We start from the raw sequence: 57671 nt of genomic DNA, 5'->3' as shown, positions 1-57671 counted from the left end.
GGGCGGGGGCATTGCGGTACATCGGAAGTTCCAGAGCATCGCTGCGACCTGTCGCAAAATCCTTCGGCAAGAAAGCGTCCAAATCGTTCACTAGTTCTTCGGTGATTTTGGCGTTGTCGTGAATGAACTCAAAAGTTTCAACCGCAGCGATGTGCAGGATGGGCGCCGTAAGAGTATGCTTGCCCAGCGTAAAGCGCATATCCACCTTCGTGTGCGTCACCGGGATTTCAATCCAGCCGCGAGTGCCCGTAAGGAACAGCACGAGCGGCGTTAGCGATAGAGCCATGCCAATGGCGAACATCGCGACAGGCGTTTTTTGGGAGGCGGGCTTCCAAGCGCCGCCCGCATTATTCAACACGAGCGTGTGGCGCTGTTTATGGAGCCTGAGCGAGTATGCAATTACATAAGCGATGGCGCCAGAAAAGCAAAGCACAACCATCGAAACCCACAGCACCGTTCCGAGCAAATCTCCGCCCAGCGTAGAAACCGTCGTGGCATCGGTGATGTTTGAAATGTGAAAATACGTGCGCAAGAACGAATAAGAAAGCCGTTGATGTGAAAAACGGAAAACATCATAGTCCGCGATGGCAATAAAGAAGTAGAGCGCGTAAAAGATGGCAAGCCCGCGGGGAGCCCGTGCAAACCCGAAAAGGGCGGCCATTACGAGAATGGCTCCGAAGGCCATGAAAATCTGCCAGAGGGTCTTGCCCTCGAACATCTCGGCCATCGAAAGTCCCAAGGGATCAGGCAAGCTGTAGAAAAACACCAGCAAGACGCTCTGCACCACAAGGGCAATGAGTGCCATTGCGAGGAAGGGATTTTTCAAATAAGAAATTATTTTATCAATCAGACGCATAGGCAAAAGCAAGGAAGGTCCCCGCCTGCGCGGGGATGACAATTAAAGGGGCGACGCTTTACCGTCCGGGTTCAATATAAAATCTACAGCCTTTTCCAAATCTTCGGCCTGGCGGGCGTGAACCTGCGCGTAGCGTTTCGGGGCGCGTTCTGCAAAATCCGCATAGATGCGGGCGTCGAGCAGTTGCACCAGGCGGTTCTTGATTTCGCTCACGGAATACGGGTCAAAGTACAGCACCGCATCGCCACAGACCTCGGGAATGGAAGTCGTGCCACTCGCCGCTACGGGTACGCCGTAACGCATGGACTGCACCGGCGGGTAGCCAAAGCCCTCGTTCAAGCTCGGGAACACGAACGCGTATGCATTCTTGTGCAAGAACTCCAGTTCCTTGTTTTCCACATAGCCGAGCAGTACAAAGCGGTCTTTATGCTTGAGGTGGCGCAAATAGGCTTTGGGGTTTGCGGCCCCGGTAATGACCATCTTGTAATCAAAGGATTTGCCCTGCGATTCATACATGCCCACCAGTTCATCGAACGCGCGGGCGGCGCGCAGGTTGTTCTTTTCCCAGCGGGCTCCGCTCGTAAGCAAGAAGTACTTTTTCGCAGTAACACCCGGCGGCAGGAATCCTTCGGGTTCATATGACCTCATGGGGCTGTAGAACACCGGAATTTCCAGGTCCATGAGTTCCGGGAAGAACGCCTTGATGGAGGCACGGCTGTGCTCGCTCACCGTAATGGTACGCACCTTGCGACCGTCCGGTCCCGAAGTCAGCGACTCCGCCATGCGCCGCGCCAAGTCCTGGTACTTGGGCTTGTAGAAATACTTTTTCCAGCTTTCGCGGTAACGCACCAGCGCCTCAAACTTTTGTCCGAGTTTCTTGGCAAAACCTACACCTGCCCAGCTATACTGCATTTCTAGCGCACGCACGCCATGCCAGGTAAACACGAAATCCTTTACGTCTATCGCCCATTTTTTTTCGAGGGAATAAAGCGGCGTATAGAAGGTATCAATCTGGTTTTCGTCAATAATCTGCTGCGGTGTTTTTTCGCTGATATCGAACAGCGGAATATTCTGCGTTTTGCACGCATCGACAATCGCCGGATCCAGGTACTTTTTGCTGTCATAGGCGCAGCTGAACTGCTCGCCGCGCTTGACCAGCGCCCAGAAAATCACTTCGCCGTAAGAGCCGCCGCCGTGGAACTTGGCGCTATGAATCGGCTGTACCGCCACGAGATTGAAAAGCAGGTTCACTTGCGGCCCCCGCGATTATCCTTCCCGAGAAGCGTTCCCAAAATTCTCAGCGGGAACACGAGGAACGGCATCTTCTTGTAAATCCAGGCGAGCGATTTGGCGAAGGCGTAGCTGCGGATAATGTAGGCGCCCGCCGCACCCACCTTGCGGGTCTGGAATTCAAACTCTTCCTTGGCGTGGGCAATCACGTCGTCATGATACTCGTTGATGGTAATGCTCTTGTCGGCATTGACCTTCACCGGAATGTTCTTCAGGTTAGTGTAGAAGTCCTTGCGCAAAATCTTGGGCAGGAACAAATCCATGCTGGCAGGCACCTTGTGACCGCGGGTATCGATAATTCGCGAACCGAAAAAGTGCAGCACCTTCGCCGTGGGCAAGAACCTGTTGCCGTAGGCCAGCTGGCAGTTCCAACCACCGGGCATTTTCTTGGTGATGTAATTAAACTTGAAATTCGTTTCGGCGAGGCTCGCCATGTCGTAGGGGAAGTTCTTGGACACGCAATAGAGCCACAGCTCGTGCCAGGTTTCGAAGAATTTGCGTGCTTCGGGAGTGTCTGCTGCAAACATCACGCCCCCGTTGAAAATCTCGTCGTTCAGAATCGGCGAGAATCCCATCATCTTCGCGTTGTTCAGCACCTTCTTGCGGTTAATCGCCTTCGAAAGGTTGGTGTGAAAGTCCAGCACCGCATAGATGCCGCCTTTCCATTCTTCGGGAATGGAAAGGTCACCCACGATGGCGATGTCGGAATCCATGTACAGGAAATCGCCGTCGACCACGTTGCGCATGACCGTCTTGAGGTAACGGGAACGGAGCATGGGCGTGAACTTCTCGTCGAGGGTCAAAACCTTCAACTCATCCACAGCGTCCTTCAAAACTGCGCGGGGACCGACCAAAGTTTCTGCCGTCTTGTCGTCGGTCAAAAGCGTCACGAAGGCGCCCGGGTTATGCACCCGCAAAGAGGCGATGGCCACCAGCGTCTGTTCGCAGAAAAAATCCTTCGGGGAACTGGTCAGAACAAAAAGGTATTTGGTCATGGGCAACACTCCCCGTCAAAGTTTGCTAATCCAGCGGAATCGTGGACTTTGCGTTTTCAAAATCTTCAACCGTATCGAGTTCGCAGGAGAAATAGTCCGATGCATCCCACACGGTGTAGGTATGGCCCTGCGGAATCAGGCGTTCAAAGGCCAGCTCGTAGAACGTGTTTTCCAGGTGTTCCACGTTCATCATCTTTTCAAGTTCGGCGTAGAGGGCGGTTGAATAAGCCGCACCGATCTTCTCGATGCCGAGACTTTCGCCTGCGGCGGCCTTCGGGGAGCATGTCTTGCTGATTTCGGAAATGTTTCCGTCGGCACCCAGGACCACCTTCATCTCTTCTTCGCCCAGCTCATGGCGAATCAGCGTAAGCACGTTTGCGGCCTTGGATGCAAGCACGTTTTTTACAATCTGCGGATCGTAAAGCAGGTCGCTATCCAGCAGCAGGAATTCCTTGCCGGCAACCGCCTGGCCTGCAAGCCACAGCGAATAGATGTTGTTCGTGGAATCGTAAAGCGCGTTGTGGATGAAGGTCACGCGAATGGAATCGCCGTAATGGCTTTTCACGAAGTCTTCGATCATGTGGTTCAGGTAACCCGTCACGATCACGAAATCGCGAACGCCGGCGGCCATGATTGCGTCCATGGAACGTTCCAAAAGGGAACGGCCCTTCACGTCCAAAAGGCACTTGGGCGTGTTATCGGTGAGCGGGCGCAAGCGCTTCGCCATTCCGGCTGCAAGAATTACGGCAATCATAGGGCGGCACAACGCTTGATAGTGTCCACCACCACCTGAATCTGTTCCTTACGGCCCAAGGTAATGCGCAGGCAGTCTTCGAGACCCTTGTCGCTCATGAACTTGATCTTGTAATCCTGCTCGGCCATGGCCTTCTGCAAGGCTTCCTTGATGCGGGTCGGGTACTTGATCAAGATGAAGTTGGCCACACTCTTGTACACCTTGAATCCCGGCAGGTTGCCAAGTTCCTTCTTGAACAGCTGGCGGTCCCATTCCATTTCGTCGGCGACCTTGCGGTAGTGATCTTCGCTTTCGATAGCGGCCATGGCCACCGCTTCGCTGAAGCGGTTGTAACCCAGGTACTTGTTGGCGTAGCTCAGGAACGATTCGTGGCCCTTGCCCATAAAGCCAAAGCCCATGCGCAGTCCCGGGAGACCAAAGAACTTGGAAAGGGTGCGGGAAATAATCAGGTTCGAATACTTGTTCACGAGGGGCGCAATGTAGGCGGTATCGGTCGTGATAAAGGAAGCGTAGGCTTCGTCAATCAGCACCATGGTATCGTTCGGGATATTTTCCATGATGCGGCCGATTTCGTCTGGCGTAAGACAGTTGCCCGTCGGGTTATTCGGTGAGGCGAGCAAGAGCATGCGCGGGTGAATCTTGTTGGTAAGCGCAATGACCTCGTCTACGTCATAGGCGAAGGTGTCTTCCTTTTCGTGGAGCGGATACATTTCAAAAGAACCGCCGCATTCACCGGCGATGCGGTTGTAGTACCACCACGAAAATTCCGGAATCATGATGGTCTTATTGTCGCCCTTCATCAGGTAGTAATGGACAGCGTTCTTCAAAATGTCTTCGCCACCGTAACCCAGCAGCACCTGTTCTTCGGGCACGTTGTAGATTTCGCTAAGCTTTACCGAGAAGATACTCTTTTTGCCCTCGTCATAGATGCGGGTGTAGAAGCAGAGCAGTTCAGGGTCAAAATTCTTGACGGCATCCAGCACCTTCTGGGAAGGCTTGAAGTTGAATTCGTTTCTGTCCAAGTAGTTCATGTTTTACCTTTGTGGGGCTTATACCCCGATTCAAAACCTTTTTAAATATACGTTTTTCCTTATTTCCACCACACGTCAAGCCCGTGATTGTAGCGTTTTTCGACCGGCGGAAGCTGCATGTAGTCGCGGTAGAAGAGCGACAGGTAGTAATCGTAATTCTTGTAACCGCTAAATTTGCGGTTTTCGAAGGGATAGTCCACCGTTTCCGCAATTTTTTTCAGGTCCAAAATGCGGTCGGTTTTGGTATCGAAGAAAAGGGTCGCCACATGGCCCGAATGGGCTGTGGGGTAGCGACGAATCACCCGTTCCACATAGCGGCAGAAGCGTTTTTTGCCCACGATGCAGGCGATGGCATAGAAGAACCGCTTGTACAGAAGCGTCCAAGCGTCGTAACCCTTCGACTTGAAGTCGGTCGTAATGGCAAGCGTAATCACGCGCAAAAAACTGCAGTAGAGCACGAACGCCTTTTCAAAGAAACTCGATTTTGGGAGTCCGTCCAGCGGGAAAATATCGACCCAGATTCCCATTTCGCCCTTGTGACGTTCCATCTTGACCGTAGTGCGGTTGTCGTAGGCCTTGGCAAACGGATAGAAATAGCCGTCGCAGGTATCGTCGACCAGAGTGAGCCATTCCTTGTGGCCCGCCGCATTCTTGTCTTTCAGGATGGCGATGAGTTTTTCGTAATCCTCGCGCAACATGCAAATGTCAATATCGTCGTCCCAAGGGATATAGCCCTTGTGACGCACCGCGCCCAAAAGCGTGCCGTAGGCTAGGCTATACTTCAGGTTGTTTTCCTTGCAAATGCGGTCAATCTCGTCCAGAATGGACATCTGGATTTCACGACATTCCTGCTGTTCAATCTTCTTCATTTTTTATTTCCTGCCGAGACGGCGTTCCTGTCTTTGTCCATCTTTTTCTTGACTACAAGGCCATAAGCGCCAAGAGCCAAAAGAATCACCACGTAAACGACGGCTTTTTCGAGCATGGACAAGGTAAACACCTGCATGTTGATGGCAATATAGAATGCAATCAAGAATAAGATCCAGAACACTTGCGACAAGAGCCGCAAGGAGTAGGGCTGCAAGCCCATCTTGAAAAGGTAAATGTTGTTGCAGATGACTGCAAATATGTTGTAGCTGAGCATCGAAAGGGCTGCCCCCACAAGGCCGTAGGTCGGAATCAACAAATAGCCCGACAGGAGTGCAACGCCAAGGGAAACGATATCCATAATCAAGGAATACAGGCTCTTGCCCATGCCGTTCAGCACCACTAGGGACATACCGCCAAAACCCGCTACGAGGTGCACCAGCAACAGGATTCCCAAGGTTTCGGGCTGCACGATAAAGTCCTTGCCCGCAATGCCCAGAATCAAGTCCGGGAACAGCACGATGAAGAATCCGATCATGAGCTGGATGAAGGTGACCATGAAAACGCAGTAACTATAGACCGGCTTGAGGTCGGTCTTGAGGCGTTCCTTGTTCATGCCCGCCACCACCGGTGTAAGAATCGGCGTGAATCCGACACGAATCGTCTGGAGCGCATTGGAAATGGTGACCATGATGCCGTAGGCGCCAGCCTTTTCGGGGCCAAGGAACAACATGACCATCCAGAGGCTCGAACGGATCAGGAAAGACGACACGAATTCATCGACCCCTAGCGGGAGCGAGTAACGCAACAGCACCCACGAAACCGTCTTGTGAGGGCGCAAGGGCATTTCGGGAAACTGCCTGCGGACCAGCACAAAATGCACGATAAAGCCCACCACCTGGCCCACCAAGAGACCCAGCGGAAGCGCATGCGGGATTCCCATGAAGTGGAGTGCAATGGAGGTTGCCGGTGCAAGAGTCACCGTCAAGAATGAATTCACGAATACGGCGTTTTGCGGACGGCGGTTGCCTTCGGAAGCGGTGCTAAAGACATAGGTGCCCACATAGAACAAAAGCGAAAGGGCGTACCAGGGAAGTTCCTTGGAAATGTAGGGCGTGAAGGATCCCACAAAAATGACAGCCGTGCAAAGAATCGAGATGGCTGCCGAAATCCAGAAGGATTCCATGATGCCGTCGTATCGGGGGCGACCGTGTAGGCCGTTCTGTGGCAAGTACCAGTACAGGCCCTTGTCGAGCCCAAGAGTTGCTGAATGCGCAATGGTCAAAAGGAGGGTCTGGGCAGATACAAAGATTCCAAATTCAGCGGCGCCAAAAATACGCGCCATCACGAAAGTCAAAAGCGGACCGCAAACCTTGAGGATTGTCCCCACAATGTTTACAATCATCGCCTTTTTTAGGAACTTGCTGTCGGTTTCCAGATTGCTCATAACAGGCCAAAAATAGATTTATTTTGCTTGGAATCCGAGAAAGGATTAGGCTTTAATCCGATGAATTATCTATATTGGGTGACGAAGTTCAAATAAGTGGACCTTTTCAACTCGCAAAACGGGATTTTATCATGTTCAAGACCATCGCTATCGGCTGTGACCACGCCGCATTCGAATACAAGGAAAAACTCGTCAAGTTCCTGGAAGGCAAGGGCTACAAGGTCCTTGACATGGGAACCGATTCTACGGAATCCTGTGACTACCCGATTTTTGCCGACAGGGTCTGCAACAAGATTACGGGCAAAGAGGCGGATTGCGGAATCCTCATTTGCGGTACGGGTATCGGCATGAGCATGGCGGCAAACAAGCACAAGGGAATCCGCGCTGCCGTGGTGGGCGACCTTACCTCTTGCGAATTCACTCGACTTCACAACGATGCCAACGTGCTTTGCATGGGAGCTCGCATTATCGCTTACGCCCAGTGCGAAGTGTTCGCCACCAAGTTCCTGGAAACGGAATTCATGGGCGGCAAGCACAAGAAGCGCATCGATATGTTCGAAGCGGGCTAAGGGTAGCCGGTGGCACGACTTTTGCCAAGCATCACCAGGTGGTGTCGCGTTCTTGCCTTGGGCGCGGTCTTGGTGGGTTGTGCCGAAATCGAAGAAGAAAAGCCTTGGATCCATGTAGATAGACCCCAGATGCTCTTTACCGACACCACCCTCATGGACAGCTACGACAAGGGCGTGCTGAGCTGGAAACTCAAGACGGCCTATCTGGAGCGGTGGTCCAACACCGAAGAAGTTTTCGTGCGGCCTGTGCTGGTGGACATCTACGATTCCCTGGGAGAACGTTCCGCATTCTTGCGGGCGGATTCCGGCCGGCTCGACATGAAGTTCACCTACGTCTATGCCTACGGCCATGTGTACGCCCTTACGCCCAAGGGCGCCTCTGTCCGTGCGGATTCTCTGCTCTGGAACAAGAAGGACAACTTGGTCAAGACCGAAAGCTATGTGCGGGTGGTCTCCGAAGATGGCGACGTGCTGCAAGGCAAGGGATTTGAAAGCGACGCCAAGATGGACCACTGGAAAATCCTTTCCAACATCACGGGCATTTTCCAGGATGCTGCCAACCGAATCAAGGAAGAGGACAAGGCCAAGGCTGAAGAAATCGAGAAACGGGATTCTGCGGCAGCTGTACCGCAACAGGCAGAGGAACGCAAGGAATGAGTGTCCTCCCGAAAAAAGTACTGTTCCTGTTTCTGGTTGCATTCGGTTGTGCCTTTTCGCAGACGTCTCCCCTTATTATGAAACATGCGGACAATTTGGAGGTGGCCCGTACCCGCGGGAACCTGCTGCTGCAGGGCAAGGTCCATTTTGTTCACGACTCCCTGGATTTCAAGACCGAAAAGGCCACCTGGAACAAGGATGCTGAAATCCTCCAGTGCGAGGGAGGTTTCTTGGCGGCACACCCGTCCGGATACATCAAGGCGCAAACCGGCATTTACAACAAGAAAAAGGGTATCGCTTCGGCCCGTGGGAGTGTTGTGGCCGCCGATTCGGCAAAGACCTACATGTTTACAGGGGACTATCTGGTTTACGACCGGGAAAAAGAAATTCTCACCATGCCCGAAAAGCCGAAACTCTATGAGTTCGAAAAAAAGAAGGACGGGAAAATCGATACGGTCCTGATTGAAGCCAAGACCATCATTTACAACAAGGGAGAATCTTTTGCCGAAGCCTACCAGAAGGTAAAAGTCACCCAGGACGACATGGTGGTCACCTGCGATACGGGTTATTTCAACCGCAAGGACAACTGGCTTTCCATGAAGGGCAGTCCCACATTCGATATGAAGAATTACCACCTGACGGGGGATTCCATCTACCTCACCCTGGATTCTACGGGCAAGTCCCTGCGTTCGGCCTTGGTCATTCGGAATGCCCACGGTATCCAGCAAGAGGACGCCAAGAAAAACGCCCCGGGAAGCGTGACGGAAGCCTTCGGGGACACCCTCTATGCCGCCTTCAAGGACAACAAGATTGAACGCCTGTATGTAAATTTGAATGCACGGGGGTTCTTTTACGAGACGGACCTTCCCGATTACCAGAACCAGATGGACGGAAACAGGCTAGATATGTACTTTAACGAGGGAAAGATGGACCATGCGGTTGTGTCCGGCAAGGCCCAGAGTACCTATTTCTACGTCAAGAAAGACCGCACCGTCGCAGGTAAGAACGAAGCCGCCGGAGATACCATCAATATCCTTTTCGATGCCCAGAAAAACGCTGTCAAGTCGTTACGGCTTTTGGGCGGCGGGACCATGGCCAGCGGAAGGTATATCGACATGGAAAAGGAACAGCGGAACAAGAAGAAACTGTTGGATGCCGATTCCTCCAAAACCGATTCTACGAAATCTGTTTTGGCACAGCCTTCGGACAGTTCCAAGGTTTCGGCTCCCAAGGCCACCAGCGTAGAGACCAAGCCCGAAGGCAGTGTCCAGGATAGGTTGATGCATGAAAATTCCAAGAGGGGAGAGCTGTTCCGCAAGGCCATGAAATCCAAGGAATCACAACCTCGACCAGCCCCGAAAAAGGAGAACGCCAAATGAGAACGGTAGTGAGCACGATTCGCACGGACAAGTTGCGCAAGGTTTACGGTGGCCGCCAGGTGGTGAGCGATGTTTCCATCAGCGTCTCTCAGGGCGAGGTGGTCGGGCTCTTGGGACCAAACGGCGCCGGCAAGACTACGTCTTTCTATATGATTGTGGGCATGGTCCGTCCGGATTCAGGCCATATCTTTCTGGACGACATCGAGATGACGGACAAGCCCATGTACAAGCGGGCAAGACTTGGTGTGGGCTACCTGCCGCAAGAAGCTTCCATTTTCCGCAAGCTCTCTGTAGAAGACAACATCATGGCCATCTTGGAAACTCAGGACATGAAACGCGCCCAGCGCAAGAGGCGGCTGGAAGAACTTCTGGAAGAATTCAAGATTACCCATATCCGCAAGACAAAGTCTTATAGCTGTTCCGGCGGTGAACGGCGCCGTCTAGAAATCGCTCGCGCTCTTGCCAGCGATCCGTCGTTCCTGTTGTTGGACGAACCCTTCGCCGGTATCGACCCTATCGCCGTGGCCGACATCCAGTCTATCATTTCGGAGCTGAAAGAGAAGGGCATGGGCGTGCTCATTACCGACCACAACGTGCGCGAAACCCTCTCCATTACGGACCGGGCCTATATCATGTACAAGAGCCAGGTGCTTACCGAAGGTACGGCGGAATACCTGGCCAACGACCCCGAGGCCAGACGTATCTACCTCGGTGACAGTTTCAGGCTGGATTAGGAAAATTTATGGATGTAGGAATGCATTTAGGCCAGAGTCAACGGCTGGAGCAGAATATCTCGCCCCAGATGCTTCAGTCTATTGCTATCCTGCAAAAGAATTCCCTGGAGCTGGAAACCGCTATCAAGGCTGAGGTAGAGGCGAACCCCATGCTGGAATTTGACGACGAACCCTTGGGAGAATCCCTGGATTCCCCCTCGGAATCGGTGCAGTCCGGCGAATCGGATTTCGATACCGAAGACACGTCCCGCAATTCTGACGACAGCACGGTTTCTTCTTTGGATTTTGAACGGGGCACTCTCGAAGACAGCGCCGACGTGGACCACGGACTTTTGGACGGCTCTACTCCTTCGGAGCTGAATTGGGCGCAGTATCTCGAAGACGGCACTGACCATACGGATACGCTTTACAGGGATTCCGTCAACCAGCAGAAGGACCCCGACGACGCCTGGGACCGCCCGCAAAAAGACAGGGAGGCAAGCCTCCAGGACCGCCTGCTGTTACAGCTTAGGGACTGGAACGGAACTCGCGAACTTATGGCACAGCTTGCAAAGGCGGGCTGCCCAGAAGTTCGTTTCCGCAGCCTGGTGGAATACCTGATTGACTCCCTGGACGAAAACGGTTTTCTGCAAAGTGCCGACGAGATGGCCATGGCAAAGGTCATGTCCGACAACGATCCTTTCATCATCGAAATCGAGAAGGTGATCCGCAACGAAATCCCCCTCGAAGAGGCGAGCCTCCCGGTGGTAGAGGCATTCCATGTGCTCCGGAGTTTTAGACCCAGGGGAATCGGCGCCAGGAACCTTCAAGAATGTTTTATCATTCAGGCGGAATCCCTGGAAAATTTTCCGGCCCTTTCGCTCCAGATTTTGAAAGAGCGTTTCGACGACCTGATGGCGCTTCGTTACGCCAAGATTGCAAAAGACCTGGGCGTCTCTACCGAAGAGGTGCAGCAGGCGGTGAGCAGTCTTTCTAGGCTTGCGCCCCACCCGGGCCAGCAAATGTCCAGCACGCCGAACCAGGTCAAGGTGGCCGACATGAAGGTGGTAGAAAAGAAGGGCAGGTTCGAGGTGGAATGCTACCGCCGCCGCGTCCAGAAACGCCTGCACCTGAACCAGACTTACGCTTCCCTTTTAAACGACAAGCACCTGAGCAAGAACGACAGAGAATATATCCAGAACAACCTCTCCAAGGCAAAGGAATTCATCAAGGCGGTGGACAACCGTTTTTCCACTATGGAAAACGTGATGATGGCCATCGTCAAGCATCAAGAGGCTTTTTTCCGCCAGGGGCCCGCTTTCTTGAAGCCCATGATCCTGCAGGACATTGCCGACGAGGTTGGCCGCGACCTGAGCACCATCAGCCGCGTGACCAACGGAAAGTACGTGGATACGCCCTACGGCATCTTTGAGCTCAAGCAGTTCTTTACTACCGGCATCAAGCAGGGGAGTGCCGCAAACGACGAAGTAATCGGCTCGGCCCAGATTCTTGAAGCTATCAAGAAGCTTGTGGATGAAGAAGACAAGAAAAAGCCCCTTTCGGACCAGGCCATCGCAGACGCCCTGGACAAGCAGGGCATCAAGGTGGCTCGCCGCACGGTGGCCAAGTATCGGGAAGAGGAACTGAAAATCCTCCCTGCCAGGCTCCGCAAGGCGCTTTAGGCTTGCCTTTATGTAAACTTTTGTTTACAAACAAACACAAATATTCTGCAATTATTCCGAAATTCCCCAAAATTTCCCCTCATTATTCCAAATTGGGCGAATTATTTTTCGAAAAAAACATATTATATTTGCTTTTTTTATAAAAAAAGATGTATATACTCTAGATGCGATGCTAGAACATCGAAATGTGCCATCTCAACATACGGAGGTTTACAATGGATATTCAATTTTCTGCCCGTCATTTTAATGCATCTGCCGGTCTCCAGGATAGGATTCAAGAAGAAATGGACAAACTGGCAAAGTTCTACCCGAACATCACGGGAGCCTCCGTCATTTTGGATCACGAAGTGGAGCACCAGCGCCATTGCGAAATCTCCGTGAACATCACGGGCTCCGTGGTGGTGGCTTCTGCCGACGAAGAGAACATGGGCAAGGCTGTGGACGTGGCCCTGGAAAGAGTCAAGACCCAGCTGAAGAAGGCCAACGAAAAGCAGAACGATCATCGTGCCCAGCCCCTCTCTGATCTGTCCTAATGGCTGAATCCAGACTGAAAGACATCAAGGTTTTGCACCGGGAAAAACTCTCGGTGCGAGACTTTTTCTGTCGCTACGGCAAGGATTTGCAGCTGGCCCTCCATTCTCCGGAAGAGGACCTGAACACAAACATTGCCGAAAGCGGTATCCACCGCCCTGGCCTTGCCATGGCGGGTTATACCAAAGTTTATAGTTCGGAGCAAATCCAGGTGGTGGGCCATACGGAATGGAACTACCTGGAATCTCTGGGTACTGCGGGCCGCGTGAAGGTCTTTGAAAGCCTTTCTGTTTTCAAGGCGCCCATGTGGGTGGTGACCCATGCCCAGATGCCCCACCCGGAACTTCGGGCCATGTGCAGCAAGCTGCATATCCCGCTGTTCTCTACGACGCTCCACACCTACGAGTTCAACAAGATTGCCCAGAGAATTCTCGAGGAATTCTTTGCGCCTCACGCCATTATCCACGGGAGTCTCGTGGATGTCTATGGTATAGGCATGCTCTTTGTGGGCGACAGCAACGTGGGCAAGTCCGAATGCGTGCTGGACCTGGTAGAAAGCGGACACCGCATGGTGGCCGACGATGTGGTTCATGTAAGCCACGTGGGCAACGTGATTATCGGACGCCCCGACCCTCTGATCCGCCACCACATGGAAATCCGCGGGGTGGGCCTCTTGGACATTCGCTCCATGTTCGGTATCCACGCTATCCGCAAGGTGAAAAAGATCGAAGTCATCGTGGAACTCCAGCCCTGGAGCCAGAACGTTTCTTACGAGCGCACGGGTCTGAATGAGTTGGACGAAGTCGTTATGGGCGTTTCTATCCCGAAGATTGTGATTCCCGTGTCACCGGGCAAGAACCTGACGGTGATTTGCGAAGTGATTGCCATGAATGCCCTCATGAAAATGAACGGCCAGAACGTGGCCCGGGATTTCAATGAAAACCTGATGCAGAAAATCAAGGCCAAGGCGAAAGGCGAATACACCGACGACCTCTTGGAAATGGAGCCGGAGAACTGGTCCCCCTATGAATAGCTTCCGTCGAAAATTCCGTTCCAATTTATTCCCCTTTGTCGTCTTCTCGATTATCGTGGTCGGGTGCGGCATGGCCCTGTACCTGTTCCATCCGGCAAGCCCCCACCATGACCGCTACAGTTTTGTGGTGCGCTACGAAAGTGTCGGAACTCTTTCTCCGGGCAACCGCGTAGAAGTTCGCGGAATCACCAAGGGCGAAATTGCAAAGGTGCAGCTGACAGACGAAGCGGTTTACGTAACGGCCCGCGTGCTTGCCGATACCAAGATTCCGAAAAACTCCGAGTTCCGCCTGAAAACGGCAGGGCTTATGGGCGAACGTGAACTCAGCGTGTTGACCGGGGATTCAAAGGACCTGATTGCCGACGGCGATACGGTGAACGGCTACTACGAAGAGGGCGCCAACGCCATAGGCCGAAACATTGCCTTTATCCTCTCGGAGCTGGACTCCATTGCCACCCAGATGGGCGCCCTGAAAGATTCCGTAACCAAGGGTACAGCGGGCAAGCGTCTTGACCGCGTGCTCAAGAAGGCAGATGACCTGGTTGGGACATCGCAGGAATCAGTCCAGGAATGGGTGGGCGAGGCCAAGGACCTGCTTTCAAAAGCCGAAGGAACTCTGGACAAGGCGAAATCCAGCCTGGGAAATGTTCCCGAAAGGGCCGAGGGCACCGTCCAGAAAGTGGAAAACCTTGTGGCTCATGTAGATACCCTCCTGACCCAGGTCCGCGGGCTTAAAACGGAACTTGAAACCATCCAGGCGAAAATCTCCCAGGACGACAACACCGTGGGGTTGATTTTGTCTAAAAAAGGCGACATAATTAAGGAACTGGACCGCATAGGTACCGATATTGACGGCCTAATCGCAGACGTCAAGAAACAGGGCCTTAGATTAAATATGGATATTTTCTAAAATTGTGTCCTCTTTTGAAAAAAATAATTTAGTTTAACACGAAAAAGATTAAGAAGGGAACCCCAAGAAAGGAGCGAACTATGGCCGAAAAGAAACCTGCAAAGATGAGTGCTGCAGACCTCAAGTTTTTTGAGGAGATGCTTCTGGAAAAACGGCGCCAGCTGGTGACCGCCCAGAGCGAGACCGAAAAGTCCAATGCATTTCAGGGCCAAAAGCACCAGTCCGGCGACGGCGGGGATTCCGACAGTGCCGATTCCGCTACCGACTACAACGCTCTCGAGACTACGTTCTCCCTGGCGGCCCGCGAAGGCAAGTACCTGGTTTATCTGGAAGAGGCTCTCCAGCGTATCAAGAAGGGCACCTTCGGCGTGTGCAAGGTGTGCCAGCAGTTGATTCCCAAGGCCCGTCTTATGGCTGTGCCTACCGCCACCAAGTGCGTGAACTGCAAGGAAGAGACCAAGAAGAAGGAACAGGAAATCAACCGTATCGAGATGGCCCGCCTCTTTGCCGAAGAACAGCGTCGCGAGATGATGAAAAAGAATGCTGGGCGGTAGGGTGCGCAACCCTCCGTCATTGTCAAGCATCTAAAGGTCATGAATATCACGAAAGCCTCCTTGTTTGGGATTTTAGCGGCAGCGACACTCCTGCATGCCGGTACGTCTTGGACTTTGGAGGCCTGCCTCAAGCAGGCGGCCGAAAAGAGCCTTTCGCTGGAAACGGCTAAACTCCGGGAGCAGCAGGCTCAGGTAAATGTCAAGCAGGCAAAAATCGGGCATTACCCCACGGTTTCGGCCAGTATCCAGAATACCCTTTACGACCACCCCTTTGTAGATCAAGAAGACCATTACCGCCTGAACCTGGGTTTGAACGGCTCCGTGACCCTGTGGGACGGCGGCGCTACCAGCCTGAACGTAGAGGCCAAGGAACTGAGCCGGGAGGCGGCGGAACTTTCTACCCTGCAGACCAAACGCACCGTACAAGAAAACGTGCTGAACGCCTACATGAGCCTGCTTCTGGCCAAGGAAAACCTGCATACGGCGGACTACGCGGTAGAGGTGGCCCAGGCGGAATTCGAATACTTTACGAACCTCTACGGGGTAGGTTCCGTGACCAAGAAGGACCTGACCCAGTCCGAGGCCAGTGTGCTCCAGAAACAGGCGGCAAAGATTACGGCCGAACTGAAGGTCTCTACCGCAAGGACCACGCTCCGGCAGCTGCTGGAACTGCCCGAGACCGAAGAGTTCGACGTGTCTGCTCCCGAAATTAGCATGAACAATCCGGATTCCTTGCCGCCCCTGCCGGAATACGGCGAGCTGCAGGCCCGCATTCGTGCGGCTCATCCCGGGCTTAAATCCGACAGCATTTCTGTGAAGGCCGCCCAGAAGAACACCAAGGTGGCAGGCAAGAACAGCTCTATCTCCGTGACCCTGGGGGCAAATTCCAGCACAGGCTTGCAGGCCTGGGAATCCAAGGGCTACAAGGACCAGCTCAAGTACGGCTGGCAGAATTCCTTGACTCTCGGGATCAGCATTCCCATCATCGATGCGGGCGCTACCGCCAACAAGGTGCTGCTGGCCCAGGTGAACGAGGCCGAAACCCAGGTGGGCCTGCAGGAGACGGCAAAGAATTTGGAAAACAGCATCGAGAAGCTTTACCTGAACGCCCTTAGCGCCGATCTGCAGTGGAAGGCTGCTGTTTTGCAGGTGGCCGCCGAGCAGGAGGCCCTGAAGGTGGCCGAAGAGCAGCGCAGGCTGGGGGCGCTGACCTACACCGACTACCTGAACCAGAAAAACAGTCTGGAGTCGGCCCAGGTCGCCCTGAACAACGCAAAATACACCAGTTTGCTTTCCCGCAAGCTCTTGGACCTGTACCAGGGCCTGCTGGACTAATCCAACTATTTATCACCGCACCCTTCATTTGTCATCCCCGCGAAGGCGGGGATCTCCTTTTCTCGCCTGCTTAAAAACAAAACGTCCCCCTGTTTCTTACCTGAAACAGGGGTGTTTCTTATTGAAAGGGATGTCCGCTTTGTCATCCCCGCACCCTTCATTTGTCATCCCCGCGAAGGCGGGGATCTCCCTTTTTTACCCCAAAAACGCCATTTTTTGCCGTTTCATGGCATTTTTTTCCGAATGGGTGCCGTCTTCTACAAAAATTGGCACGGCCTTTGCGTATAGGAGTGTGAAAACAAAAAACCGGGTCCCCGGCCAAGGCAAACCGCCAAGGCCCGGGGCCCACAACCAGTGAGGTTAAAATTATGCTCAATACTCAGATTCTTCCTTCTGCTTTCTATGGTCTCCAGAACTTCCTCGACAACTTTAACGCCTGCAACGCTCAGGGCGAATGTGCCTACACCCCCAAGGCCGACTACTACGAAGTAGACAACGGCTTTGTGCTAGAGGTGGAATTGCCGGGCGTCAAGAAAGAAGACCTGGACGTACAGGTAGAAAAGAACATCATCACCGTCAAGGCCACCCGTGCCCGCAAAGATAGCAAGTACACCTACGAACGGAGCTTCCGCCTGGCCGACGATATTGACCCCGAGAACATCAAGGTCTCGTTGGAAAACGGTGTGTTGACCTTCTCGCTAGCCAAGAAGCAGCAGGCCTCCGCACGCAAGTTGACCGTGGGCTAACTCGGCGATTGTAACGATTCTTCATTGTGCTCCTTAAACACCAGGGACATCCGCAAGGGTGTCCCTTCTTTTTTGGACATTTCAAAAAAGTTGTTGAAAAATGTCAACAGTTGTTTGCAAAATTTGGCTATTTCTTGTTTTTTGCCATTTTGTTTGATAACTTTTAATCCTTAAAAGTTTAACCTTGTTGACCAATAATCAAAAATTGATTATATTTAACCATGTACAATGTGACCATAACCAAAAAGGCGGAACGTTCGGCAAAAACGATGCCTAGAGCGGAGCAGAACAAGCTGAAGGCTCTGTTGCAGTCGTTAAAGGTTTCCGGACCAATACAACCACTTTTCTGGCATTACTCAACACTTGGCGATAGCAAGTATCATTGTCACATCGCCTTGAATTGGGTCGCTTGCTGGACATGTGAGAACGGGTCGATAAATATTGAGGTTTACTATGTTGGCAGTCGTGAAAAAGCCCCGTATTGAAATTCGTGCGAAGCACATCCCTGCTCCGCTTGTCAGGTTCTTGAAGGATACCTACAAGTCCGAAAATGTGGCGGTCTGCAAAAACGAGGATTCGATCCCCTTCGAAGAGTCCGACTGGTTCAAGAATCTGGATTCCACTCCCGGCGAAATGATTGTTGCGAACCGAGATTTGCGCAACTGGTCGCAGGTCACCCTTGCCGAAAAACTCGGGATTCAGGTTCAGAACCTCTGTGCCATGGAAAACGGACGAAGGGCGGTATCCCGCAAGATGGCGATAAAACTCGGTGAAATCTTCGGGACGGATCCCGCAGCTTTTTTTGATTTTAGTAAGTAGCGGAAAATGCCTAAGTCAAAAAACTATATTTGACGTGTTTTTACAGGAGTGTTCCCTTAGGAGAGTGGGAGACTTCCTCCGCACCCCTATTCCCTAAATCCTAGCCCCTATCCACTTTTTTTACATTTTCGGTGACACTTTTAACCTCCACAAGTGTTACACAGGCATGGAAAGGATAAATTCCGCAGATCGCATGGCGTTTTCTAGACTGTACGAGGCCTACGCCCCGATGGTTTACCGTCGCTGTATGGCCCTGCTCAAGGACGAGGCGGAGGCTTCGGACCTGATGCAGGACGTGTTTTTGCGGATTTATGCCGGCATGGACCGCCTGAACCTGGACAGTCCCAGCAGTCTTTTGTGGAATACGGCCACCAGGCTCTGCCTGAACCGCATCCGCGACAAGAAGCGCAGGGGGCTGGACGTGGATTCCAGCGAGCTGTTGCTGAATATCGCCTGCGCAGACGACGAGCAGGAAGGCTATGAGGCTCGCGGCATATTGGCGAAAATTTTTTCGCGGGAGCAGGAATCTACCCGGACCATTGCGGTGTTGCACTATGTAGATGGTATGACGCTGGAAGAAACCGCCGAGATGGTGGGGCTTTCGGTAAGCGGGGTGCGCAAGCGTTTACGCACCTTGCAGGCAAGAGTTAAAAACCTGGAGGTGAAGTGATGATTCCCGACTGGAAACTGGAAAAATATTTGACGGGCGACTTGCCTGCCGAAGAAATGCGCGAAATCCGCGAGATGGAGGCGACAGATGAAATCTTCGCCGGTCGCGTGAAGATGCTGCGGGAGGACAATGCGGCAATCCTCAAGAAGCTTCCTTTCGAAAAACTTTCGGAAAAGATTGCCATGATGCCCGGACGCTCCAATGCGGGAGCCGGCAACACGGTGCGTGTGAATTTCAAGTTGGTGAAACTTGCCGCCGCCGCAGCCCTGGTGCTTGCGGTGGTGACGGTGGCACTGTTCGGCCAGCGTTCCCTTTCGGAACAAAATACCCAGCTTATGGAAGTGGCCATGGTCGATGCTTCCAGTGACGATGGCCTGCGTATTAAGGGACTCTCCGCCCGTATGGAAGTCTGGAAAAAGACAGGCGATAGCGCCGTGCAAATGGAAAATCTGGGAGAGGCTCGGGAGGGCGACGAAATCCAGCTGCGTTACGCCGTTGCCGAAAAATGTTTCGGTCTGCTTTTCAGCATGGACGGGAACGGGACCATCACCATGCACATGGGGCGGGAGAACCGTGCGGTGGAACTGGAGCCTGGCAAGATGACCACGTTGCCCTTTGCCTACAAGCTGGACAATGCGCCCAAATTCGAGAAGTTCTTTTTCTTGACCTCAAAAAGTGAATTCGAGTTGAACGCGGGGGACATCGACGCCTCGCTGAAACAGGAGGGCGTTAAGGCAGTAAGCCTCACGCTTCGCAAGACGGAGGGCAAGTAAGATGATGAATTTGATTAAAAAGATGGATGCTTCCTTGTCGCTCCAGATAATTTCAGTTGTTGTCCTTGTTTTGTTGGCCGCGGCTTCCAGTGTTTCTGCCGCCCAGGAGATTCAGATTAACCGCTACGTACTGGCCGTAAGCGCCAATTACGGCGGCGAGGGCCGCCCCACCCTCCGCTATGCCGCAAGCGATGCCCGCTCCTTCGTGAACGTGCTGAAGGAAATGGGCGGCGTGCAGGCCGGAAACGTCGTGGAGGTGAAGGAACCCAGCGTTGCCGCGTTCCAGCAGAAGATTGACGAACTGGACAAGAAGATTGCAAAGAACAAGTCGGCAGGCGGCCGCGACGAGGTGCTGGTCTATTACAGCGGTCATGCCGACGAAAAGGGCCTGCGTCTGGGCAAGGAGACCTTCGCCTGGAAGGCGCTCCGCACAAAAATCGATTCCCTCCATGCCGACGTGAAGATTGCGGTGATAGACGCCTGCGGTTCGGGAGCCATTACCCGCGCGAAGGGCGGCGTGGCGGTTCCCGCCTTTATGGTGGACAAGAGTTCCGACATGAAGGGCTATGCCTTTATTACCAGCAGCACGCAAGATGAATCCAGCCAGGAAAGCGACAAGCTGAAGGGTTCCTTCTTTACCCATTCCCTGGTGAGCGGGTTACGCGGGGCGGGCGATATCAGCGGCGATGGCAAGGTGACCCTTTCGGAAGCTTACCAGTTTGCCTTTAACGAGACGCTCCAGAAAACGGAAGCAACCATGGGTGGCGCCCAGCACCCCAGCCGGGACATGAACCTGGCCGGTACCGGAGACGTGGTGATGACGGATTTACGCAGCATGAACGCGGGTCTCGACATCGGCGAAGACGTGGAAGGCCGTCTGTTCATCCGTGACGAGCGGGGCGAGCTGGTGGCGGAACTTTACAAGAAGGCAGGGCGGCCCATCAACCTGGGGCTTGCCGCCGGCAAGTACAGCGTGCGTCTGGAACGTCCTGCCGAATACAAGGAGGCGAGCGTCACCCTGCAGGACAATTACCGTGCCCAGCTGACGCAAAAACAGTTCAGCGCCATCGTGGCCGAAAAGACTACCCTCCGGGGCGAAATCGCCCGCCGCGGGGACTGTGCCTCCGGCGATACTACCGCCTGCTCCCTGGATTCCCTGGACCACAACGGAAAATACCGCGTGACCTTCAACCTGGTGGACAAGGACCGCGAAGCCCGCAAGGGCCTGCAGATGGGCCTGTTTGTGACCCGTACCGACAGCTATATGCTGGGCTCGCAAATCAGTATCTTTGCAAACATCGCCCGCAAGGAAATGCACGGCCTGCAACTTACGGCGGTGTTCAACGGCGCGAAGGAGCATTTCGAAGGGGCGCAGGTTTCGGGAGTCATGAACTATGCGGGTTCCTTTAACGGAATCCAGGCGTCTCCCGTGATTAACGTGGCCAAGGAGAATTCTTCGGGTGTGCAGGTCTCGGCTACCATGAACGTGACCCGCGATTCCCTGAACGGCGTGCAGGTGGCCCCTGCCATCAACTACGCCCGTGAAACCAAGGCCCAGATTTCTGCCGCCCTGAATGTGGCCAAGGAAACCCATGCCCAAGTTACTGCCGCGGCGAACATCGCGAGAGAATCCGATGTGCAGGTATCCGCTGCCCTGAACGCGGCAAAGAAATCCGGTGTGCAGGTGACAGCCGCCCTGAACGCTGCCAAGGAATCCGACGTGCAGGTGGCTGCCGCCATGAACGTGGCGGGCAAGCTCAACACCGCCCAGGTGAGCGTCCTGAACATCGCGGGCCGGGCGGATGGCCGCCAGGTAGGCATCTTGAACATTTGCGGCCACTGCGAAAGGACTCCCGTGGGCCTCATCAACATCGTGGGTAACGGCGTGTGGAGCGTCATGGGTTCTCTCAACGAGATGGGCGCCCTGGGCGTTTCCCTCCACATGGGCACTGCCTACCTCTACACCGCCCTTGAAGGAGCCCGCCTGATTGAAAAGGGAACGGGGTTCAGGCACTTTAGCGATGTCTCCGAAGCGGGTCTCGGTCTTGGAACCCAGTTCGGCAAGTACGGCAGCCACATTGACTTGGAATACATGTTCCTGATGGAACACGACAAGGTGGCTTTCAACTTTGACGATTCTGATTTTGAATACGGCTCCGATGGCGTCAATTTCCACCACCGTCTGCGCCTGGGCTACACGACTCAAGTGTTCCCCTTCTTCGGGCTTTCGGTGGGCGGCACCCTCAATCTCGCAGCCCAGGGCTATGGCGAAAAGATCCTAGTAAAGCCCCTCAGCGAATACCACGACGACTTCGGCCACGAAGGGGATAAATTCCGCTTCTGGCCCGGATTCTACGCCGGCATTACCGTCGGAAAGTTCTAGCCCCCCCCAAAAAAAAATAATCCCTCATCTGCTTGAAAAGGCGGATGATTTTTTTTGTTTTTTACCAATATATAAAAATAATTGATTAAAACCAAAGAAATTATGCATTTGACAATATCAATCTTTGGGTATATATTAACTGTGTTAAAAGAAACAACAGTGAAACCTTAACAAAGGAGTTCATCATGAAAAAGTTGTCAGTTGTATTCCTGGCCTGCCTTATGGGTGCTTCCCTGGCAGTTGCTGCAGGTAACCAAAATGCTCCCCGTGTCATCCGTGTGACCATGAACGATGGGACTATCCACGAATTCTTGGTGGAGTCGGTGCAGAACATGACTTTTGACGCGAACCAGGAGGACAGTTCTTATGTTCTTCCCGATACGCGCGAGCCGGAGCCCAACCTTACCGAAGAAGAGGACAATCCCTACGTAAAGTCCCGCCCGACTTCTCCAAAGGTTGAAAGGAAGGTCGCTCCGGTAATGGTAAAGAAGGAGCAACCTGTACAGGTGACCTTCGATGCCGACAAGCAGGCGCTGGAGTTTTTCTCCGAGCAGGGCGGTGATGCTCGTTTTATCATGATGGACGCCATCGGTTCGACGGTGGTCAAGGGCGATGTGTACCTCTCAAAGGGTTCCACCGTTTTCCCGGTCCGTAATAGAAACCTCAATAGAGGCAGCTACGTCGTCAAGCTGGTATTTGGCGGCAAAACCATTCAACAAAATCTGACGATTAACGCCAAGTAAAGGAGCCTATCATGTTTACGAAATACTTTACCGCTGCTGCGGTGACCACCATGTTTGTTGCTCCTTGTGCACTGGCAGGTCTCGCGAATATTCAAATCGGAGAAGACTCCGTATATACCGCTGGCCTTGTGGGCCTCGATTCCATTACCTTTCCCAAGACGCACTACGTGGGGGAGGATACCTTAAACATTCAGGGCTATGGCCTCAAGGCGTTCAAGCCGATTGGGCTGAAAAATGTCAAGGGCATGACCTTCGACACTCGTTTTGGCGACAATGAGAAGCTAAACTTGATCGTGACCAGTACTGCGTTGAAGGGGTCTTATTCCTTCAATCTTTCTGATGTGAAGTCGGTGGAAACCGCTGAAGTGGACCCCACGCTGGACACTGATGGGGACGGCATTCCGGATTACGATGAAATCTTCAAGTTCAAGACCAATCCCTATGCCAAGGATACCGATGGCGACGGTTTTGAAGATGGCGAGGAACTCTTCGAACTCTTCAATCCCGAAAATCCCACGGTTTGGAACCCCAACGTGGCGGATCTTCCCAAGCTGGAAGTCACCATGACCATGACCCCCAGCATAACGCTGAACCGCACCACCAGTTCCAACACCACGAAGACTGTCACCATTTCCGAAGGGGAATCGGTGCAGAATACCCAAAGCATCAGCTTCAGCGAAACGGAAAGCGCCGCCTTGATGAGCGCTTGGAACATTGGTTTTTCTGCGGGTTACGCCAGCAATAGCGGGCAGTTCGTGGTGAATTGGGGTTATAATGGTAGTTATACCGAGAGTGAGGGCCATACCCTGACTGAAAATCAGTCTAAGGCCATTACCCAGAACTACAACAAGGCCGTTGCCGAGGCCATGTCCGAGGGCGAGTCTATTTCTGGGGGTACCCTCAGCATGCAGGCGCGTATCACCAACACGGGTAAGGTGGCGTATAGCATTGAGAACTTGATTCTGGCTGCTAGCACCTACACCCTCTCTGGTGACATCAAGATCATAGCAGAACTTGCCGTAGGCGATGGTTACGGCGAAGATAAGTGGACCCGTATCACTCTGGCTCCGGGAGAATCCAAGGAACTGAAGTTTTGGAAGAGCGGAATTTCTTTGGATGCCTTGAATAGCTTTATCTTCAATCCGGGCGCCATTTTCCTTTCGGCCAGTGCTTACAAGATTACCTTGGATAGGAGCAGAACCGGGATGACTACGGACTTTACGGAGGCTTACACGAAGGTGTCTGGGACAACGGCCCGAGTGACCTTCGACAAGGGGGCGTATTATGCTGATTCGAGAACTCGCTTCTTGGACTACCGGGTCTCTACAAATTTCAAGGTCAACAGGAATGCGAATAACAAAAGGAACCTGCGTGCTCCAGTTTATCTGTCGGAATTTCTGGATATCCTCCAGATGGACTATGAACAGGACACCATGATGGTCGGGAAGGATAAGCGTTTTGGCCTGGTTATGCTGGACGGTGTGGAAAACAACATAATGAAAGGAGATACTGCTGTATGGTTTGTTGCTGTGAACAAGGCGGCTACACCGGAGCGGACAAATATCTACTCCGTAGCAATCGGTAACTTCAACCTTGATTCCATTGTGGTGGGTGCCGGCGATGTAGTTCAGTTCATCTACAACGAAGACCGGGATCACGACGGCGTTCCTGCCAGCATGGAAAAACTCCTGGGCACCCGTGACGACATGAAGGACACTGACGGTGACGGAATCAGTGACTTTGATGAAATCAATGGCTGGACCAAGAACGGAAAGGGACCCTTTGTGACAGATCCGACCTTGAAGGATACCGATGGGGATGGAGTCAATGACTGTGAAGACGAAAATCCTGTGGCCCGCCCAATCTCATCGATTTCGGTTGTCAATACCTGGAACTTTATTGATGAATCGCATAAACAGGACATCGAATTCCGGAAGGAATGCAAGAAGACCGGGGCAAAATGTGCTGTCAATGGGGATTCGCTGATTACGACAAAGGATGTTCACGGTGCCCAGGTTGCGGTGAAACTTTCTACAGTTGATCCGGTAAATGCCGAGGACGGCGTGGTGGTATTCAAGAACGGGGTCCAGGTTCCTGTTACGCCAATCGGAGTGAAAGGTTCTGGAAAAAACGCCGAGGCCAAGAATTTCAAGTTTACCGTGGATAAGCTGGTTCCGTTTGAAACGGCCGAGGTGAAGGTGGTGGTGACCGCAGAAAATGGGAACAAGGCCGCTTATTACCTGAATATTCCGTCGGGTCTCAATACTCCACAGGAAATGATTTTGGGACGCAATGCGGACCGTAATAGCATCATTGTGAATTATATTCCCGATTCTCTGGATACTCGCATCTTGGGATATGTCGTGGTGCGGGCGGAGTACGATAAGATTGACGATGATGCGAATGTGCTGGGAAAAACCTTTGCCATCGCTGCAAGCTCAATAGCTCGTATTTTCGGTAAAGCTTCAAAGAATGACGAACCGAAGGTTCAGCCGAATAATAAGATTCTGGAATCCTACGTCAAGAAACCCACTACGGTGCAGCCCAAAGTTGGTGACAACTGGGGTAATGGTATGACCGTGGTTGCCTTGAACGGCCGGAACGACAAGTTCTTTACTGACAAGGTGGGTGGAGGTAGCCCCTACTACACCTACCGCGTGTTCGCCTATGCCTGGGATGGAAAGCAGTATGTCTTCTCCGAAGGCTCCGAGGCCAAGACTCGCGCTGTCGGCCGTGTCAAGATGAAAATCCAGAATGTGGGCCACGGTACCGAATACCAGTATAAGGCCCGTGAAGCCCGTGTTGACCACGAACTGAGGGGCCTGTTCAAGAACGGAAACCGCGAGCTGCATGAATACAAGTATTATTTCAGCAGAGGCGGCAGCGTGAGTAAGGGAAACACGATCCATTACGAGAGCAAGTCTGATTCCAAGATAAGCAAAGATGACAATGCGGTAGAAATGGATCGGTACAAATACACCTATGATATAGGCAAAGGTGGGTTGACGTTGTTCTTGAGCATTCGTGCTCAAGGTGGCGGAACCAATAGACAGACCGTCGATTGGCCTTACGAAAAGATCGCTCAGTCGTTGAATGACGTGCCCGGTGTTGCCACTAGCAAGAATGGCGATGCACCCAAGAATGATTGGATCGAGTCCAAATTCAACTTTGGAAGCAAGGGCGTGTCCTACTCGGGAAGCGATGCCTGCAGCGGAACCTGCGGCCATGAACCTCGTGGAGGCCTGAAATTCAAGTTCAAGTACGTTTGGGCCGATGAAGATTAATAAAAGTAACACATTCAACCCCGTCAGGTGTTTAAACGGCAAATAGGTTCGCCTATTTGCTATTTTTGTTTGCAATTCGGGAATCGTTTGTTGAAAGTCTGGTCATACATCGTCTTTTTGTTGTCTCTGGTGGCCTCTCTTGCTTTTGCGCAAGGGACGGAAGGTTCCGCGCAGTCCGTTCCCGGCTCTGCAACAGCAGACTCTGCAAAGGCCACGGGCATCGTCTTCAACGGCGTGGTGCAGGACAGTTCCTTTGCCGCTGGCGAAAAGCTCAACGTTGAAATTCTTGAATCCGGCGAGGCGCTCCAGACCACCGTGGGCAAGCCCTTCAGCGTGGTTCTCCCCGAGGACACCCTCTGGAATATCTGCGTCACCAATTCCGACACGGCAGGGGCCGAGAAGGAAAAATGCTACGAACTCAAGTACGTCGGAGCAGAAGGCGCCTTCTCCCAGGCCCTGGGCGACGGGTTTGTTTTGGGTGAAGGGGAAAGCCTTCCCCTCGCTCCTGCTGATTGTCATCCCCGCGAAGGCGGGGATCTCCAATCATCATCCGCTACCCCTTCGAGCGGGCGGACAGCACTTAGCGATTCATCGCTTAGTGCGCATGGCCACCAAGGTGGGGACACCCCGCAACGCCCCGACTCCGCTAGCGACATGAACGTTGATTCCCTCCTTGCCGCAGGCAACAATGGCAAGGTCACCGAACTCAAGAAGGTGGTGGTGCAGCTGCGGCGCCGCCCCAAGCGCAGCCCCGGCGAGTCCGTGGTGTCGGCCAAGTCCATCAAGCGCATGCCGAGCCTCGCCGAGGCCGACGTCATCAAGAGTATCCAGGCCCTCCCGGGAGTGGTCGCCAGTTCCGATTTCAGTTCCAAGATTTACGTTCGAGGCGGCGCCGCGGACCAGAACCTGTTTCTGTTCGATAACGCCGTGGTCTATTCTCCGGTCCATTTCTTCGGGCTGTTCAGCACATTTCTCGTAGAAGGCATTGACGATGTGAAGTTCTACAAGAGCGGCTTTCCGGCCCAATACGGCAACCGCCTGAGTTCGGTACTCAAGATGGACGGCCGCGCGGGCGGGCAAGACACCGTCGATGAATGGTTCAGCAAGAGCAGCATCAAGATAAGCACCTTCGCCGCCCAGCTCCATACCGAAGGCCATCAGGGCCCCGCCCGTTGGGTGGTGGCGGGGCGCACCACCTACATCGGCTATGTGCTGGACCTGTGCAACGCCATCGGGCTTTTGGATCTTGATCTGGACTACGAGTTTACGGACCTGCAGGGAACGTTCCTGTACAATTTGACGGACGATACACGCTTCAAGTTCAGCTTTTATGTCGGCAAGGACGAACTGTCCTTTGACCCCCTTTACGTGGACTGGGGGAACGTAGCGATTCCTCTCGGGATATACCATCGTTTTAACGGCAACTGGGATTACAATTCCACATACGCTTTCAGCCGTTTTTACCAAAACATGGAAATATCGGACCTGATGTCCATCAGCATGAACCTGATGACCTTTTCGGGCAAGCAGTGGCTCAACTACCGCGGCGTCAAGGACCACGTGATAACCGGCGGTTACGAACTGGAATATACCTACGACCGCCTGGGAGAGCGGGTTTCTGACACCAAGCTGGAAGACAAGCAGAGGCCTTTCCACCATGTGGGCTACCTGCAAGATGCCTGGAAGGTTACTCCCGATTATTTGCTGCAATACGGTGCGCGATTCAACTACCAGACGGCGGCTAAGCATTTTGGTGTAGAACCGAGGGCGTCCTTGACTGTGAACCTGGACGAAACCAAGACGGTTGAATTTTATGGCGGCTATTATTTGCAATACTTGAATTCCATCATGTTTAGCGATCAGGAAACCTTGAATGAGTTTTACTACCCGGCCACCACGGACAATTACGGCAAGCAGATGAAACCCGCTTCGTCGTGGCTGTTTGCCACGGAATACAGCCACAGGAATTTGTTCGACGGCTACGACGCCACCGTCGGGCTCTATTACAAGACCCAGAGCGACCTCAAGACATTTGCCATGGATTCGGACTCCACCGAAGACGACAGCGAGGCCTCTGCCAATTCCCAAAGCATGGTCATGGCGGATTATTTCGGCACGGCGTCGGGTTATTCTTTCGGTTACGAGCTCTCGCTCCGCAAGGATAGGGGCTGGTGGTTTGGCGGAATCAACTGGAGCCAGAGCATAAGCGTTATCCGCTCCGACGACGGAACCAAGGCCTATTACCCTAGCTGGCATCAGCCCTACGCCCTGAAGCTAGACGCGGGCATCAACTGGAAAGGCGACGAGGACGCCCTGAAAAAGCATCCGGTCAAGGGCCGCTATTTCCGCTCCTCCATTGCCCTCAAGTATTCGGCGGGCATGCCCATCACGGGGTACAAGGGGTATTTCTACCGGGAGGATTTGGGAAACAGGAATTATTCCGACAACATCGTGGTGGTGCAGGGTAGCCGCAATGCAGAAAGGCAGACCGACTATTTCCGCGTAGATGTGAAGGTCATCGACATCGGCCGCGAAAACAAGTGGAATTTCAGCTGGACCATCATCAACCTGACCAACCACGACAACATGTTCTACTCCTTCTACGATACCCGCGAGAACCCGCCTGAATATAACGAAATATACCAGTTCCCCTTTTTACCGATTATGCTGAGTTATGAGTATTATTTCTAGACGAGAGACGAGAGGCGAAAGACGAGAGATAGAATGTAGAACCGTCATGGCGGGCTTGACCCGCCATCTAGCAGTTGTTTGTGTACTGCTTATGTTGACAGCCTGCGGGGATTTTCATGGGCCCTGGGAATACTACCCCCACACCACGGAAATCTATGCAGGCGTTTACACCTACGGATACATTATGGAGGGCGAGTCCCCGCGAATCTGTTTTTCCAAGATGTATGAACTGGAAGAATCCTCGGCAGAAAACTTCGCGTTCTATGACAGCGCCAAGGTGACCGTCCTCGACACCATGGCAAAATCCGCTCCCGTGCAGCTTGTCCCCGAAACGGGCAAGCCCAACTGTTTCGTGGCGGATTCGTCGTCGGGCCTTGTGGGCAAGACGGGCAATTCCTACAAGATGGAGGCGTTTTTCAAGTGGGACAGTTCCGGCGAAAAGGTTTCTACCACCTATAAGGCCGTTGCTACTATCCCCAAGAAATTCTCTGTCAAGAAGGTGAAAATTCCCCAGCAAGATGGCAAGACCAAGGATGTGGCCTTGAACGGCAAGGGATTTGAAACGAATTTCTTGACCTTCCCCAGGGACATGGATATCTTCAAGTTCTACACGGAACACGACAAGGATTTGGGCGGTGTGCTGGTGACGCTGACCTACGACAACGTGAACGGTGGCGAATCCATGAACACCACCATCCACAAGATGCTTTCTAACTTTGCGGACAAGGATTCCGCCGGCTTTGTATTCTCCCTGAGCAATAGCCTTGAAAACACCAAGAGGCTGGGGTACAACGACAATTGGACCATAGGCGGCTACAACAGCGCCGACACTATTTTCGTGTCGAACCTCTCTTTCCCCATAGGGGAATCGATGCTCCATTTTTATGCCACCGACAGCGCCTACATGGATTACGAGGACTATGTTTTGGAAGCCCTGGAAGACCCCCGGGTGGTTCCCGTGTCCAACATCGAAAACGGCATGGGCGTTTTTTCGGGCATGAAACGGGTGGATATTCCCGTAAAAATCAAGGGCGACGACTATTTGGAATTTGAATACATCAGGAGCGCCTCCTGCAAGCAGGCCGGCGACGACCCCGATGACAAGGAGGGCTGGAAAAACAGGGCCTGCAGGCTGTACCAGGATGTCTATTGCTCTGGAATGCCCTATGGGGATTCGGCAGCCGGTGGCACAGATTTGGTTACTGCCAATTCGAAGGCTAGTGCCTATTTTGCGGAAGGCGACTACCTGGTGAACGAGACCTGCTACCCCTCCCTGGTCAAGGCCGCCATGATGGTGGATACTACCAAGTGGTCCGTATTCCTGCCCGATACGATTGATGCCAAGGACAAGTCAAACGCCTACGCCGACGGCCTCAAGCGTTACTGCGTGGCAGGCAACTTCGAAAGCAACAAGATTGCGGACTGTTCAAGCCTCAAGAAGGACTGCCTGGAAAGCACCGAAAAGAACGACTGCCTGGAGTATTTCTGGGAATGGTGCGCCGACAGGGACTGGGATTACGGGAGGTTCCCCCAGTGTAAATCCGCCTTGGTAAGCCGCTACTACATAGAAGAACAAAAATCCCCCGTCTTGGCGAGGGAAGTCGAGCTGATTTGTAAGCAGGACAAGCCTGCGGTTTGCAAGAACTGGTGAACGGTCTACACCAGGTCCCAACCGCCGAAACCGCGGATGTCGGCGACACCACCGGCAAAAGGCGGATAAGCGGGTAGGGCTAGGTCAACACCACCTTTCCATGGTATAAAGATTCCTACGGCATTTTCTTCTTCTGAAACCAAATCGTCGCCCCAGGGATCGGTGCAGATGAACCTATGGGGTTCGCAATAGGTGGCGAATGCAGAGGAAACAGCGACGGCCATGGCGAAAGCGATAAATGCGGTTTTCATGATAGACTCCTTTTTTTGTATTTTATAAGAAAAAGGTTGAAACAGGAGGCCTGCTATGCAGTCAAGACTCAAAGAAGCAGTTGTGCTCGCTATCGCCATTCTTGGGCTGGGCGCTTTCCTCTATTGCGCCATGATTCACGTGAAGGACCGGGACCGTGTGGTTGTTGTGCGGGGGCTTGCCGAACGTGAAGTTCCAGCCGATTACGTAATTTGGCCTATCGTGTTCAAGGAAGCGGGCAACGACCTTTCGGCCCTGTACGAGACGGTCCAAGCAAAGACCCAGACCTTAGAAAAGTTCCTTTTGGATAACGGGGTCGCCCAAGAAGAAATCACCAAAGCATCTCCCGATATTATGGATACCCAGAGCGAACTGTATACCAGTGAAAAACGCCCCTTCCGCTATGTGGTGACCATGTCGCTGACGGTGGCCTCCAAGAATGTGGACAAGGTTCGTGAACTGATGGAAAAGCAGGGTGAACTGTTGAAGCAGGGAATTGCCTTTAGCGAAGGGGATTTCCGTTACCGCAAGATTTACAGCTTTAACGGGCTCAACGCCATCAAGCCCGAAATGATTGAAGAGGCCAATAAGGACGCCCGTGCTGCTGCCGAAAAATTCGCCAAGGATTCCAGGAGCAAGCTGGGTAAAATCAAGACGGCAACCCAGGGGCTGTTCTCTATTGAGGACCGTGACGAAAATACACCCTTTGTCAAGAAGGTTCGTGTGGTCACCAACGTGCAGTATTTCTTGGAAGACTAGTCGTTAACGGCGTGAATGAAAAATGAAGTTCAAGAGTATCGAAAAAATCCATTCCGGGAAGTTCATTACCCGTTACGACCTCCATTACGAAACGGCAAGCGGCAAGCCGGTTACCTACGAGATGATCAGCCGTGAACCGAACGTCAAGAGTATTGAAGACCTGCGGCGCCACAAAAATAACGCTGTGGTCCTGATAATGCACGACGAGTCCGGCGAAAAACTGCTGCTGTGCAAGGAATTCCGCATGGCGGTGGGGGAGCAGGTGGTGAATTTCCCTGCGGGACTCATAGACGAGGGCGAAACGGTAGAGCAGGCTGCTGCCCGTGAACTGCGCGAAGAAACGGGGCTGACCCTTTTGCGCATAGACGAAACCTGGAAAGAAAGTTATTCCGCCATCGGCTTTGCCAACGAGTTGAACGTGGTTGTGGTCGGTGTAGCCGCTGGTGAAATCAGGCCCAGCGATTCCGAGCGTGAAGAAATCGATGCCGCCTGGTACAGCAAGGAACAAGTGCGGCAACTGCTAAAGACGGAGCGCTTTGCGGCGAGAACCCAGGCTTATTGTATTCTCTGGAGCAGAAACTAGTCTTTCTCTTATTCGTTGATGGAGAACAATTTTCCCGAAAGCATCAGCCGGAGGGATTTTGCAAGAGAAGGCTTGTTCAGCAACTTGTCTGTATCCACGTCCTTCTTTTCGCCGTCCATGTCAAAGGCCAGGGTAGCCCCGTTGTCGGTAACGTCCATCTTGACCTTTGCACCCATGACAATGGGGACGTTTACATCGCCGTGGCCTGCAGGGAACCCGCACAGGACCGGGATGTTGTATTTTTTCAGGTACTTGGAAAGCATTTCTTCGGTAGTTTCGTAGTTCAGGTCCGTCCCGGAATCCTCAAATTCTCCGAGGATAACACCTTTCACGTTTTCCATGACGCCGTGGAGTTCCAGGGCGTTGAACATGCGGTCGATGTTGTGCAGGGATTCGCCCACTTCTTCCATGAACAGAATGATTCCGTCGCTAGAGAACACGTCGATGTCGCTTGCGCCTACCAGCGGAACGAATGTGGCCATATTGCCACCCACGAGAATCCCTTCGGCTTTTCCCTTTTGGTTGAACTTGTGCTTGGGAACCTTATAGGTTGGCACAGTGCCCTTGAGCAGGTCCCGCAAGAGGGTGCTGTTGTCGTCTTTTCCGCGGGTCTTTACGATAAACGAACTCATGGTGCCGTGGATGCTCATGACACCGGCCTTGGTTTCCATGGCATGCAGGGTGGTAATGTCGCTGAACCCGATGAGCCACTTGGGATTGTCCGTCACCAGCTTCAGGTCGATAAGGTCCACCAGCTGGATGGTGCCATAACCGCCACGGTTGCTCAAGATGGCCTTGATGCTGGTGTCCTTGAGGGCTTCGATGAAGTCGTCGGCCCGCTCCTGGGCGGTGCCTGCATACTTGCCCGCGTCCAGTTTGCCCACGTTCTTGCCGATAACGGGTTCAAAACCCCATTCCTTCAAGACGGCCGCCGTGTTCTGGATGTTCGAATCGGGCGTGGAGTAGGAGGGCGAAAGGAGTGCCACCTTGTCGCCTTTTTTGAGGAAGGCGGGGGCAGTGCATTCGGCAAGGGGATCCGCCTTGCCTTGGTCAGAGGCGCTGCTGGAGCTGTCGTCGGAGCAGGCGGTAAACAGGAGCCCGGAAAGGGCGATGGTCAATGCGGCGCAGGCCGCGCTATGGAAACAATTGGTCCTAAACATAGATTTACCTTTGTGCACAATATAGAAATATGGGGCAAAAGTTGATTATTTCCAGTGTGGCGGTGACATTTTTTGCAGGTTCCGGTGTTTTAAATATGTAATTTTGGTGCAACTTAACACAGAAGAATATGACAAGATTGAAATTTTTGCCCTTTGTCCTTTTGGTGCTGTTCCTTTCGGGATTGGCCCTTGCCGATTACGATTCGGAAATCCGAGACCTGAAACAGCAAAAGGAAAAGCTGAATTCCGAAATCCAGAAGCTGACCCGGCAGATTGCTTCTACGGATTCCCTGCTTAGGGCGGATGATTCCCGCTACAAGAAGTTGCAGGCCCGCTATAGCGAAGATTCGGAGCGCCGCCGTGCCGAAATTGACAGCCTGAACGTGAAAATCCGCGGCGTGGCTGCCCAGCTGCAAGAAGAACGGCAGAAACAGGCCCACGCCAAGAACCGAAACGACAACGTGGCCGCCAAGCGCAAGGCTTTGCGTTCGGCCATGCTTTCTATATGCAAGCAGTTGGAACGGCAGGTGGCCATGACGGTGCCTTGGGAACGGGATGCCAGGCTGGAACGGGTCCGCTCACTCGCTCGGGATATCGAAAGCGGGAGCGCCGCCGAAGAAGAAAGTTTTTCCCGTATCAAGGCGGTTATCCAGCAAGAAATCAAGTTCGGCGACGAGGTGGCCATTGTGAACGCGCCCCTTACCCGCAAGAACGGCGAATTGATTAACGCCCAGATTCTGCGGATTGGGAACCAGTGGATGGTCTATAGCGACGAAAACGGCACCGTTTACGGAAACCTGGTGCGCCGTGCAAGCAAGGGAAAAATCACCTACGAGTGGAACGAAAACCTGGAACTGTGGGAACGTGAAATTATCCGCTACGCGATAGACGTGAAACTGGCCAAGAAACCGCCCCAGATTATCGCCATGCCTGTCACCCTTTCTGTGGTAGGAGGCGAGAGATGAATTCGGAATTTGGAATTCGGAATTCGGAATGGCTGTCAAGAACAATGATGGCTCTATTCCTGTTGTTTATTATGCCAAACCTCTCTTGGGGTGCCAAAAAGAAGGATGCCGAGGAACAGGCCCGTATCCAGGATTCCCTGAAGCAGGTGGAAATCCAGAACCTTCAGCGCGAAATCGAAAGCCTTGCCCGTATCCGCTTGCAAAAAGCCGACTCTCTTGAAAAACTGGAAGCGGCCCACTGGAGCAAGCGTTATGCCGAATCCCAGCTGACCGAGGAACATCAGGTGGAGACCCGCGAACTGGACGGTCGCTACACGAAGCTCTCTACGGATCTGGGCCGCGTAAGCGAAGAAGTCCAGGCCAGCAAGGATGTTACCGCCGAAGCCGAAGAAACGGCCAAGGCCGAAGAAGATGCCTTCGAGGCTTTTAATACCCAGGTGAGACTTTCCATAGACAAGTCCCTGGACGAGATTACGGGAGATTACCCCGTGGGCATGGGGGAGAGACTTTTTTCCCTGAACAAGGCCCAGCGGGAAATGGCAAAGAAAAAGCCGAACACCTTGCCTGCCCTGAGGTATTATCTGAACGATCTGCTCGCCCGACACGAGATGACCTATACCCAGTCTTTCGGTCCTGAAAAGTCCCAGGTGGGGAGCCGCACTGACGTGGAGGTTTACCGCATGCGTCTCGGGACGGTGTTCCTGGGCGAGGCGGCTACGGACAACGGTGAGATTCAGGCGCTCCTGCGGACGGGCGCCTTGCAGGGCAAGCGCTACGAATGGAATGCCACGCTTCCTGCCGACATGGCGGAATCGATTCGCGGGGCCATCAACAACGCCTATTCGGGACTTTCCAAGTCGAACACGGTCCAGGTGGATGTCCCGATGGACTTGCTTCAGAACAAGGCAATCAAAAATTCTATTAGCAACAAGGGCGACGAATCGCTCAAGACGCAGTTTGCGGAATGGTTCAAGAAAGGCGGTATCGTGATGTACCCGCTTTTCTTGGTGGCGTTCTTTGCGCTGCTTCTTGCGGCGGAGCGCTTTGTTGTACTCATGTATCGCGGGCATTTGGGCAAGCGTTTCATGGCGCGCCTGAACATGCTTGTTCAGAACACCCGTTACGAGGAGGCCGCCAATCTGTGCCTGCAGCGCGGCACGAGTCTTGCCATGGTTCTTTTTGCGGTGCTCAACAAGGCGAACGACACCCGTGAAAATGCGGAACGTTCCTTGCAAGAGGCCCTGCTTCGGGAACAACCCAAACTGGAACGCCGCATGGGACTCTTGGCCGCCATGGGCACCATCGCTCCGCTTCTTGGTCTCTTGGGAACGGTGACGGGTATTATCACCTTGTTCACCGTCATCACCGAGGTAGGTACCAACGACGCCCGCGTGCTTGCCGGTGGTATTTCCGAAGCCCTGGTCACTACGGAAACGGGCCTTGTCATTGCCATTCCCGTGATGATCATCCACGGGCTTCTGAGTGAAAAAATCGAGAAGGTCACCAGTGAACTTTACATGCAGAGCATGGCCCTACTGAACAGGATTTTCGACAAGGAAAAATGAGCAATTCCTTCTACGTATTCGTTGAATCCCTGAAAAGCACGTACCAGGCCGGTGGCGTGGTGATGCTCCCCATTCTGCTGGTGGGAACTGTCGGATTCTACTACCTGTTTTACAGCTGGTTCCGTATCGGCTCTGACTTTTTCAGGCAAGATGTCCAGAAGGTCATCAAGAACCTGCGTCACGACCTGAATGAAGGCGGTGTCGAAAAGGCCATGTCTCGGTTGGAAAAACGCCGTGGAATTTTGGCCAGCGAACTCCGTTACGCCATTGAACATGCGCAAAAGAATCCCGAAGGATTCCGCGACATTATGCAGGTGCGCATGCTGGGAACGCTACGCCACATGGAAAAGGGAAGCCACATCGTGGCGGTAATGGCGGCGGCAGCCCCGCTGCTAGGCCTTTTGGGAACAGTGACGGGCATGGTCTCCACCTTCGAGGTGATTACCCTTTACGGAAACCAGAACCCGGTCCTTATGGCCGACGGAATTTCGGAAGCCCTTATTTCTACCCAGAGCGGGCTCTTGGTGGCGTTCCCCTTGACTTTGCTGAAACAGCGTCTGGATGAGCGTGTAGAAATTTTGACCCAGGACTTGAAACTCGGGGCCACGATTATTGACAATTATTTTGTAGGGTAATTATGGAATTTAACCTGCCGAGCAGAAAGAAAAAGGATATGGGCATCGAGATGGGCCCCCTGATGGACATCGTGTTCATCTTGCTTATCTTTTTTGTGGTCACGTCGTCCTTTACCCGGGAAACTGGCGTAGATGTGACCAAGCCACAGGCCCAGACGGCAAGCCAGCTGGAAAAGGAAAACCTGCTCATCGCCATTACCCGCGAAGGAACCATCCACATGAACGAGCGTCAGGTGGACTTGGCAAGTCTGCAAGATATCTTGAAACAGTCCCTCTCAAAAAATCCCGACAGGGAGGCCGTGGTCATTGCCGACAAGGGGGCAGAAACAGGCGTGCTGGTGCAGGTCATAGACATGTGCAACTTGGCCGGAGTCAAGAAGGTGTCCATCGCGGCTCAGGCGGAATAGTTTCGATGTGTAATGTGAAATGTGAGATGAGTGTGAATGTGTCATCTTCGTCACGGAACAGGTCCGGGATAAACTGGCGAGGATCTACTAGACGATTCTTTCGCCACTCACAACTCACAACTCATAACTCATAACTACAATGCGTAAGATTCTAAGGAAAATAATCAAGCGATCTCTGCTTCTCCTGGCGGCGGTTCTTTGTAGCCTGCTGCTGGTATTTTCTGTGACTCTTGCCAACATGTTTTTGACCGGAAAAATCTTCCACGAAAAAAAGTACACCAAGACAGAAGTCTCCGTAAAGAAGGTGGAAGAAATGGAAAAGAAGGTGGAAAAGAAAAAGCCTTCCCGCAAGCCGGAGCGGCAAAAGACCACCTCCCGCACGCCCAAGGCGGGCCCGCGCCTTGCCATGAACCTTGGGGTAGCTTCGGGTACGGCAGGGGCTGCCATTAACGAAGAACTGGTGGCGGATTTCCGCGGGGGCGCCATGTCCAGCGAAAAGGGCGATGTAGATAAAAAACCCGAAAGCAAGTCCATGCCCAATTTCCAGGTGCCGCCGCAAATTCGGGACCGGGAAATCGACGCTTCGCTCCGCCTGAGTTTTTGCGTAGATGTGGGCGGGCGCGCCTATGATATCCGCATTATCGAGGAATCTCCTGCAGGTTCCGGGCTTGCCGCCGCCGGTCGCGAGGCCCTTGGCCGCATGACCTTTGCCCCTGCAGAAAAAGACGGCAAGGCGGTGGCGTTTTGCGGAATGGAACAGCCTTTCGAGGTGAAGTTTAGGGACTGATATAGACGAAAGAACGGCACTGCGTGCCTACAGACGAGAGACGAAAGATTGCTGGTATGAAGATTTTGAGAAAGCAAATGATGAAAAAGAATCATCCCTTTGATTTTAAAGGGCGCTTTCGTCCAGCATCACTCTCGTCTCTCGTCTCTCGTCTCTCGTCTATTTTCCTCCTTACCATTCCCGCTTTTGCTGCGCAGTCCTCTTACGACCTGCTGGAGCGTGCCAACGCCCTTTACCGCAACGGGAAATTCAACCAGGCCATCATCTTGTACCATAAGGCCGAAGAACGTGGTGCCGACCCCACGGCCACAAGTTTCAATATCGCCAACAGTTATTACCAGATGGAAAAATATCCCGAGGCGGCGGCTGCCTACCGCAAGGCGGTGGATTTTTCAGACGGGGCGTTTTCCCCTGCGCTGTTCAACATGGCCAGCGTCTATTTCCGTCTGAAACAGTATCCCGAATGTATTGCCGCTTACCACAGGGCGCTGAAGCTGGAGCCGAACAACATTTCGGGATGGCTCTACCTGGGGGAGGCCTACAGCAAGGTAGGCGACAAGGTGGGAGCGCTCCGTTCGGTAGAAAAGGCCTACCAGCTGGACCCTGACGACCTGAGCATCGTCTATCAGCTTTCGGAGGCGAACATCGCCATGGACGATTACGACCGTGCCGTAGAAATTGTCCGCAAGGGCTACACGGCACACCCCGAAGAGGTGGATTTTCTGGTCTATCTCGGGGATGTTTTCCGCATGAACAAACAGTATGAGCAGAGTGCGGGTCATTACCGCGAGGCTCTGGGCGTGCGCCCTGACGATGTGAATGTCATGTATAAGCTGGCCGATGTCTTGGCCGAAGACAACAAACCCTTTGTGGCCATGGACATTCTGAACAACATCTTGCAAATCAAGCCGGACTTTTCCGACGCCGCCATTTTCCTCGGGAACCTGGCCTACGATACCAAGTTCCTGGACCGTGCAGAATACGCCTACGAGCTGGCGGCTAAAAAAGGAAATGCCGAGGCTATTTATGGTCTCAAGAATATGGCCTACGACGCCATGGCGAAAAAGCGTACCGATGAGGCCCGCCGCCTGTTGCTGCTGGCCCAGAAGTACTACCCCAATGACCAGTCCCTAAAGGCGGATTTGCTGGAACTGGAACAGTAGCCCGCAGGTCTTGCCGAATCTACGCCGCCGAAAGCAACAGTATAGCCAGCACCTGCCCGCTTAGAATCCGGAGCAGCATGGTCAAAGGATAGACAGAGGCATACCCGATGTTCACCGCTTCGCTGTCCGCCTGGCTGTTGGCAAAGGCCAGGGCCGGAGGGTCCGTGGTGGCGCCTGCCAGCACGCTGCAGAGTGAAAGGTAGTTCACCTTGAAAACCAGGTGCCCCACCACTGCCATGATGGCAAGTGGGAAGAAGGTGATGATGGCCGCAAGCCCCATGTAGTAGAGCCCGTCGCCGTTCAGGAGCACTTCGAAGAATTTGATGCCTGCGTTCAGGCCCACGCAGCTCAGGAAAAGCGTAAGGCCGAACTCACGGAGCATCAGGTTTGCGCTGTTGGCCATGAAAAAGTTCAGGGGCCCGATCTTGCGCTTGCGGCTTAGGAGGATGGCCACAATCAGCGGGCCGCCTGCAAGCCCAAGCTTTAGTGGGGTGGGCATCCCGGGAATGGCGAAGGGGATGCTGCCTACGATGACTCCCAAGAAAATGCCCAAGAACGCGGGCAGAATTTCAGGGTAGTCCAGGGCGGTCAGGGAGTTGCCCAATTTTGGGGTCACCGCGTCCAGCCCCGAAGCGGGGCCGACGATGTTCAGTTTGTCGGCGAACTTGATGCGCAAATCTAATCGGCCCGTAAACTTGAATCCGCTCCGGGTCACGCGGCTTACGGTCACGCCAAAGCGTTCTGCCAAAGCCAGGGATCCGATGGTGCGACCCAGTATTTTCTTGTTGGTCACGAGTACGGTCCTCACCTGGATGGGTTCCGTACTCTTGGCGGGAATCGTGGTGATGGGCGTGTCCAGGCGCTTGCCGATAATCTTTTCCATGGCGGCTACGGCCTCGGGCATGCCTACGATGTGCACCTTGTCGCCTTTTTCGATGACGGTCTTTCCGTTGGGGGTAAAGATGTTTTCGCCCCGCAAGAGTCGGGTCACCACCACACCGCTAGAAATCAGGTCCGGGATTTCTTTCAGCATGATTCCGTACAGGTTCTGGTTATCTACCGTAAGGCTGCAGGATTCGATTTCTTTGGTAGTGGCGGCGATTTCGTCGGCATAGTCGGTTGCCGCCTTGGCAGGGTTTTGCCGGAATATGACCCGCATGAGAATCATCACCAAAATAATTCCGATAACACCGAAGGGGTAGGCCACCGCATAGCCGATTCCTGTCAGGGATGTATCCACGCCGGCGGCGGCAAATGCCGAGTTGGCGGCTCCCAGGGACGGAGTGTTGGTGACGGCACCGCAAAGCATGCCGATAAGTACGGGCACGTTGTCGTGCATGCTGGTAAAGAAGTAGAGGCAGAGGGTCGCGATAACGCCCAGCAGTACGATTCCTACAGAAAGAATGTTCAGCACCAGCCCGTGCCTACGTATGGAATCTATGAATCCGGGACCCACCTGCATGCCGATGGTATAGACGAACAGGATAAGGCCGAATTCCTGGATAAAATGGAGCACATTTCCTTCGACGCGGAGCCCCAAGTGCCCAAGCAAGATACCCACAAAGAGCGCACCTGCACCGCCAAGGCTAATGCCCTTGACCTTGATTTTTCCGACCATGAGGCCGAGTGCCGCCGTGAGGGCAATCGCCACAACTTGTTGCCCTACCGAGGGCTGGGTGAATAGATTGATAAGCCAGGTCATTGTTTTTTTGGAGCGTGTCATCCTCGCGAAGGCGAGGATCTGCTTGAGGAAAAAGTGGTCAGTGATTAGTGGTTAGGCCGTAAGGCCATGGTTAGGGTGTAGGTCACAAGAAGTGTCATCCTGAAAAATAACAACTAACTTCACCGGAGGGGTGTAGCTATTTCTTGATGCAGCGGACAGAGGCGAAAATGTTCTTGTTGAAGTGTTCGTAGGCGATTCCGGAGTCGGTAATGCGGACAAGGTAAGCCCTGGAATCGTCATAGCTGTCGCTTGTCCAGAAGCTGGCGCTTACGCCCTTGTCGGCGAAGTTTCCGTCGTAGTACTTGAATCCGGCGAAGAGGGCGTTAAAACCGTTGGCGTTTTTGAGTGCGACGGGCTCGCTTGTGCCGAAGGCCGCCTTGAAGTCTTCTACGGTGGGGAGTGCCCAACCTGTGGGGCATACGTTACCCGATGCGGAGGCGAAGGTGTATAGCCGTCCGTCCGTATTGCAGTTGTCGTGGTTGTTGGCGTAGCACACGCTTGAATCCGGAGTGAACACGTCCAGGTTTTCGGCCATCCAGGTCTTTCCGCCCAGCGTTACGGTCTTGTAGGTCTTCTCGGGGCAGGCTAGGGTGTGGCCGGCCTCGTTGTAGGCGCAGTCCCGGTTGTCATTGCAGGCGGTAAAGGCGAAGGCGGTGAATGCGACGAGGGTTGTGGTGGCAAGTGTTTTAAGAACCGATTTCATGAGAACTCCTTTGAAGGTGCCTTGGGGCTTTTTTGTTTTCGGTGACAAAGATAAAACAAGATTTTGATATTGACTAATAAATAATTTTTTCATTTTTAATCACTTTTTTTGATGATTTTTTCAAAAATCCCTGTTTTACCCTTCTGTATCCTGATTTTATTGTTTATATTTGTGTTATAAAAATTTTTGATGAATTGGAGTTTTTATGGAACTGACCCATATCAAGTACTTTCTGGAAGTGGCACGTACCGAACACGTGACCCAGAGCGCCAAGAACCTGTGCATTGTGCAGCCTGCGCTGACACATGCCATCCACAAGCTAGAAGACGAACTGGGTGTCAAGCTATTCAAGTCCAGCGGCCGTAACATCAAGCTTACCGAAGCGGGTGATTACTTCTACAAAAAGGTGAAGCCCCTCTACGAAGACATCGAGGCCTTGCCTGCCCGCCTTCGCGCCAAGTCCGACAAGCAGGCCATTACCGTGAGCCTCAAGGTCCTGGCGGCTTCTTCCTTTGTGACCAATGCGGTTATCCAGTACAAGAAAGACGCTCCGGCGCTCCGTTTTTATCTGGTGCAGAAAGAGGAATCGTCCCTGTACGACATTTCCATCCAGACTTTCGCCAACTACCGCCCGCAGGAAAATCCCGACGAAGAGGTTTTTGTCTGTTCCGAGAACATCTACCTTGCCGTTCCCAATACTGCGGAATACAAGAAGCGCGACAGTATCTCTCTGCATGAACTGGGCGACACCAACTTTATCGGCCTGTACGGTTCCAAACAGCTCCACACCATCTGTGAAGATTACTGTAAGCGCATAGGCTTCCAGGCCCACCTGATTTTCGAGAGCGACAACGCCCTCATGGTAAAAGACGCCATCGCAGGCGGCCTGGGCGTGGGATTCTGGCCCGAGTTCTCTTGGGGCAAGGTGGACAACCGCAGAATCAAGCTCCTGAAGATTACCGATATCGAATTCAAGCGCGATATTGTGGTGACGCTCCTCCGCGGCAAGCAGGACAATTCCCATATCGAAGGGTTCTACAAGTTCCTGGTAAACCAGCTGAAGCGTTCCGCCGGCCGCAAGAAAGAGCAGTAATAGCTATTTTTGGCAGCCATGGAAAACAACTCGACAGATTGTGCGGCAAAGCCAACTGCCTCCAAGCCGAACTACTTTCCGGCTATTGACGGGCTTAGGCTTTTGGCCAGCGTGAACATCGTGATGCTCCACCTGGGCAGTTCCAGTGCTTTAGGCTACATGCAGGACTGGAAATGGCTCATGCCCATCATCAGCGCTCCTGCCTTTGCGGCGGGCATCTTCTACGTGTTTGCGGGATTCTTGTTTGCAAGCAAGTTCAGCGATCCGGAACGGCGCATCCCCGTGATTCCCTTCATGTTCGCCCGCATCGCGAAACTCTATCGACTGCATTTTTTCATGACGCTTTTGATGTTCGTGGTGTTGGTGTTCAAGTTCAGCGGCTACACTCATTTGCCAGGGCTTTCTGAAATCGGCGACTGCGCCTCGGCGGGTCTTGCCAAGATGACCCACCCCTGGCGAAGCCTGTTTTTGCACCTTTCCCTCACCTGGTCCATTGTACCGGACCTGGGCATGAAACTGAATGAGCCCTCTTGGTCACTGACTAGCTTTTTTATGTGCTACGCCATCACTCCCTGGTTCAGCCGCTGGCTTTTCCGCCAGAACTACCGCACGCTCTGGGTGCTGTTCGGCACGCTGTTTATTCCAGGAATTCTCTGGGCGGTTTTCTTCGGAGCTTCCGACAACCTGTGGTTCAGCGGCTACGAGGCCAAGTACCGTTTCTTCCACATCTTCGCTCCGGTCCGTATTTTTGAATACCTGTTCGGCATGGTGCTTTTCCGCCTGTACAGCGAGGGCGGTTTCGATTTTCTCAAGAAGAAGTTTGCAAGCGGCATTGCCCAGGCGGTGATTCTTGCCGCCATTTACGGGAGCCTGTTCCTGCTTCGGCCCGAATGGAACCCCGGCGTGAACTATTTCTTCCATCACAGCCTCCCGATTTTGCTCTACGGACTGTTCTTGCTTTCACTCCTGAGTGGCAAGGGATTTGCGGCCAGGTTCTTCTGCATTCCGCTGGTCCGCAAGGTGGGCCGCGCCAGTTTCTACCCCTACTTGATCCACCTGCCGATTATCACCATCGCCTGGGGACTGTGTAACCTGAACAAGCCCTTGAATACCTTGATCCTGATGGTCTTCATCTATACCGTCAGTACCCTGTACATGGAATTCAAGACCTGGCGCCGCAAGCGTGCCAAGGCGAAAGCGGCTGGGAAGTAGGAGTCAGAAAAGCCCATGGAGACAATCCATAGGCTTTTGAAATATTGAAGTGAATCGGACTCTTACTGTTTCTTGTTCAGCGTCTCGATTCTTTCCTGAAATTCAGCGACTTTTTCTGCAGACAGGCCCATTTCGCGTAGGACGGCTATGGAGTCAGCACGTTCTTCCTTGCGACCCTGGCTGAATCCTTCGGTCTTGCCCTGGACGAACCCTTCGGTCTTGCCCTGGACGAACCCTTCGGTACGGCCTTGCACCCTGCCTTCAGAAAAACCGATTTCGTGTTCTGCTTTCAAGTCCGTCATGTTCTTTACCTCGGCATTGAAAAGTTCCTCTACAAAGTTAATCAATTTCACAGAATCGAGCAAGTGCCGGAATGTCTCGTTCTGCATAATCTTTTCGGGAACGGGTTCTTCCTTAATAATTACCTTGATGGCACGGAGCCACTGCGCCGCCTCGGAATTGTCGTTTGCGGTGACTCCCGCTTTTTCAAGCTCGAAGAACTTGTCGATTTCAACAAAAATCTTCTGAACTTTAGGGAAAAATTTTTTACCGTGACACATTTCATCGACGTGGTGGATATATTCTGTGGGCTCTTCCGGGAACATCTCGAAATCGAGAAGTCCAAGAAAGTAGATGCGGGGCAGTTCGTATTTTTCGCTGGTGTGCACCTGGTTTTCGATAACGCGGGAGACATAGTATTCTACGCGGTCACGGAAGAAATCATCCCCCTGTTGTTGCACCTCTACCAGCACTTTTTCGCCTGCGTTGGTCGTGCCGATGATGTCAAGGATGCAGTCCTTCTTGTTAAAGACGCCTGGAAATTCCTGCATTTCAAGTGAGATATCCTTGATGGCATCGTCGCCCTGCAGACCCAGCATCGCGTTCACCAGCGAGATGAGGAGCGAGTGGTCCTTTTCCTCGGCGAAAACAATCTTGAAAATGCCGTCGCTAAGGATGTAGGCATATTTGTAAAGTTCCTGGTACTTGAGGAGGTTGTTCTTGTCAATTTCCATTGCCTTGAGCAAGGAATAGTGTTGTGTTCGATTCATGGATTGCTCCTGTTTGATTGTTGAGGAGTGTAAACAGGAGTATATGTCGAATGAACGCAGAACACCTGTTCACAAACCTGTTTATGACAGATTGATGAAGTCCACAAATGTGGACGGTGCTCTACGTTAATCATCATGGGGCCGACCCCCACAGGGATAGCTGTCTCACGAATTGCCGGTTGTCTTGACCTGCAAAGGGTGGACGATGTCAAGCAGAGAGTTAAACGGCCCGCCCGAATCGAATACGCTGTCAGCGGGATTGATGCTAAGACAATAACAATATACAAAAAAAATAGGGGATTGGGTCTAAGGAGCCGTAAAATTGTATATTGTGTCCGAAAAGATTTTTCGGAGTCAAGATGGATATCGGTTCGTTACATTTTCAGAATCCCGAAGCCTTTTGGCTATTGTTGCTTGTTCCCGTGCTTGTGGCGCTCTATGTTTACCGCCAGCAGCGTCGCAAGAGCACCATCAAGTTCCCGGCCCTTGCCATAGCCAAAAAAGCATCGCCTAGTCATCGGGTGCGCATGCGCCACATTGTGCCGGCGCTCCGCCTTGCAGCCCTGTGCTGCTTTGTGGTGGCCCTTGCCCGCCCCCAGAATGCCACCGAGGTGGAATACACCAATACCGACGGCGTGGATATTATGCTGGTGCTGGATGTGTCGGGCTCCATGGGCACGCTGGACATGTTGACCCGCACAGAACAGGCGAAGCTCGGGGTGATGAACGCCGAACGGATTCTCAAGTCCGGCGATTACTGGAAATATAGCCGCATGGGTTATGCCCAGCAGGTCATTGCGGAATTCATCCAGAAACGCCACAGTGACCGTATCGGTCTATCAGCCTTTGGCGCCCGTGCCGTTACCCAGTGCCCCCTTACGCTGGATTACGGCTCACTGCTTGAAATTCTGGGCGTTACAGACGACCTGGCACACGATTCTATCATGGGAAGCCGCACCGCCATTGGCGATGGCCTTATGAACGCTCTTGCCCGCTTGCAAAAGTCCGAAGCCAAGTCCAAGGTGGTGGTTCTCTTGACCGATGGCAAGGACAACGCCAGCGTCATTTCACCTGTCCGTGCGGCCGAGGTGGCCCAGTCCATCGGGGTGAAGGTCTATACCGTAGGCGTAGGCAAGCGTAAGGGTAAAATCCTGAGTTTCCAGCAGAACCCCTGGACAGGCGAAATCTCCTGGGGCGAGCGGGATATTACTCCCGAAGAAGGCATCGACGAAACCACCCTCAAGGCGGTGGCGCAAAAGACCGGCGGAAAGTTCTACCGGGCCGAAAACAAGGAACAGCTAGAAGAAATTTATTCCGAAATAGACCAGCTGGAAAAATCCGAAATCGAGACGGTGGCCTACGCCCGCTACGCCGAAAAGTTCTACCCCTGGCTTTTGGTGGGTGCGCTCCTCATTCTGCTGGAGCTGATTCTCGCCAACACCCGCTTTGTGCGGATTCCGTAGGCTATTCCCCGTCTACAGAAGGTTTGTAGCAGTTCCTGGTGCAGTTTTCGATTAGATCGTCAACCGTCTTGGTGGTGGGCGTGCCGAATTCGGACCAGTAGATGGAGAAAGTAATGGGCCACGGGCCCTGGGCAAGTTCCTCGCTAGTGGCGCTGGTGGCAATCAGCCTGTTGGCCAGAGTTTCTATCTCGGAAAAATCGTTACATTCGGTAACAATGGCAAAAGACGAAGTGCTGTAACGGGCGATAAAAGACCCGCGATTGATGCATTGCTGCCGTAGGAACGAGGCCATTTTTTGGAGGGCTATGGCTGCTGCCACACCCCCGTATTTCTTTTTCATGGCCTTGAACTTGTCAATGTCGATTTTCACAAAAAACAGTCTCTTGGCAGGGTTCTGTTTCTGGGTAATGGCTTCCAGGTAGTCTGCAAGTTTGTTGTCATTGTTGAGCTTGGTAATTTCATCGACGGTAATTCTCCTGCGCAACGAGGTCAGGTGAATAAATAGAGTGACGATGACAAACGAGGGCGACGTGATGGGCATATCGTAGAATTTGGCCTGTACCACCAGCAGAAGCAGGGGGAAAGCCATGGCTCCCGAAAGCAGGTAAAGGCTACGACGGCGAATCCTGTTGGTGCACTTGCGGGCCTTGGTCAGGCACAGGACGGCGGCAGAAACGATATAGACGATGGTCAGGATGTTCAGCAAAATCCACACATGGGGTCTCATGTCGAGAGGCGGTTCTGTCAGGTTGCTCAAGACATCTATGATGGCCATGACACTTACCACAAGGCTTGGCAACAATATGGGGATGAACATTTTGCGAAGGTGGTAGGTGCTTGTGGACGTAATAAAGAATACGGTCAGGAACCAGGAGCAACCCATGCAGATGCAGGTGACGATCTTGAGGCCGTTGATAATCTTGATGACGGGGATGTAAGTGGAGGGAATGAACTGTCCTGTAGAATTTAGGACGCAGAAAGCGATGGACAGGTCCACCAGGTATCGGAAAACATGAACTTCCCTGAGGCGGGAGGCCCGCTCCGTGATGCCATAACGCACCATCAGGAGAATGGCGATGCTTATGAGATCGATTTCGACTACAAAGGGATTGATTTCCATAGAGTTACCCTATAATCCAATAAGTAAAATATATCTTTTTTTTAACAAAAAAGTCATCGCCCGCAAATAAATGTGATTTTTCCCGTTTTTGGGGTCATTTTTTTGAAAAAATGGGGCGAAAAAGCCCGTTTTTTGTATATTCATGGGTATGCGGGCCCTGCCCCGCGCCGTTTTTTTCTGGAGTCTGTCCATGCGATTTGCGGAACCGAGCTTTTTGTGGGGACTTTTCACCCTGCCATTTTTTGCCCTTTTGTTCTATTATGCCTTTTACCGCCGTAAAAAACTGGCGGAGCGGTTCGTGTCCCTTTCCATGCTGCCCAAGCTTTCGACCAGCGTGTCTCCCTGGCGGAGGCTCGCCAAGGTTCTGATCCTCCTTTTGGCAATCGCTTTTTTGTTCGTTGCCCTTGCAAGGCCCCAGTGGGGCCATAAGCTGGAACACGTGGAGCGTCGCGGTCTGGACTTGGTGCTGCTGCAGGACATTTCCCTTTCCATGCTGGCCGAAGACATCAAGCCCAACCGTCTGGTGCGTAGCCGTCACGAGATTGCCTCGTTCCTGGAATCTCTCACCGGTGACCGCGTGGGTCTGGTGGCCTTTAGCGGCGAGGCCCAGGTGATGGTGCCTCTGACACTGGACTACGGAACCGTGCAGATGATGCTCCGGGAACTGGAGCCGGGCTGGCTCATGCCGGGAACGAACCTGGAAAAGGCCATCCGCAAGGGGATGGATTTGTTCCGCAACTCCGGCGGGGCGGGCAAGTATTCGGTAATGGTCCTCATGAGCGACGGCGAAGAGCTTGAAGACGCCGCCGTCAATGCCGCCAAGGAAGCCGCCGAGATGGGCATCCGCATCTACACGGTGGGTATCGGCTCCCGGGAAGGTGTGCCAATCCCTGTCAAGACTAAGAACGGAGAAGTGGCCTACAAAAAGGACATGCAAGGGAACATCGTGACCACCCGCCTAGAAGACGGGACTCTTCAAGAAATTGCAAGCGCTACCGGCGGGTTGTACTTTTACGCGAGCCCTGGCGAGTTCCAGCTGCAGAAGGTGCTGACCGAAATCGCCACCCTCGAAAAGAAGGACCAGGCAAGCGACCGCTTTGAGAATTATCAGGACCGCTACCAGATTTTCCTCGGGATTGCGGCCCTGCTGTTCTTGATTGAAGCGGTGGTGTCCGAACGGGGTCGCCGTCGCAAGCAACTGGCCGGTCGTTTCAGCTGAGTCATCGCTCCGGGTACAAAAAAAAGCCTTTCGGGTGGGTATGTCTCTCTTGGAGACGGGCGGCGCTCCATGGGAGGCCGAATTAGAATCCACCGGAAAGGCTATGTATATAATATACATTCAAAAAGCCCGATAAACCAAATTATTTTGAAATTCCTTAGTCCAATTTGGAATGAGGGAATAGCTATATTGTTTGGTGATGAAGAAAAATGATGCGAAAACCATATCGTTGCTGGTGGGCTCTGCCCTCTTGGCCTCTATTGCCGCTTGTTCCAGCGCGCCTGCCCCTGCAACGGAAAATACTGCGACGGTTGCTACCCCAAAGGATTCCGTTGCGGTGTCTGAACAGAGCGGTGCTGCAGCTCAGCCTGCAAAGTCCGACATCCCCGCCAGTTACAAGGACATCCAGTTTCCGGAATACAACTACGTAGCGCCTTACCCGAAGGATTACCGGGTGGAAATAGCCGACGGTGTCACCGGTTACATCGTGAGCGACCGCCGCTTGCCCCTGGTGAATTTTACGGTCTATTTCGAGAATCCGAGAGTCCCCGCCTCCATCAAGGACGAGGCCGCCTTCGAGATGCTGGGCTCTATGCTTAGGCGTGGCGGCGGTGGCGGTATCGCTCCCGGTGCCCTGGAAGATACCCTTGAGTTTATCAGCGCTGGAGTCGGTTCTTCGGCCGGCGTGTGGACCGCCTCTTTCGACATTGACTGCCTGACCAAGGATTTTGCCTCCGTGCTTGCGCTGACAAAGAAGGTGTTGCTCGCTCCCGCCTTTGACAAGGAACAGCTGGAAATCGTAAAGACCAAGTCTGCTACCGCTTACGAACAGCGCTACGATACTCCTGCCAAGGTGCTTTCGGCCCTGCGTGCCAAGGTGAACTACGCTCCTAACAATCGTCTGTGGGACGCTACCGGTGACGAATACAAGAAGGTCACTGACGCCGACCTGAAACGGCTTTCCCGCGGGGTGTTCCAGTCTAGCCGAATCATCTTTGCCTTGTCCGGTGATGTGGACCGGGATTCCAGCGTGCAGATGCTTAAGGAATTTTTCGCCGACTGGAAAAAGGACACTTCCACCGTTTCTTCTAAGCCTGCGGATTCCGCCTTTGTGGCGCCGCAGCCTCTCGCTTACCTGCGTAAGCCCGGCACCTTCGTGGTGGACAAGGACATTACCCAGGCGAACATTGCCATCAACCAGCCTTTCGTGAAACGCCCCCATCCCGACTACTACCCGGCAGCGGTGGCGAGCTTTATCTTGGGTGGCGGGAGCTTTACTAGCCGCCTCATGAACCGCGTGCGTAGCGACGAGGGCCTGGCCTACAGCATCTACAGCACCGTAGGCAACGACTATCGGGATACCGCCATGACCACCATCGCCTTGCAGACCAAGGTGGAGTCCGTGGATTTTGCCCTGACGCTGATTTTTGAAGAAGTGGAAAAGCTGGCCAAAGAAGGCCCGACGGCAGAAGAACTGGAACAGGCGAAAAAAGCGCTGATCGAAAGTCTGCCCAGCCTGTTTGATTCTCCTGCTTCTACGGCCACCATTTTTGCCAAGGGAGAACTGCTGGGCAAGACCTTTGACCACTACCTGGACTACGTGAAAGAAATTTCTGCCGTCACTCCTGAACAGGTGAAGGCCATGATTGCAAAATATTTTGCCCGCGACAAGATGACCATTTCTATCGTGGGTCCTGTCTCTAAATTCGATGCGTTGAAACCCTTCACCGTAATTCCCCAGGATAGCCTGGATTTTAGGCAATAGCCAAAAGGATTCCTGTGGGTCGGCGAGTTCTTGTTTTCTTGATGCTGTTGGTCTTTGCCTGTGCAGAGGCGTTTGCCGCAGATTCGCCCGAAAGCAAGCGCGAAGCCCTGATGAAAGAAATCGGCCGCAAGCGCATGATCGAAAAGTCCGGCGGCGAAGAGGGATTCCGCGCCCTCTGTTCCGGCGTCAAGAAGTGCCTAAACATCGATTACGGTTTTTGTACAGAAGAAGATCAGAAACCCTGGCCCAAGGTCAAGTATAACGAAGAGTTCTGCGCCCCCTTTGTAGAAATTACCAAGCGGGGATTGCCTGCAGACCCGAAAATCACGGGAGCGACGGAAATCTATTCCAGATTAGGCCGGCAGTACCGTGCCATTTACGAGAACAAGGGCTCGCTTCCTCTGGGACAGAACGTTATCAGCTACTTGTTCGACAACATGCCCTTTACGGCGGAACTTATCAACGCCTACCTGGGCACGAACTACCGGCTGGAATACACCAGCAAGGACAGGCGGTTTTTTAGCGGTAGCAACGGCCGGAGCCTTTCGGGTGAATTCTTCTGGGCCTTGCAGGATAGTGCCGGGCAGAAGCTCGGCATGCGGAACGTGTTTTTCGGGTATGGACACGCTCAGGTCCTCAGGTGGTCGCTGCACGGAACGGCTGTGGCCTACCTGGATATGGACCCTGTCTCCGACAAGGAAATTCGGTACAAGTTAACGGCCATCGTGTTTCCCGGAAATTCAGTGTTGAATTCCATTATGCAGATGCGTGTTTTCAAGAGCGTGGTAGGCGACAAGATTGACCATATCGTCAAGGACATCAAGAAGTCGTCGGGAGAATACTTCGGCGGAAACAAGGAGCCCATGCTCAAGAGTGCTTCCCTCAAGTCCATGGAGAACGTGCAGTACATTCTGGATTTCGAGAACGTGGTGAATGGCGATCCCTGGAAGTTGGGTGACTTTGAAAAGTTGCAGATTCAGCGTCGGCAGGCCAAGGAAGTTCCTGTGCCGCTGCAGGTGAAAGAATAGGTAATAGGGGTTAGGATCTAGGGGATAGGATTTAGGGGTTAGTAAAGCTGGTCTCAAGAAGTGTCATCCTCGCTGTCATTCTGGAGCGCAGCGATAGAATCACGAGGATCCGCTTGATGGTGAAGTGTTAGGATTGAAAAAAGAGATTAAAAAGGAAAATTTATGAGCGAAAAAGAAAGTTTGGAAAGTTTGCTTGCGCGGGTCACGGACCGCCGTCGGGAACTCCTGACAGGAGTGGTAAACCGCCGTACCCGCCATTTCTGCATGGTGCTGGAAGACCTGTTCGACCCCCACAATATTTCCGCCGTCATCCGCACCGCAGAGGTTTTCGGCCTGCAGGACGTCCACGTCATCGAAGAGGACAACGCCTACAGCGTGAACAAGTCCATTCTGAAAGGCTCCTACAAGTGGATGTCCATCTACCTGTACAAGAAACGCATGCTCTGTATGGAAAAGCTCCGTGCCAAGGGCTACAAGATTGCAGTGGCCAGCACCAACACCACCAATTCGGTTTTGGATCTTGACCTGAGTCAGCCTACGGCTTTTTACCTGGGGAGCGAGTTCCACGGGAACCACCCCGACACCCTGGCACACGCGGACTACGAATTCAAACTGCCCCAGTACGGCATTACGGAATCCATGAACGTCTCCGTAGCAGGCGGTGTGCTTATGACCTACCTGGACATTTTCATGCAGCGGGAGGGCCGCGAAAAATTCTTGCTCCCCCAGGCCGAAAGGGATGCCCTGCTCTACGATTACCTGGACCGGCACGTGAACGGCATCGAAAACAACAGCCCCATTGTTCGGGTAGAGGGGTAATTCGGGGTTCGGAATTCGGATTTAAGAACCAAGAGAATGAATGAAAAGCCCTTGTTTAGAAGATTTCTTTGTGTAGATTATGGTAAAAATGCTATTTTAAGGCAGAAATGAAGAAGAATACCACACTTTACTTCTCTGTCGGTCTTGTCGTCCTGTTGGCTATCGTCATCTTGGTTTTCGGCATGTTCTTCTTGAACGAGAAGGACCCGCGAGAGACGTTTAACACCTTCCACCTGCGTTTCACCCAGGTCAGCACCCTGGTGCTGGACGACCCGGTCAAGGTCAATGGCGTCAAGCTGGGCAAGGTGGAAAGCATCGAGCTTGCAGGCCATCGCGTGGTGGTGACCATCCGCCTGCGTACCGACGTGATGATTCCCAAGGATTCCGAAATCCGCGTCCAGAACATCGGTATCATGGGCGAACGTCAGATTGGCATGATTCTCGGGGACTCCGAGGAGTACTTTGAGCCGGGTGACACCATTACGGGCCAGTTCGACGCCGGCATCGCTGAGGCCCTCGGTCTGGCGGGCGAAGTTTGTGACAGCACCAAGGTCTTGCTGGAATCCGTGAAGCGGGCCCTGAAGGGCACCATCGCCAGCGAGGATTTCCAGGACAGGTTCAACACGCTTCTCGTGAAGGCCGAAACTCTGGAAGACCGCCTGATGGAACTTGTGAACACCACGGACCCCGAACTCAAGAAGAGCCTGGCCGGCCTGAACGAGGTGACTCTCAAGGTGGGCAACCTGGTCGATGGCGTCAAACCGCCTATCGACAACCTTTTTGCCAATACGGATGTGGTTATCGGGAATGCCAACAACTTGATTGCCGAACTGGAAGGTGTCACCAAGCACCTGGACGAACTCATTGCCAAGGTCCAGTCCAAGGAGAATACGGTGGGCGCCCTTCTTTCGGACCGCAAGTTGCACGACGACCTGGTCAAGACAGTCCATTCCGCCGACAGCCTGTTCAGGGTCATCTTGAACGATGGTCTTGACATCAACGTGGATATTTTCTGAGGGGCTATGATTGTAAAGACGCTTACGGTGACCAATAAACTTGGTGTTCATGCCCGCCCTGCGGGGATGATTGTTGATATTACGGGACCTGCCAAGAGTGACGTCTCCATAATTTTTGATGGTTCCAAGGCCAATGCCAAGAGCATTTTGAACGTGATGATGCTGGCCATTCCCCTGGGTTCCGAGGTGAAGTTCGAGGTGGACGGCGAAGACGAAGAACTGGTCGTGCAGAAGTTGGAGCAGTTATTCCATGACAACTTCAACGAAGAAGCAGGCTAAGGGGTCTTCTAGCTCCAAGACATCCAAGAAACCATTACGCATTGTATTGGTGGGCGTTCCTGCGTCGCCGGGCTTTGCCATGGGCAAAGTTTTCCCGATTACCAACAGGGAAATTTCCGTCGTCGAAGAAACCATCCCCGAAAGTCGGGTCACCACCGAAGAACAGCTGTTCTTGAAGGCCGTGAGCAAGACGGCAAAAGAAATTGGCCAGATCAAGGAAATTTCTGAAACCCGCACAGGCGTCCACGACAGCTTGATATTTGCAACCCACCTGATGATTTTGCAGGACCCGGGCCTGGTGAACGGCGTCCTGGAAATGGTCAAGAAAAAGCACAAGACGGCCCGCTGGTCGGTGCACGTGGTGCTGGGCAACTACATCGAGAAATTCGAGAAGATCAATTCCCCGGCCATGCGGGACAAGGCGGCAGACCTTCGGGACCTGTATAACCGCCTGATGACCGCCCTGGACGATTCCGGTCCGGTACTGGAGGACGTGGCTCTGGAACAGGGCGTGGTGCTGGCGGCTCACGAAATCATGCCCAGCATGCTCATTGCCATCAAGCCCGGTCAGGTCAGCGCCCTGGTGATGGATACGGGTGGCCGCACGAGCCATGTGGCAATTCTTGCCAGGTCGTTGCAGATTCCGGCGGTGTCGGGCCTTAGGAACGTAGCTGCCCAGGTGAACGCCGGCGACACCATCATTGTAGATGGTACCGGCGGCATGGTCATCGTCAACCCGGACGAAGAGGACATCCGCAAGTTCCACGAACGGCAAGAGGTCTTTGAACGCCAGCGCCGGGAACTGTTCACCATGCGCCGTCTGGAGCCCATGACCCGGGACGGCAAGTACATTACGCTCCACGCCAACATCGAACTTCCGTCGGAGGCGTCTAAGGTCACGGACTTTGGAGCGACGGGTATCGGTCTTTACCGTTCGGAATTCTTGTTCTTCCAGAAGGACGCTCCCACCGAAAGCGAGCAGGAAACAGCCTACGAAGAAATCCTTTCTACCATGTCGCCCTGTCCGGTGACGATCCGCACCCTGGATGCCGGTGGTGACAAGCTGGTGGCGGGCCTTACCGCCGTGAACGAGGCCAACCCCTTCATGGGCTGGCGCTCTATCCGCGTGTGCCTCAGTCGCGAAGACATTTTCTGCACGCAGTTGCGGGCGTTGCTCCGGGCCAACAAGAGCGGGAATCTCAGGATTTTGTTGCCCATGATTTCCGGACTCAACGAACTCCGCAAGGCGAAGGCGTATATCAAGCGCTGTGCCGATGAGCTGAAGGCCGAAGGAGTGCAGGTAGGCAATATCAAGATTGGAGCCATGATAGAAGTGCCTGCCGCCGTGATGCTTGTGGACCTGCTTGCCAAGGAAGTGGATTTCTTCAGCATCGGTACAAACGACCTTATCCAGTTTACCTTGGCGGTGGACCGGACCAACGAACTTATCACCGAAATGTTCCAACCTCACCATCCGGCCATTCTGCACATGATCAACCGTGTGGTGATGGCGGCGCACCGCGAAGGAATTCCTGTGGCGGTTTGCGGTGAAATGAGTGCGGACCCCATGAGTGTGCTTTTGCTCGTTGGGCTTGGCGTAGATGAGCTTTCCATGACGCCTTGGAGTGTCATGGCCACCAAGAAGATTATCCGTTCCATCAACTACGAAGACGTTCGCGAGTCGGCCCTGACGGTTTTGCAGATGGACGATTCCGACAACGTGAACGAGTATATGCACAAGAAGTATGCCCAGACCATTACGGACTTGGGTATTTCCAGCTTTGTGGGCCAGGTGGATGGGAAATAATGTGGAATGTGAAATGTGTGGTGTGAGTGATGCCAGATGTCATCCTCGCGTAGGCGAGGATCTGCTAGAGGTGTTTGAAATGACATCTAATTATCTCTATCAGCCCTAACGCCTAAAACCTAACACCTACAACCTACACATACGATGCACCGCATGACGTAAACCAGAATGAGTAAAATTTTAACAGTCCTTTTTTTTAGTGTCGCCTTCGCTCTTGCGGATACCGCTGCTGTATCTTCTGCAGTTGTCTCTTCTTCGGCCCCTGTCGCCCAGTCGTCTGCTTCCGCCCCAACCATCGTGTCTTCCAGTGCAACAGCAGTTGTTCCGAAGCCGACAACGGCAAAGAAAGATTCTCTCCCCGCTACATTTGTCGCCACCGACAGCCTGATTTCGACAGTCCCCCTGAATGACCCCTTTGCAGAACAAGAAAAGATTCTGCCCAAGGATTTCCAGAACCTGGTAGTTCGTGCGGAACGCTCCAAGCGGGCCTCTACGGATTTTGCCGTCTCGAAAAACGTTCAGGATTTCGCGAAGGCCGCTTATTACTATTACAGGGAACTTTGGGATAGCGCCTACGCCGCCTACGATTCTCTGCGGAGCAGGGATTCCGTTCTAGAAAAGAGCGTTGTTTTGCGAATGGCCCGCACCTGTTTTATGCGGGGGGATTACGCCAAGATGCGCGCAACCCTTGCTCTTGGGAACAAGTACGCCAAGGATTCCGACTTTGACAAGTCCGCCTCCCGCATGCGTATCGAGGCCGCCATGGCGGACACGAGCCTTACAGATGCGGCCCATGCGGATTCTCTGAAGGTGTTCCTGGAAAAGTATCCGAAGGGTGAAGACGCGGCGGCCCTGAGGTACCGCTACGCCTTGTATCTGGAGCAGTTCAAGCAGCCTGCTCAGGCCAAGAAACTTTATATTCAGTTGCTGGCCAGTTCTACGGTTTACAAGGATTCTGCTTTCGCTGCCATCCGGCGCTTGCGTAAGGTTCAGGGAACCCCAGAAAGCCTGCCCGAAAAGATTGCCTATGCCAAGATGGCCTGCGCCAAGGACGAGGCGTCCGCTTGCCTTGTTCTGCTGGATTCCATCGCCATTATGGATTCTATCGCCCTTGCGAAAAATCCGTCTGCCGCGGTGGCAGCGCCGGAAGATTCCCTGCAGAAGCTTTTGCCGCCCAGCACGCTGGATATGGATACCCGCATTGCCTTGTGGGAAAAGCGTGCCGTGACCCTTCGCAACCTGAAACGTGACGATGAATCTATTGCCCAGTTCAAGTTCCTTCTGGACTCTGTGGAGGCGAAACCGTTGTGGATGCAGTCTATCTTGAAGCTGTACCGCAACAATGCCAAGAAATACGCTAAGGAAATCAAGACCACGGATTCGCTTTTGCAAGATGCGAGCCAGTTCAGCAAGGAAAACGCCAACAACCTCTGGATCAAGGGGTTCGAATACGAGCAGAACGAAAAGTACGATAGTGCCATCGTGTGCTTCAAGAAGCTTTCTCACCGCAGGTTCAAGAACAACGTGAAGCGCCAGTGGGCAAAGTTCCGCATAGGTTTCGTCTATTTCAAGCAGGAGAAATGGCAAGAGGCTGTAGAGGCCTTTACCGATGCGGCCAAGGAACCGTTCCTGTGGAGCGGAAGCGGGGCCCGCATGTTCCTGGGAGATGCCTACATGAAGCTGGGCAAGGATTCCCTTGCTCGTGAAGCCTATCTGGACTGTATCCGGGATTTCCCGCTGGCCTACTACGCCCACCGCAGCCGCCTGAAACTTGCGGAATACAAGCTGATGGAAGAGAAGGACATCCCGTATGCTCACGGGGTCGCCATGTCTCCCGAAGAGACTCTGGCTTGGATTCGCGCCTCCCAGAAAATCGGCAAGCCGGACACCACCTACAACCCGGTCCGCTACAACCGCATTCGGGATCTGTTCCTTTACGGTTTCAGCGACGAGGCCTTTGCCCTCTACGATGAGGTGCGCCGCAAGAATTACAAGCGTCTGGATTTCTTGTACGAATACGGCAAGCTCTTCTACGAAATGGGTGAAGTGGCCGCCGGCTACAGGCTTGCACGGCAGTTCCAGAACAACATCGACCGTCGTCGCCTGATGGCACCGCCTATAGACGTGCTGCATTACCTTTATCCCATTCCCTTCAAGGACCAGGTGAAGTTCCATTCCGGAACGCGCATCGACCCCTTCTTCGTCTATAGCGTCATGCGTCAGGAATCCATCTTCAATTTCGAGATTGCATCTCCGGTAGGTGCCCGCGGGCTCTTGCAGATTATGCCCGCCACAGGCAAGATGGTGGCCGCCAAAGAAGGGATTCCCGATTTTGACCCGCTGTTGCTTTTCAACCCTTACATGAACATTCGCCTGGGTGTTCGTTACCTGGTGGACTTGAAAGCCGAATACGGTGACGACTACATGTATGTTCTGGGCAACTATAACGCAGGCCCCAAGCCCACCAAACGTTGGCAGGCGGCAGGTCAGGGCAGGCCTTGGGATATCCGCGCCGAAGAAATTAGCTACTGGGAAACCCGCGACTACGTAAAGCGCGTCATGGGGAATTACTGGATTTATCAGGAAATTTACGAAGGGCTGTAGGCTACTCGCACATTCCGTACAGACCGACCTTATATATTTGGAGCGAGATGTTCACCGTTGTGTTTTGGCAGTTCTCCACTTTTTACTCGTAGCAGTGGACATAGTGTGATTCGCCAAGGGTGTCGTCGGTGGGTG

At 53.2% G+C, this 57671-nt stretch carries 51 protein-coding genes (1 of these 51 running past the window's edge); 38 read left to right on the top strand and 13 right to left on the bottom strand.

Features of this window, described 5'->3' with window-relative positions:
* The 7 genes from IKB43_08920 to IKB43_08890 all read right to left on the bottom strand — a co-directional run.
* Positions 1-772 carry the start of a sulfatase-like hydrolase/transferase gene (locus tag IKB43_08920; GenBank protein MBR2470255.1) on the bottom strand. Its footprint begins 1163 nt before the window's first position, so the window shows 772 of its 1935 coding nt (coding positions 1-772); the start codon lies at positions 770-772; its stop codon lies off the left edge, out of view.
* A gap of 126 nt (positions 773-898) precedes the next feature.
* On the bottom strand, positions 899-2107 hold the full coding sequence (locus tag IKB43_08915; protein MBR2470254.1) for a glycosyltransferase: 1209 nt from the start codon (positions 2105-2107) through the stop codon (positions 899-901).
* Positions 2104-3147: a hypothetical protein gene (locus tag IKB43_08910; GenBank protein MBR2470253.1), complete on the bottom strand. Its 1044-nt coding sequence runs from the start codon at positions 3145-3147 to the stop codon at positions 2104-2106. The genes IKB43_08915 and IKB43_08910 overlap by 4 nt, the downstream gene beginning before the upstream one ends.
* Before the next feature lie 19 nt (positions 3148-3166).
* Complete coding sequence (locus IKB43_08905) at positions 3167-3895, bottom strand: phosphocholine cytidylyltransferase family protein (protein ID MBR2470252.1); 729 nt, start codon at positions 3893-3895, stop codon at positions 3167-3169.
* The gene (locus tag IKB43_08900) at positions 3892-4926 is read right to left on the bottom strand and encodes a histidinol-phosphate aminotransferase family protein (GenBank protein MBR2470251.1); all 1035 of its coding nucleotides are present in this window, start codon (positions 4924-4926) and stop codon (positions 3892-3894) included. Before IKB43_08900 ends, IKB43_08905 begins: the two co-directional genes overlap by 4 nt.
* 59 nt (positions 4927-4985) lie before the next feature.
* On the bottom strand, positions 4986-5795 hold the full coding sequence (locus IKB43_08895) for a LicD family protein (protein MBR2470250.1): 810 nt from the start codon (positions 5793-5795) through the stop codon (positions 4986-4988).
* The gene (locus tag IKB43_08890) at positions 5792-7240 is read right to left on the bottom strand and encodes an oligosaccharide flippase family protein (protein MBR2470249.1); all 1449 of its coding nucleotides are present in this window, start codon (positions 7238-7240) and stop codon (positions 5792-5794) included. Before IKB43_08890 ends, IKB43_08895 begins: the two co-directional genes overlap by 4 nt.
* A gap of 131 nt (positions 7241-7371) precedes the next feature.
* On the opposite strand from IKB43_08890, the gene rpiB reads away from it, so the two are divergent.
* From rpiB to IKB43_08795, 19 genes are all read left to right on the top strand, one after another.
* Positions 7372-7809, top strand: coding sequence for a ribose 5-phosphate isomerase B (gene rpiB, locus IKB43_08885; GenBank protein ID MBR2470248.1), 438 nt, complete (start codon positions 7372-7374; stop codon positions 7807-7809).
* Positions 7810-7818: 9 nt separating this feature from the next.
* Positions 7819-8466 (top strand): LPS export ABC transporter periplasmic protein LptC, encoded by a 648-nt coding sequence (gene lptC / locus IKB43_08880; GenBank protein MBR2470247.1) that lies wholly within the window; start codon positions 7819-7821, stop codon positions 8464-8466.
* Positions 8467-8543: 77 nt separating this feature from the next.
* The gene (locus tag IKB43_08875; protein MBR2470246.1) at positions 8544-9845 is read left to right on the top strand and encodes a hypothetical protein; all 1302 of its coding nucleotides are present in this window, start codon (positions 8544-8546) and stop codon (positions 9843-9845) included.
* Positions 9842-10579, top strand: coding sequence for an LPS export ABC transporter ATP-binding protein (gene lptB / locus IKB43_08870; protein ID MBR2470245.1), 738 nt, complete (start codon positions 9842-9844; stop codon positions 10577-10579). Before IKB43_08875 ends, lptB begins: the two co-directional genes overlap by 4 nt.
* 8 nt (positions 10580-10587) lie before the next feature.
* Positions 10588-12240, top strand: coding sequence for an RNA polymerase factor sigma-54 (gene rpoN, locus IKB43_08865; GenBank protein ID MBR2470244.1), 1653 nt, complete (start codon positions 10588-10590; stop codon positions 12238-12240).
* Positions 12241-12455: 215 nt separating this feature from the next.
* Positions 12456-12773 carry a ribosome-associated translation inhibitor RaiA gene (gene raiA / locus IKB43_08860; GenBank protein MBR2470243.1) on the top strand — a complete coding sequence of 106 codons (318 nt, stop codon included), beginning with the start codon at positions 12456-12458 and terminating at the stop codon, positions 12771-12773.
* Complete coding sequence (hprK, locus tag IKB43_08855) at positions 12773-13804, top strand: HPr(Ser) kinase/phosphatase (protein MBR2470242.1); 1032 nt, start codon at positions 12773-12775, stop codon at positions 13802-13804. The genes raiA and hprK overlap by 1 nt, the downstream gene beginning before the upstream one ends.
* Complete coding sequence (locus IKB43_08850; GenBank protein ID MBR2470241.1) at positions 13797-14714, top strand: MCE family protein; 918 nt, start codon at positions 13797-13799, stop codon at positions 14712-14714. Before hprK ends, IKB43_08850 begins: the two co-directional genes overlap by 8 nt.
* 80 nt (positions 14715-14794) lie before the next feature.
* Positions 14795-15268 (top strand): TraR/DksA family transcriptional regulator, encoded by a 474-nt coding sequence (locus IKB43_08845; protein MBR2470240.1) that lies wholly within the window; start codon positions 14795-14797, stop codon positions 15266-15268.
* A 39-nt stretch (positions 15269-15307) separates the two neighbouring features.
* Positions 15308-16603 carry a TolC family protein gene (locus IKB43_08840; GenBank protein MBR2470239.1) on the top strand — a complete coding sequence of 432 codons (1296 nt, stop codon included), beginning with the start codon at positions 15308-15310 and terminating at the stop codon, positions 16601-16603.
* 368 nt (positions 16604-16971) lie between these two features.
* Positions 16972-17349: an Hsp20/alpha crystallin family protein gene (locus IKB43_08835; protein MBR2470238.1), complete on the top strand. Its 378-nt coding sequence runs from the start codon at positions 16972-16974 to the stop codon at positions 17347-17349.
* A gap of 453 nt (positions 17350-17802) precedes the next feature.
* Positions 17803-18168 (top strand): helix-turn-helix transcriptional regulator, encoded by a 366-nt coding sequence (locus tag IKB43_08830; GenBank protein ID MBR2470237.1) that lies wholly within the window; start codon positions 17803-17805, stop codon positions 18166-18168.
* 166 nt (positions 18169-18334) lie between these two features.
* Complete coding sequence (locus IKB43_08825) at positions 18335-18838, top strand: sigma-70 family RNA polymerase sigma factor (GenBank protein ID MBR2470236.1); 504 nt, start codon at positions 18335-18337, stop codon at positions 18836-18838.
* Positions 18835-19611, top strand: a complete 777-nt coding sequence (locus IKB43_08820; GenBank protein ID MBR2470235.1) for a hypothetical protein — start codon at positions 18835-18837, stop codon at positions 19609-19611. The genes IKB43_08825 and IKB43_08820 overlap by 4 nt, the downstream gene beginning before the upstream one ends.
* 1 nt (position 19612) lies before the next feature.
* Positions 19613-21994 carry a caspase family protein gene (locus IKB43_08815; protein ID MBR2470234.1) on the top strand — a complete coding sequence of 794 codons (2382 nt, stop codon included), beginning with the start codon at positions 19613-19615 and terminating at the stop codon, positions 21992-21994.
* Positions 21995-22179: 185 nt separating this feature from the next.
* Entirely contained in the window at positions 22180-22737 is a 558-nt protein-coding gene (locus tag IKB43_08810) for a hypothetical protein (protein MBR2470233.1), read from the top strand.
* Between the two features lie 11 nt (positions 22738-22748).
* Entirely contained in the window at positions 22749-26021 is a 3273-nt protein-coding gene (locus IKB43_08805) for a hypothetical protein (GenBank protein MBR2470232.1), read from the top strand.
* Between the two features lie 126 nt (positions 26022-26147).
* The gene (locus IKB43_08800; protein MBR2470231.1) at positions 26148-28712 is read left to right on the top strand and encodes a TonB-dependent receptor plug domain-containing protein; all 2565 of its coding nucleotides are present in this window, start codon (positions 26148-26150) and stop codon (positions 28710-28712) included.
* 46 nt (positions 28713-28758) lie between these two features.
* On the top strand, positions 28759-30363 hold the full coding sequence (locus IKB43_08795) for a hypothetical protein (GenBank protein ID MBR2470230.1): 1605 nt from the start codon (positions 28759-28761) through the stop codon (positions 30361-30363).
* 5 nt (positions 30364-30368) lie between these two features.
* On the opposite strand, the gene IKB43_08790 is transcribed toward IKB43_08795, so the two are convergent.
* Positions 30369-30614 carry a hypothetical protein gene (locus IKB43_08790; GenBank protein ID MBR2470229.1) on the bottom strand — a complete coding sequence of 82 codons (246 nt, stop codon included), beginning with the start codon at positions 30612-30614 and terminating at the stop codon, positions 30369-30371.
* A gap of 55 nt (positions 30615-30669) precedes the next feature.
* On the opposite strand from IKB43_08790, the gene IKB43_08785 reads away from it, so the two are divergent.
* The gene (locus IKB43_08785) at positions 30670-31371 is read left to right on the top strand and encodes an SIMPL domain-containing protein (GenBank protein MBR2470228.1); all 702 of its coding nucleotides are present in this window, start codon (positions 30670-30672) and stop codon (positions 31369-31371) included.
* A gap of 22 nt (positions 31372-31393) precedes the next feature.
* On the top strand, positions 31394-31954 hold the full coding sequence (locus IKB43_08780) for an NUDIX hydrolase (GenBank protein MBR2470227.1): 561 nt from the start codon (positions 31394-31396) through the stop codon (positions 31952-31954).
* Between the two features lie 8 nt (positions 31955-31962).
* Here the strand turns inward: IKB43_08780 and IKB43_08775 are convergent, their stop codons facing one another.
* Positions 31963-33114 carry an LD-carboxypeptidase gene (locus tag IKB43_08775; GenBank protein MBR2470226.1) on the bottom strand — a complete coding sequence of 384 codons (1152 nt, stop codon included), beginning with the start codon at positions 33112-33114 and terminating at the stop codon, positions 31963-31965.
* Positions 33115-33242: 128 nt separating this feature from the next.
* Here IKB43_08775 and IKB43_08770 point away from each other — a divergent pair, with 128 nt between their 5' ends.
* The 6 genes from IKB43_08770 to IKB43_08745 all read left to right on the top strand — a co-directional run bounded on the left by IKB43_08770 (position 33243) and on the right by IKB43_08745 (position 38636).
* Positions 33243-34079, top strand: coding sequence for a DUF3450 family protein (locus IKB43_08770; GenBank protein ID MBR2470225.1), 837 nt, complete (start codon positions 33243-33245; stop codon positions 34077-34079).
* Complete coding sequence (locus IKB43_08765) at positions 34076-35644, top strand: MotA/TolQ/ExbB proton channel family protein (protein MBR2470224.1); 1569 nt, start codon at positions 34076-34078, stop codon at positions 35642-35644. The genes IKB43_08770 and IKB43_08765 overlap by 4 nt, the downstream gene beginning before the upstream one ends.
* A complete protein-coding gene (locus tag IKB43_08760) occupies positions 35641-36279 on the top strand; it encodes a MotA/TolQ/ExbB proton channel family protein (GenBank protein MBR2470223.1) in 639 nt (212 codons plus the stop codon). Before IKB43_08765 ends, IKB43_08760 begins: the two co-directional genes overlap by 4 nt.
* Positions 36280-36281: 2 nt before the next feature.
* Positions 36282-36686, top strand: coding sequence for a biopolymer transporter ExbD (locus IKB43_08755; GenBank protein MBR2470222.1), 405 nt, complete (start codon positions 36282-36284; stop codon positions 36684-36686).
* 139 nt (positions 36687-36825) lie between these two features.
* Positions 36826-37473 carry an energy transducer TonB gene (locus IKB43_08750; GenBank protein ID MBR2470221.1) on the top strand — a complete coding sequence of 216 codons (648 nt, stop codon included), beginning with the start codon at positions 36826-36828 and terminating at the stop codon, positions 37471-37473.
* A gap of 80 nt (positions 37474-37553) precedes the next feature.
* Positions 37554-38636 (top strand): tetratricopeptide repeat protein, encoded by a 1083-nt coding sequence (locus IKB43_08745; GenBank protein MBR2470220.1) that lies wholly within the window; start codon positions 37554-37556, stop codon positions 38634-38636.
* Between the two features lie 19 nt (positions 38637-38655).
* On the opposite strand, the gene IKB43_08740 is transcribed toward IKB43_08745, so the two are convergent.
* Positions 38656-40338, bottom strand: coding sequence for a putative transporter (locus IKB43_08740; GenBank protein MBR2470219.1), 1683 nt, complete (start codon positions 40336-40338; stop codon positions 38656-38658).
* Positions 40339-40495: 157 nt separating this feature from the next.
* Positions 40496-41062, bottom strand: coding sequence for a hypothetical protein (locus IKB43_08735; protein ID MBR2470218.1), 567 nt, complete (start codon positions 41060-41062; stop codon positions 40496-40498).
* A 205-nt stretch (positions 41063-41267) separates the two neighbouring features.
* Between IKB43_08735 and IKB43_08730 the strand changes: the two genes are divergently transcribed.
* Positions 41268-42155, top strand: a complete 888-nt coding sequence (locus tag IKB43_08730) for a LysR family transcriptional regulator (GenBank protein MBR2470217.1) — start codon at positions 41268-41270, stop codon at positions 42153-42155.
* 18 nt (positions 42156-42173) lie between these two features.
* Entirely contained in the window at positions 42174-43367 is a 1194-nt protein-coding gene (locus IKB43_08725; protein MBR2470216.1) for an acyltransferase, read from the top strand.
* A 62-nt stretch (positions 43368-43429) separates the two neighbouring features.
* Here the strand turns inward: IKB43_08725 and IKB43_08720 are convergent, their stop codons facing one another.
* A complete protein-coding gene (locus tag IKB43_08720) occupies positions 43430-44416 on the bottom strand; it encodes an Rpn family recombination-promoting nuclease/putative transposase (GenBank protein MBR2470215.1) in 987 nt (328 codons plus the stop codon).
* A 359-nt stretch (positions 44417-44775) separates the two neighbouring features.
* On the opposite strand from IKB43_08720, the gene IKB43_08715 reads away from it, so the two are divergent.
* A complete protein-coding gene (locus IKB43_08715; GenBank protein ID MBR2470214.1) occupies positions 44776-45879 on the top strand; it encodes a VWA domain-containing protein in 1104 nt (367 codons plus the stop codon).
* Position 45880: 1 nt separating this feature from the next.
* Here the strand turns inward: IKB43_08715 and IKB43_08710 are convergent, their stop codons facing one another.
* Complete coding sequence (locus tag IKB43_08710) at positions 45881-46999, bottom strand: diguanylate cyclase (protein ID MBR2470213.1); 1119 nt, start codon at positions 46997-46999, stop codon at positions 45881-45883.
* A 190-nt stretch (positions 47000-47189) separates the two neighbouring features.
* On the opposite strand from IKB43_08710, the gene IKB43_08705 reads away from it, so the two are divergent.
* The 8 genes from IKB43_08705 (at position 47190) to IKB43_08670 (ending at position 57536) form a co-directional block, all read left to right on the top strand.
* Positions 47190-48218, top strand: a complete 1029-nt coding sequence (locus tag IKB43_08705; protein ID MBR2470212.1) for a VWA domain-containing protein — start codon at positions 47190-47192, stop codon at positions 48216-48218.
* 199 nt (positions 48219-48417) lie between these two features.
* A complete protein-coding gene (locus tag IKB43_08700; GenBank protein ID MBR2470211.1) occupies positions 48418-49983 on the top strand; it encodes an insulinase family protein in 1566 nt (521 codons plus the stop codon).
* 14 nt (positions 49984-49997) lie between these two features.
* Positions 49998-51011: a hypothetical protein gene (locus IKB43_08695; protein MBR2470210.1), complete on the top strand. Its 1014-nt coding sequence runs from the start codon at positions 49998-50000 to the stop codon at positions 51009-51011.
* A gap of 162 nt (positions 51012-51173) precedes the next feature.
* The gene (locus IKB43_08690; GenBank protein MBR2470209.1) at positions 51174-51830 is read left to right on the top strand and encodes an RNA methyltransferase; all 657 of its coding nucleotides are present in this window, start codon (positions 51174-51176) and stop codon (positions 51828-51830) included.
* A 107-nt stretch (positions 51831-51937) separates the two neighbouring features.
* On the top strand, positions 51938-52846 hold the full coding sequence (locus IKB43_08685) for an MCE family protein (GenBank protein MBR2470208.1): 909 nt from the start codon (positions 51938-51940) through the stop codon (positions 52844-52846).
* Between the two features lie 6 nt (positions 52847-52852).
* Positions 52853-53125, top strand: coding sequence for an HPr family phosphocarrier protein (locus IKB43_08680; GenBank protein MBR2470207.1), 273 nt, complete (start codon positions 52853-52855; stop codon positions 53123-53125).
* The gene (gene ptsP / locus IKB43_08675) at positions 53097-54932 is read left to right on the top strand and encodes a phosphoenolpyruvate--protein phosphotransferase (protein ID MBR2470206.1); all 1836 of its coding nucleotides are present in this window, start codon (positions 53097-53099) and stop codon (positions 54930-54932) included. Before IKB43_08680 ends, ptsP begins: the two co-directional genes overlap by 29 nt.
* A 168-nt stretch (positions 54933-55100) precedes the next feature.
* The gene (locus tag IKB43_08670; GenBank protein ID MBR2470205.1) at positions 55101-57536 is read left to right on the top strand and encodes a transglycosylase SLT domain-containing protein; all 2436 of its coding nucleotides are present in this window, start codon (positions 55101-55103) and stop codon (positions 57534-57536) included.
* Positions 57537-57671: the final 135 nt, after the last annotated feature.

Source organism: Fibrobacter sp. (assembly GCA_017503015.1).
Lineage (GTDB): Bacteria > Fibrobacterota > Fibrobacteria > Fibrobacterales > Fibrobacteraceae > Fibrobacter.
The sequence above is the reverse complement of the archived record's forward strand: the minus strand, read 5'-3'. Positions and strand labels throughout refer to the sequence as shown.

Bases quoted from the DNA above. Each gene is read 5' to 3' on its own strand.
- IKB43_08905 (MBR2470252.1), bottom strand. From the start codon at position 3,895: ATGATTGCCGTAATTCTTGCAGCCGGAATGGCGAAGCGCTTGCGCCCG.
- IKB43_08900 (MBR2470251.1), bottom strand. From the start codon at position 4,926: ATGAACTACTTGGACAGAAACGAATTCAACTTCAAGCCTTCCCAGAAG.
- IKB43_08895 (MBR2470250.1), bottom strand. From the start codon at position 5,795: ATGAAGAAGATTGAACAGCAGGAATGTCGTGAAATCCAGATGTCCATT.
- IKB43_08890 (MBR2470249.1), bottom strand. From the start codon at position 7,240: ATGAGCAATCTGGAAACCGACAGCAAGTTCCTAAAAAAGGCGATGATT.
- rpiB (MBR2470248.1), top strand. From the start codon at position 7,372: ATGTTCAAGACCATCGCTATCGGCTGTGACCACGCCGCATTCGAATAC.
- IKB43_08875 (MBR2470246.1), top strand. From the start codon at position 8,544: ATGAAACATGCGGACAATTTGGAGGTGGCCCGTACCCGCGGGAACCTG.
- lptB (MBR2470245.1), top strand. From the start codon at position 9,842: ATGAGAACGGTAGTGAGCACGATTCGCACGGACAAGTTGCGCAAGGTT.
- rpoN (MBR2470244.1), top strand. From the start codon at position 10,588: ATGGATGTAGGAATGCATTTAGGCCAGAGTCAACGGCTGGAGCAGAAT.
- raiA (MBR2470243.1), top strand. From the start codon at position 12,456: ATGGATATTCAATTTTCTGCCCGTCATTTTAATGCATCTGCCGGTCTC.
- hprK (MBR2470242.1), top strand. From the start codon at position 12,773: ATGGCTGAATCCAGACTGAAAGACATCAAGGTTTTGCACCGGGAAAAA.
- IKB43_08850 (MBR2470241.1), top strand. From the start codon at position 13,797: ATGAATAGCTTCCGTCGAAAATTCCGTTCCAATTTATTCCCCTTTGTC.
- IKB43_08845 (MBR2470240.1), top strand. From the start codon at position 14,795: ATGGCCGAAAAGAAACCTGCAAAGATGAGTGCTGCAGACCTCAAGTTT.
- IKB43_08840 (MBR2470239.1), top strand. From the start codon at position 15,308: ATGAATATCACGAAAGCCTCCTTGTTTGGGATTTTAGCGGCAGCGACA.
- IKB43_08835 (MBR2470238.1), top strand. From the start codon at position 16,972: ATGCTCAATACTCAGATTCTTCCTTCTGCTTTCTATGGTCTCCAGAAC.
- IKB43_08830 (MBR2470237.1), top strand. From the start codon at position 17,803: ATGTTGGCAGTCGTGAAAAAGCCCCGTATTGAAATTCGTGCGAAGCAC.
- IKB43_08825 (MBR2470236.1), top strand. From the start codon at position 18,335: ATGGAAAGGATAAATTCCGCAGATCGCATGGCGTTTTCTAGACTGTAC.
- IKB43_08815 (MBR2470234.1), top strand. From the start codon at position 19,613: ATGATGAATTTGATTAAAAAGATGGATGCTTCCTTGTCGCTCCAGATA.
- IKB43_08810 (MBR2470233.1), top strand. From the start codon at position 22,180: ATGAAAAAGTTGTCAGTTGTATTCCTGGCCTGCCTTATGGGTGCTTCC.
- IKB43_08805 (MBR2470232.1), top strand. From the start codon at position 22,749: ATGTTTACGAAATACTTTACCGCTGCTGCGGTGACCACCATGTTTGTT.
- IKB43_08795 (MBR2470230.1), top strand. From the start codon at position 28,759: ATGGCGGGCTTGACCCGCCATCTAGCAGTTGTTTGTGTACTGCTTATG.
- IKB43_08790 (MBR2470229.1), bottom strand. From the start codon at position 30,614: ATGAAAACCGCATTTATCGCTTTCGCCATGGCCGTCGCTGTTTCCTCT.
- IKB43_08785 (MBR2470228.1), top strand. From the start codon at position 30,670: ATGCAGTCAAGACTCAAAGAAGCAGTTGTGCTCGCTATCGCCATTCTT.
- IKB43_08780 (MBR2470227.1), top strand. From the start codon at position 31,394: ATGAAGTTCAAGAGTATCGAAAAAATCCATTCCGGGAAGTTCATTACC.
- IKB43_08775 (MBR2470226.1), bottom strand. From the start codon at position 33,114: ATGTTTAGGACCAATTGTTTCCATAGCGCGGCCTGCGCCGCATTGACC.
- IKB43_08770 (MBR2470225.1), top strand. From the start codon at position 33,243: ATGACAAGATTGAAATTTTTGCCCTTTGTCCTTTTGGTGCTGTTCCTT.
- IKB43_08765 (MBR2470224.1), top strand. From the start codon at position 34,076: ATGAATTCGGAATTTGGAATTCGGAATTCGGAATGGCTGTCAAGAACA.
- IKB43_08760 (MBR2470223.1), top strand. From the start codon at position 35,641: ATGAGCAATTCCTTCTACGTATTCGTTGAATCCCTGAAAAGCACGTAC.
- IKB43_08755 (MBR2470222.1), top strand. From the start codon at position 36,282: ATGGAATTTAACCTGCCGAGCAGAAAGAAAAAGGATATGGGCATCGAG.
- IKB43_08750 (MBR2470221.1), top strand. From the start codon at position 36,826: ATGCGTAAGATTCTAAGGAAAATAATCAAGCGATCTCTGCTTCTCCTG.
- IKB43_08745 (MBR2470220.1), top strand. From the start codon at position 37,554: ATGAAAAAGAATCATCCCTTTGATTTTAAAGGGCGCTTTCGTCCAGCA.
- IKB43_08740 (MBR2470219.1), bottom strand. From the start codon at position 40,338: ATGACCTGGCTTATCAATCTATTCACCCAGCCCTCGGTAGGGCAACAA.
- IKB43_08735 (MBR2470218.1), bottom strand. From the start codon at position 41,062: ATGAAATCGGTTCTTAAAACACTTGCCACCACAACCCTCGTCGCATTC.
- IKB43_08730 (MBR2470217.1), top strand. From the start codon at position 41,268: ATGGAACTGACCCATATCAAGTACTTTCTGGAAGTGGCACGTACCGAA.
- IKB43_08725 (MBR2470216.1), top strand. From the start codon at position 42,174: ATGGAAAACAACTCGACAGATTGTGCGGCAAAGCCAACTGCCTCCAAG.
- IKB43_08720 (MBR2470215.1), bottom strand. From the start codon at position 44,416: ATGAATCGAACACAACACTATTCCTTGCTCAAGGCAATGGAAATTGAC.
- IKB43_08715 (MBR2470214.1), top strand. From the start codon at position 44,776: ATGGATATCGGTTCGTTACATTTTCAGAATCCCGAAGCCTTTTGGCTA.
- IKB43_08710 (MBR2470213.1), bottom strand. From the start codon at position 46,999: ATGGAAATCAATCCCTTTGTAGTCGAAATCGATCTCATAAGCATCGCC.
- IKB43_08705 (MBR2470212.1), top strand. From the start codon at position 47,190: ATGCGATTTGCGGAACCGAGCTTTTTGTGGGGACTTTTCACCCTGCCA.
- IKB43_08700 (MBR2470211.1), top strand. From the start codon at position 48,418: ATGAAGAAAAATGATGCGAAAACCATATCGTTGCTGGTGGGCTCTGCC.
- IKB43_08690 (MBR2470209.1), top strand. From the start codon at position 51,174: ATGAGCGAAAAAGAAAGTTTGGAAAGTTTGCTTGCGCGGGTCACGGAC.
- IKB43_08685 (MBR2470208.1), top strand. From the start codon at position 51,938: ATGAAGAAGAATACCACACTTTACTTCTCTGTCGGTCTTGTCGTCCTG.
- IKB43_08680 (MBR2470207.1), top strand. From the start codon at position 52,853: ATGATTGTAAAGACGCTTACGGTGACCAATAAACTTGGTGTTCATGCC.
- ptsP (MBR2470206.1), top strand. From the start codon at position 53,097: ATGACAACTTCAACGAAGAAGCAGGCTAAGGGGTCTTCTAGCTCCAAG.
- IKB43_08670 (MBR2470205.1), top strand. From the start codon at position 55,101: ATGAGTAAAATTTTAACAGTCCTTTTTTTTAGTGTCGCCTTCGCTCTT.